At 70.8% G+C, this 56,889-nt stretch carries 48 protein-coding genes (1 of these 48 only partly in view); 18 read left to right on the top strand and 30 right to left on the bottom strand.

Translation table 11 applies throughout. The features are described from left to right. Positions 1-309: the 3' portion of a TetR/AcrR family transcriptional regulator gene (locus AB0M30_RS19480; RefSeq protein WP_364585403.1), read on the top strand. 279 nt of this gene lie to the left of the window's left edge; only the last 309 of its 588 coding nucleotides appear in the window; its start codon lies beyond the left edge, outside the window; its stop codon occupies positions 307-309. Positions 310-313: 4 nt separating this feature from the next. Here the strand turns inward: AB0M30_RS19480 and AB0M30_RS19475 are convergent, their stop codons facing one another. Then, entirely contained in the window at positions 314-886 is a 573-nt protein-coding gene (locus AB0M30_RS19475; RefSeq protein WP_364585402.1) for a TlpA disulfide reductase family protein, read from the bottom strand. Positions 887-906: 20 nt separating this feature from the next. Next, positions 907-1,218, bottom strand: a complete 312-nt coding sequence (locus tag AB0M30_RS19470) for a hypothetical protein (RefSeq protein ID WP_364585401.1) — start codon at positions 1,216-1,218, stop codon at positions 907-909. 192 nt (positions 1,219-1,410) lie between these two features. Here AB0M30_RS19470 and AB0M30_RS19465 point away from each other — a divergent pair, with 192 nt between their 5' ends. Next, on the top strand, positions 1,411-2,082 hold the full coding sequence (locus tag AB0M30_RS19465) for a helix-turn-helix domain-containing protein (RefSeq protein ID WP_364585400.1): 672 nt from the start codon (positions 1,411-1,413) through the stop codon (positions 2,080-2,082). On the opposite strand, the gene AB0M30_RS19460 is transcribed toward AB0M30_RS19465, so the two are convergent. Then, complete coding sequence (locus AB0M30_RS19460) at positions 2,003-3,058, bottom strand: AraC family transcriptional regulator (RefSeq protein WP_364585399.1); 1,056 nt, start codon at positions 3,056-3,058, stop codon at positions 2,003-2,005. The two genes, AB0M30_RS19465 and AB0M30_RS19460, sit on opposite strands and share 80 nt — an antisense overlap. An 80-nt stretch (positions 3,059-3,138) precedes the next feature. On the opposite strand from AB0M30_RS19460, the gene AB0M30_RS19455 reads away from it, so the two are divergent. Continuing rightward, a complete protein-coding gene (locus AB0M30_RS19455; protein WP_364585398.1) occupies positions 3,139-4,233 on the top strand; it encodes a winged helix DNA-binding domain-containing protein in 1,095 nt (364 codons plus the stop codon). On the opposite strand, the gene AB0M30_RS19450 is transcribed toward AB0M30_RS19455, so the two are convergent. Then, positions 4,211-4,876, bottom strand: coding sequence for a barstar family protein (locus AB0M30_RS19450; RefSeq protein WP_364585397.1), 666 nt, complete (start codon positions 4,874-4,876; stop codon positions 4,211-4,213). The two genes, AB0M30_RS19455 and AB0M30_RS19450, sit on opposite strands and share 23 nt — an antisense overlap. Positions 4,877-4,903: 27 nt before the next feature. Between AB0M30_RS19450 and AB0M30_RS19445 the strand changes: the two genes are divergently transcribed. Continuing rightward, positions 4,904-6,367 (top strand): NAD(P)/FAD-dependent oxidoreductase, encoded by a 1,464-nt coding sequence (locus tag AB0M30_RS19445; RefSeq protein WP_364585396.1) that lies wholly within the window; start codon positions 4,904-4,906, stop codon positions 6,365-6,367. After that, positions 6,367-8,025, top strand: coding sequence for a GMC family oxidoreductase (locus tag AB0M30_RS19440; RefSeq protein WP_364585395.1), 1,659 nt, complete (start codon positions 6,367-6,369; stop codon positions 8,023-8,025). The genes AB0M30_RS19445 and AB0M30_RS19440 overlap by 1 nt, the downstream gene beginning before the upstream one ends. Before the next feature lie 341 nt (positions 8,026-8,366). Here the strand turns inward: AB0M30_RS19440 and AB0M30_RS19435 are convergent, their stop codons facing one another. Beyond that, positions 8,367-9,854, bottom strand: coding sequence for a glycosyl hydrolase family 18 protein (locus AB0M30_RS19435; protein WP_364585667.1), 1,488 nt, complete (start codon positions 9,852-9,854; stop codon positions 8,367-8,369). Positions 9,855-10,010: 156 nt separating this feature from the next. Here AB0M30_RS19435 and AB0M30_RS19430 point away from each other — a divergent pair, with 156 nt between their 5' ends. Beyond that, a complete protein-coding gene (locus AB0M30_RS19430) occupies positions 10,011-12,419 on the top strand; it encodes a Tex family protein (RefSeq protein ID WP_364585394.1) in 2,409 nt (802 codons plus the stop codon). A 196-nt stretch (positions 12,420-12,615) separates the two neighbouring features. On the opposite strand, the gene AB0M30_RS19425 is transcribed toward AB0M30_RS19430, so the two are convergent. Together AB0M30_RS19425 and AB0M30_RS19420 are read right to left on the bottom strand one after the other, a co-directional pair. Further along, entirely contained in the window at positions 12,616-12,906 is a 291-nt protein-coding gene (locus tag AB0M30_RS19425) for a hypothetical protein (RefSeq protein WP_364585393.1), read from the bottom strand. Positions 12,907-14,012: 1,106 nt separating this feature from the next. After that, the gene (locus tag AB0M30_RS19420) at positions 14,013-14,954 is read right to left on the bottom strand and encodes a hypothetical protein (RefSeq protein WP_364585392.1); all 942 of its coding nucleotides are present in this window, start codon (positions 14,952-14,954) and stop codon (positions 14,013-14,015) included. 765 nt (positions 14,955-15,719) lie between these two features. Between AB0M30_RS19420 and AB0M30_RS19415 the strand changes: the two genes are divergently transcribed. From AB0M30_RS19415 to AB0M30_RS19405, 3 genes are all read left to right on the top strand, one after another. Further along, on the top strand, positions 15,720-15,959 hold the full coding sequence (locus AB0M30_RS19415) for a DUF397 domain-containing protein (RefSeq protein WP_364585391.1): 240 nt from the start codon (positions 15,720-15,722) through the stop codon (positions 15,957-15,959). Positions 15,960-16,049: 90 nt separating this feature from the next. Further along, positions 16,050-16,940, top strand: a complete 891-nt coding sequence (locus AB0M30_RS19410; RefSeq protein WP_364585390.1) for a helix-turn-helix transcriptional regulator — start codon at positions 16,050-16,052, stop codon at positions 16,938-16,940. Between the two features lie 68 nt (positions 16,941-17,008). Then, a complete protein-coding gene (locus tag AB0M30_RS19405) occupies positions 17,009-17,887 on the top strand; it encodes an SAM-dependent methyltransferase (RefSeq protein WP_364585389.1) in 879 nt (292 codons plus the stop codon). Between the two features lie 12 nt (positions 17,888-17,899). Here AB0M30_RS19405 and AB0M30_RS19400 read toward each other — a convergent pair whose 3' ends face one another. Genes AB0M30_RS19400 through AB0M30_RS19385 form a run of 4 tightly spaced genes read right to left on the bottom strand, consistent with a single transcriptional unit; the run spans position 17,900 to position 21,237 of the window. After that, the gene (locus AB0M30_RS19400) at positions 17,900-18,313 is read right to left on the bottom strand and encodes a hypothetical protein (RefSeq protein WP_364585388.1); all 414 of its coding nucleotides are present in this window, start codon (positions 18,311-18,313) and stop codon (positions 17,900-17,902) included. A gap of 4 nt (positions 18,314-18,317) precedes the next feature. Continuing rightward, the gene (locus tag AB0M30_RS19395) at positions 18,318-19,088 is read right to left on the bottom strand and encodes a fumarylacetoacetate hydrolase family protein (RefSeq protein WP_364585387.1); all 771 of its coding nucleotides are present in this window, start codon (positions 19,086-19,088) and stop codon (positions 18,318-18,320) included. Next, on the bottom strand, positions 19,085-19,531 hold the full coding sequence (locus AB0M30_RS19390) for a nitroreductase family deazaflavin-dependent oxidoreductase (protein WP_364585665.1): 447 nt from the start codon (positions 19,529-19,531) through the stop codon (positions 19,085-19,087). Before AB0M30_RS19390 ends, AB0M30_RS19395 begins: the two co-directional genes overlap by 4 nt. Then, positions 19,531-21,237, bottom strand: a complete 1,707-nt coding sequence (locus AB0M30_RS19385) for an acyl-CoA dehydrogenase (protein WP_364585386.1) — start codon at positions 21,235-21,237, stop codon at positions 19,531-19,533. The genes AB0M30_RS19390 and AB0M30_RS19385 overlap by 1 nt, the downstream gene beginning before the upstream one ends. A gap of 235 nt (positions 21,238-21,472) precedes the next feature. On the opposite strand from AB0M30_RS19385, the gene AB0M30_RS19380 reads away from it, so the two are divergent. Next, positions 21,473-22,972, top strand: a complete 1,500-nt coding sequence (locus AB0M30_RS19380; protein ID WP_364585385.1) for a DEAD/DEAH box helicase — start codon at positions 21,473-21,475, stop codon at positions 22,970-22,972. Positions 22,973-23,055: 83 nt separating this feature from the next. Here AB0M30_RS19380 and AB0M30_RS19375 read toward each other — a convergent pair whose 3' ends face one another. The 5 genes from AB0M30_RS19375 to AB0M30_RS19355 all read right to left on the bottom strand — a co-directional run bounded on the left by AB0M30_RS19375 (position 23,056) and on the right by AB0M30_RS19355 (position 27,071). Next, complete coding sequence (locus AB0M30_RS19375) at positions 23,056-23,877, bottom strand: SMP-30/gluconolactonase/LRE family protein (protein ID WP_364585384.1); 822 nt, start codon at positions 23,875-23,877, stop codon at positions 23,056-23,058. Beyond that, a complete protein-coding gene (locus AB0M30_RS19370; protein ID WP_364585383.1) occupies positions 23,874-24,251 on the bottom strand; it encodes a DUF1761 domain-containing protein in 378 nt (125 codons plus the stop codon). Before AB0M30_RS19370 ends, AB0M30_RS19375 begins: the two co-directional genes overlap by 4 nt. Positions 24,252-24,336: 85 nt before the next feature. Continuing rightward, complete coding sequence (locus AB0M30_RS19365; protein ID WP_364585382.1) at positions 24,337-25,221, bottom strand: ABC transporter permease; 885 nt, start codon at positions 25,219-25,221, stop codon at positions 24,337-24,339. Next, positions 25,208-25,999 carry an ABC transporter ATP-binding protein gene (locus tag AB0M30_RS19360; RefSeq protein WP_364585381.1) on the bottom strand — a complete coding sequence of 264 codons (792 nt, stop codon included), beginning with the start codon at positions 25,997-25,999 and terminating at the stop codon, positions 25,208-25,210. Before AB0M30_RS19360 ends, AB0M30_RS19365 begins: the two co-directional genes overlap by 14 nt. 19 nt (positions 26,000-26,018) lie before the next feature. Next, positions 26,019-27,071, bottom strand: coding sequence for an ABC transporter substrate-binding protein (locus AB0M30_RS19355; RefSeq protein WP_364585380.1), 1,053 nt, complete (start codon positions 27,069-27,071; stop codon positions 26,019-26,021). A 209-nt stretch (positions 27,072-27,280) separates the two neighbouring features. Between AB0M30_RS19355 and AB0M30_RS19350 the strand changes: the two genes are divergently transcribed. Next, positions 27,281-27,661: a hypothetical protein gene (locus AB0M30_RS19350; RefSeq protein WP_364585379.1), complete on the top strand. Its 381-nt coding sequence runs from the start codon at positions 27,281-27,283 to the stop codon at positions 27,659-27,661. Between the two features lie 195 nt (positions 27,662-27,856). On the opposite strand, the gene AB0M30_RS19345 is transcribed toward AB0M30_RS19350, so the two are convergent. The 3 genes from AB0M30_RS19345 to AB0M30_RS19335 are packed head-to-tail and all read right to left on the bottom strand — an operon-like array spanning position 27,857 to position 30,950. Next, positions 27,857-28,864, bottom strand: coding sequence for an S-adenosylmethionine:tRNA ribosyltransferase-isomerase (locus AB0M30_RS19345; RefSeq protein WP_364585378.1), 1,008 nt, complete (start codon positions 28,862-28,864; stop codon positions 27,857-27,859). Further along, a complete protein-coding gene (locus AB0M30_RS19340) occupies positions 28,861-29,532 on the bottom strand; it encodes an SDR family NAD(P)-dependent oxidoreductase (RefSeq protein WP_364585377.1) in 672 nt (223 codons plus the stop codon). Before AB0M30_RS19340 ends, AB0M30_RS19345 begins: the two co-directional genes overlap by 4 nt. 44 nt (positions 29,533-29,576) lie before the next feature. Next, complete coding sequence (locus tag AB0M30_RS19335; RefSeq protein ID WP_364585376.1) at positions 29,577-30,950, bottom strand: cytosine permease; 1,374 nt, start codon at positions 30,948-30,950, stop codon at positions 29,577-29,579. Between the two features lie 135 nt (positions 30,951-31,085). Between AB0M30_RS19335 and AB0M30_RS19330 the strand changes: the two genes are divergently transcribed. Then, complete coding sequence (locus AB0M30_RS19330; protein WP_364585375.1) at positions 31,086-32,621, top strand: sensor histidine kinase; 1,536 nt, start codon at positions 31,086-31,088, stop codon at positions 32,619-32,621. 337 nt (positions 32,622-32,958) lie between these two features. Here the strand turns inward: AB0M30_RS19330 and AB0M30_RS19325 are convergent, their stop codons facing one another. Then, the gene (locus AB0M30_RS19325) at positions 32,959-34,890 is read right to left on the bottom strand and encodes a S53 family peptidase (protein WP_364585374.1); all 1,932 of its coding nucleotides are present in this window, start codon (positions 34,888-34,890) and stop codon (positions 32,959-32,961) included. Positions 34,891-35,236: 346 nt separating this feature from the next. Continuing rightward, positions 35,237-36,391, bottom strand: a complete 1,155-nt coding sequence (locus AB0M30_RS19320) for an ROK family protein (protein ID WP_364585373.1) — start codon at positions 36,389-36,391, stop codon at positions 35,237-35,239. 61 nt (positions 36,392-36,452) lie between these two features. Here AB0M30_RS19320 and AB0M30_RS19315 point away from each other — a divergent pair, with 61 nt between their 5' ends. Then, entirely contained in the window at positions 36,453-37,682 is a 1,230-nt protein-coding gene (locus tag AB0M30_RS19315) for a trehalase family glycosidase (protein WP_364585372.1), read from the top strand. A 40-nt stretch (positions 37,683-37,722) separates the two neighbouring features. Here the strand turns inward: AB0M30_RS19315 and AB0M30_RS19310 are convergent, their stop codons facing one another. Further along, positions 37,723-39,495, bottom strand: a complete 1,773-nt coding sequence (locus AB0M30_RS19310) for an alpha-L-fucosidase (protein WP_364585371.1) — start codon at positions 39,493-39,495, stop codon at positions 37,723-37,725. Positions 39,496-39,847: 352 nt separating this feature from the next. Here AB0M30_RS19310 and AB0M30_RS19305 point away from each other — a divergent pair, with 352 nt between their 5' ends. Then, a complete protein-coding gene (locus AB0M30_RS19305) occupies positions 39,848-41,032 on the top strand; it encodes a glycoside hydrolase family 88 protein (protein ID WP_364585370.1) in 1,185 nt (394 codons plus the stop codon). Between the two features lie 222 nt (positions 41,033-41,254). Here the strand turns inward: AB0M30_RS19305 and AB0M30_RS19300 are convergent, their stop codons facing one another. The 3 genes from AB0M30_RS19300 to AB0M30_RS19290 all read right to left on the bottom strand — a co-directional run bounded on the left by AB0M30_RS19300 (position 41,255) and on the right by AB0M30_RS19290 (position 45,327). Further along, positions 41,255-42,736, bottom strand: a complete 1,482-nt coding sequence (locus AB0M30_RS19300; protein WP_364585369.1) for a glycosyl hydrolase family 28 protein — start codon at positions 42,734-42,736, stop codon at positions 41,255-41,257. Between the two features lie 331 nt (positions 42,737-43,067). Further along, positions 43,068-44,639 (bottom strand): alkaline phosphatase D family protein, encoded by a 1,572-nt coding sequence (locus AB0M30_RS19295; protein WP_364585368.1) that lies wholly within the window; start codon positions 44,637-44,639, stop codon positions 43,068-43,070. 31 nt (positions 44,640-44,670) lie between these two features. Next, positions 44,671-45,327 carry a hypothetical protein gene (locus AB0M30_RS19290; protein WP_364585367.1) on the bottom strand — a complete coding sequence of 219 codons (657 nt, stop codon included), beginning with the start codon at positions 45,325-45,327 and terminating at the stop codon, positions 44,671-44,673. Positions 45,328-45,438: 111 nt separating this feature from the next. Here AB0M30_RS19290 and AB0M30_RS19285 point away from each other — a divergent pair, with 111 nt between their 5' ends. The 3 genes from AB0M30_RS19285 to AB0M30_RS19275 all read left to right on the top strand — a co-directional run bounded on the left by AB0M30_RS19285 (position 45,439) and on the right by AB0M30_RS19275 (position 51,528). Further along, on the top strand, positions 45,439-48,372 hold the full coding sequence (locus AB0M30_RS19285; protein ID WP_364585366.1) for a BTAD domain-containing putative transcriptional regulator: 2,934 nt from the start codon (positions 45,439-45,441) through the stop codon (positions 48,370-48,372). Between the two features lie 473 nt (positions 48,373-48,845). Then, positions 48,846-50,072, top strand: a complete 1,227-nt coding sequence (locus AB0M30_RS19280) for a hypothetical protein (RefSeq protein WP_364585365.1) — start codon at positions 48,846-48,848, stop codon at positions 50,070-50,072. A 220-nt stretch (positions 50,073-50,292) separates the two neighbouring features. Continuing rightward, complete coding sequence (locus AB0M30_RS19275; RefSeq protein ID WP_364585364.1) at positions 50,293-51,528, top strand: glucuronyl hydrolase; 1,236 nt, start codon at positions 50,293-50,295, stop codon at positions 51,526-51,528. 39 nt (positions 51,529-51,567) lie between these two features. Here AB0M30_RS19275 and AB0M30_RS19270 read toward each other — a convergent pair whose 3' ends face one another. From AB0M30_RS19270 to AB0M30_RS19260, 3 genes are all read right to left on the bottom strand, one after another. Then, complete coding sequence (locus AB0M30_RS19270; RefSeq protein ID WP_364585363.1) at positions 51,568-52,023, bottom strand: DUF4396 domain-containing protein; 456 nt, start codon at positions 52,021-52,023, stop codon at positions 51,568-51,570. A 107-nt stretch (positions 52,024-52,130) separates the two neighbouring features. After that, positions 52,131-52,637 (bottom strand): DUF305 domain-containing protein, encoded by a 507-nt coding sequence (locus AB0M30_RS19265; RefSeq protein ID WP_364585362.1) that lies wholly within the window; start codon positions 52,635-52,637, stop codon positions 52,131-52,133. Positions 52,638-52,687: 50 nt separating this feature from the next. After that, complete coding sequence (locus AB0M30_RS19260) at positions 52,688-53,047, bottom strand: hypothetical protein (protein WP_364585361.1); 360 nt, start codon at positions 53,045-53,047, stop codon at positions 52,688-52,690. Between the two features lie 179 nt (positions 53,048-53,226). Here AB0M30_RS19260 and AB0M30_RS19255 point away from each other — a divergent pair, with 179 nt between their 5' ends. Then, entirely contained in the window at positions 53,227-54,243 is a 1,017-nt protein-coding gene (locus tag AB0M30_RS19255) for an autoinducer 2 ABC transporter substrate-binding protein (protein WP_364585360.1), read from the top strand. A gap of 6 nt (positions 54,244-54,249) precedes the next feature. Here AB0M30_RS19255 and AB0M30_RS19250 read toward each other — a convergent pair whose 3' ends face one another. Then, positions 54,250-55,548, bottom strand: coding sequence for a hypothetical protein (locus AB0M30_RS19250; RefSeq protein WP_364585359.1), 1,299 nt, complete (start codon positions 55,546-55,548; stop codon positions 54,250-54,252). Then, positions 55,545-56,312, bottom strand: a complete 768-nt coding sequence (locus AB0M30_RS19245) for a hypothetical protein (RefSeq protein WP_364585358.1) — start codon at positions 56,310-56,312, stop codon at positions 55,545-55,547. The genes AB0M30_RS19250 and AB0M30_RS19245 overlap by 4 nt, the downstream gene beginning before the upstream one ends. Between the last annotated feature and the right edge of the window lie 577 nt (positions 56,313-56,889).

Here is a 56,889-nt window from a genome sequence, read left to right as displayed (position 1 = left end):
GGCAGCGTGCTGGTGCTGGCGGACCGGCTGCCGTTCGTGACGTTGCTGCTGCGCGTGCGCGGCAACACGAAGGTGGAGCGGGCGGCGCTGACGCGGCGGCGCGAATTCGACCGGTTGGTGACGGACCTGGTCAAGCAGGCCGAAGCGGAGGGCGACGTCCGCCCGGACGTCGACCCGGCGGTGACCGCGCGGCTGGTGTTCGGCATGGTGAACTCGCTGATCGAGTGGTACAAGCCGCGGCGCGGATCAGCGGCGGCCGAGGTTGCGGACGCGGTGTGCAAGGTGGCCTTCGAGGGCCTGCGCACCTGAGCCGCTACTCGGCCCGCACGCGGTCCAAGGCCGGGCGGATGTCCTGTTCGAGGACCTCTCCGAGGTAGACGGCGGCGACCCGCTGCCGCTTGTCGACGATCAGCGAGATCGGCACCGCGGCGAGCGGGATCCCGCGCAGCCGCAAAGCGATCCGCCCGGAGTCGTCGTGGATCGACGGGTAGCCGAGGTCGAAGTCGCGGGCGAAGTCGGCGGCGTACTGGCGGTTGTCGCGGACGTTGAGGCCGAGGACCTCGACGCCTTCGCTCTTCCCGCGCGCCGAGATCGCCTTGAGGGTGTGCGCCTCCGAACGGCAGGGCGGGCACCACGCGCCCCACAGGTTGAGCAGGACGACCTTCCCGGCGTAGTCGCTCAGGGCGATCCGCCGGCCCGGGTCGGTGACATCGGGACCGGCCAGCTCGGCCACGCGCTTGCGCTGACCGGGCTCGTAGAACAGCTGCGTCCGCCCACCCGGCGAGACGAACTCGAACGTGTCCGGCGACCCCACCGCGTCCTTGCCGGTCGAGCAGGCGGCCGAAGCCAGCAGCGCCACGACCACGAAGATGCGCCCCAGCAGCATGGCCCCACCTTAGCCAGCGCTCACTCCTCCGCGGCCTGGGGCGGCCGCCCCGCCTGCCACAGCAGCGCCTCCCGCAGCTGGCCGATGAGCTGCTCGTCGTCCGCTTCGGACGGGTCGACACCCAGCGGGATCCAGCGCTCGGACACCTTCTCGCCCCGGTCGTAGCTGGAGATCACGATGCCCGAGTACGACAGGGACGCTTCGTCCGCGCAGTCGCCGTCCGGCAGCGGCTCGTCGGCTTCGAAGCCGTCGTCGAAGCTGACGTGGCGATGCTGCAGGCGGACGCTCACCCAGCGCCCGGCCGGCCGGATCGGCGCGCCTTCGTCGTTCATCTGCTCCTACCCCCGGTCGCGGCCCCAGCCGTCTCGTCGCATCCGGGCGCCGCGGAGTTACCGGCGGGTTGTTCCGGTTGCGTAACGACAAAGGTTGGCGCGAAACACCCCGTGCCCGCTACCGGAGTCACTCTTTTGACAATGGGTCAACTACTTGTTGACAGCGTGCCGATCCCCCGCGAGGCTGAGCGGATGACCAGTGGGACCCGGCCCCGGCGCCGCCGGCTCGAACCGGCCGAACGGCGTGCGGAGATCCTCGCCGCCGCCCGGCACCTGTTCGGCGCGGGCAGCTACGCCTCGGTGTCCACTTCGGACATCGCCGAGGCCGCCGGGGTGGCGCGCCCGCTGATCAACCACTACTTCGGCGGGAAGCGCGAGCTGTACCTGGAAGTGGTGCGGCAGCTGATGATCGTGCCCGCGCCGGTCACCGAGGCGCTGCCGGACACCACGATGGAACGGCGGCTGGCGATCGGCGTCGAACGGTGGATCGAGGTCGTGGACCGCAACCGTGACGCCTGGCTGACCGTGATCGGGCCGGAGGCGGCCGGGCGCGACCCCGAGATCGAGCGGATCATGCTGGAGGCCGACGAGATCGCCGCCGACCGGGTGCTGGAGGCCGCGCTGATGACCGGCGTGACCGAAGGCCGCGAAGAGCTGCGGGCGATGATCCGGTCGTTCGGCGGGATGCTGCGCGCGGCGTCGCGGGAGTGGCTGATCCGCGGCACGCTGGACCGCGCGGCGCTGCGCACCTTCCTCACCGATTCGCTCCTCAACCTGCTGAAGATCACCTACCCGGCGGTCCTCGCCGAGCGGCGCGGAAGCGACGGGCGAACGCCGCCGGTGTCATCCCGGTCCAGCGCTTGAACGCGTGGATGAAGCTCGACGCTTCGGCGTACCCGAGCCGGTAGGCGACGTCCTCGACCGACAGCACGCCGGTGTCGAGGAGCTCTTCGGCGAGCGTCTGTCGGACCTCGTCGACCAGCGTCCGGTAGCTCGTGCCGGCTTCGGTCAGGCGCCGGCGCAGGGTGCGCGTGCTGAGCGTCAGCTGGCGGGCGATTTCGTCCATTCCGGCGTCGACGCCGCCGAGGCGGACCAGGCGTTCCCGCACCTGCTGGGAAATGCCCGAACGCTGCCGCCGCCGCGCGACGAGCGCTTCGCACTGCGCGGCGCACAGGGCGACGGTCTGGTCGTTGGCCTGCGGCAGCGGCCGGCTCAGCAGCGCCGGATCGAGGGTCGCGCGGCAGCCGTCGGCGCCGAAGCGCGGCAGCACGCCGAACGCGGCCAGGTACCCGTCCGGCGTGGACGGTCCGTGCCGGAAGGTCAGCTCGTCCAGCGCGATCTCGGGCAGCAGGTCGCGCATGACGGCGAAGATCGCGGCCAGGTCCCGCAGGACGAGGAAGCGGGCGACGTCGGCGGGCACGCGGCTGTCGTCGAGTTCCAGCGTCAGCCGGTCGGCGCCGAGCACGACGTGCGGGATGCAGAAGGCGAAGCTCAGGTCGAAGTAGCGAAGGGCGAAGAGCATCGCGTCGCGCAACGTCGGGCTGCTGATGCAGGCGAAGCCGAAGATGCCGAAGGTGGTGACGCGGTAACGGCGGCCCAGCTCCAGCGCCGCCGCGTCGGAGCCGTCGAGAGCGGCCAGCGCCCGGACGACGGCCAGTTCCTGGCGGGCGTCGACCTGGACGGCCGGGTCGGCGAGCAGTTCCGGCGTCAGTGTCGTCGCGGCGAGCAGCTCTTCGGCCGGCACCCCACGCTCCGCGGCGAACCGGGTCATCAACTCGATGCTCGCGGTGCCGCGGGGGAAGTCCCAGTCCACGACGGCGGGCGCGGCGAGCTCGGCCATGGCCGGAATTCTGGATCACGACCGGAGAAGGTGTCCAATCGAGGACCGGAACTGTCCTGGATGGTCGTTAGGGTGACGACGTGGAGACCTTGAGCCGCCGAGCCGTGAACCGCGCCACGCTGGAACGCCAGCTGCTGCTGCGCCGGGCGAAGATGTCCGCGTACGACGCGGTGGAGCACCTGGCCGGGCTCCAGGCGCAGGCGCCGTTCCCGCCGTACTTCGGGCTGTGGTCGCGGCTGGCGGGGTTCCGGCCGGCGGAACTGGCGGAGCTGCTCGAGAGCCGGCGCGTGGTGCGGATCGCGCTGATGCGCGGCACGGTCCACCTGGTGACGGCGGCGGACGCGCTGGCGTGGCGGCCGGTGGTGCAGGGGATCTACGACCGCGACCTGAAGCAGAACGCCCTGCACGCCCGCGCACTGGCCGGGCTCGACCACGATCTCGTCAGCGAGGCCGCGCGGAAGCTGCTCCTCGGAGGGCCGATGCCGGGCACCGCACTGGGCGCCGAGCTGGCGCGAAGCTGGGACGTCCCGGCGGCCTCCCTGACCCACCTGGCCCGGGGCCGGTTGCCGCTGGTGCAGACGCCGCCCCGGGCGATCTGGGGCAAGGCCGGGCAGACGACGTACGCGTGCCTCGACGAGTGGGTCGGCGCTCCTCTGTCGCCGCCTTCGCCCGCTTCGCTGATTTCGCGGTACTTGCGCGCGTTCGGCCCGGCCACGGTGGCGGACGTGCAGACGTGGGCGGGCATCACGCGCCTGGGTGAGGTGGCTGCCTCGATGGACCTGCGCCGGTACCGCGACGAGGACGGCCGCGAGCTGCTGGACCTGCCGGAGCTGACGCTGCCCGGCGAGGACGTCCCGGCCCCGCCGCGACTGCTCGGACCGTTCGACCAGATGATCCTGTCGTACGCGGACCGCACCCGGGTGATCTCGGACGCCTGCCGCAAACGCGTGATCTCACAGAACGGCCTGGTAAAAGGCACGCTGCTGGTGGACGGCCAGGTGTGCGGCTTCTGGGAGATCAAGACGTCCCGCAAGGCGGCGGTGATCGAGCTGTCGCCGTTCGAGAAGCTCGCGAAGCGGGACCTGGCGGCGTTGGAGAAGTCGGCGGCCGAACTGGTGATGTGGGCCGAGGCGGCCGCGGAAACGCACGAAGTCAGGGTGTTGCCCGTAGCGTGACGCCGGCCCGTTCGAAGACTTCGCGGACGTGCGGCACCTCGGGTCCCACGACGGTGAACGGCGGAGTCGCGCCGAAGCCACCGCGCAGGCAATCGGCGAGCGCGTCGAGGTTCCACCCGAAGTACCCACCCGGGCCGTTGACCGCTTCGCCGAGCGCGCAGTAGTAGCTCGTGACGTCGGTGACGTGCGCACCGTCGACCCGGTAAACCCGGCCCGGCGGCCGGTCGGGCCCCTCGGCGCGCCGGTGTGCCAGCGCGGCCCGCAGCCATTCGACGCGGTCGTGGCCGGCCCAGAGGTTCGCCACCGGTGGCCGCCCGGCCGACCACAGCTGCCAGATCGGTCGCGCGGCCGGCGACGGTGGGTCGTGCAAGGGCTCCCGCAGCACGAGGTCGGCCTGGTTGCCACCGTGCGACGACCAGCCGGCGATGTCGAGCTGCACCAAGCTCAGTTCGGTCTCGATGCCGAAGCGGTCGACGGTTTCGAAGAAGAAGAGCGCCGGCTGGATCTTCCGCCGGGTCCGCAGCCGTTCGTTCAGCTCCGCCGGCAGGGTGCAGCGCCGCAGCCGGAGTGGCTCCTGCCCGGGGGAACACCCCCACCCTGGCCGGAAATCTCGATTGAGTGACCGTTCGTGGCCTGTTGTCACAGGCCCGGAGTCCGTAGCTTTTCGGGCATGACTGGTTCGGCGAAGGGGCCGTCGGTGCTGATCGTGGGCACCGGGTTCGGCGGCATCGGGACGGCGATCGAGCTCAAGCGCGCGGGGTTCACCGAGTTCACGATCCTGGAGAGCGCCGCCGAACCCGGCGGTGTCTGGCGGGACAACACCTACCCCGGCGCCGCGTGCGACATCCCCTCGCCGCTGTACTCCTTCTCCTTCGAGCCCAACCCGCGGTGGCCGAAGCGGTTCTCGCACCAGCCCGACATCCTCGCCTACCTGCGGCGCGTCATCGCGAAGTACGGCCTGGAACCGCACATCCGGTACCGGACCGAGGTCACCGGGGCCGCGTTCGACGAAGCCCGCGGGCTCTGGCGCGTCGAGACGAAGAGCGGGGAGACGTTCGAGGCGAACGTCTTCGTCCCGGCCGTCGGGCAGCTGTCGCGCCCGGTGCTGCCGAACATCCCCAACCGGGAGAGCTTCGCCGGCGACGCCTTCCACTCCGCGCGGTGGGACCACGACGTCGACCTGACCGGCAAGCGCGTCGCCGTCATCGGAACCGGGGCCAGCGCCGTGCAGTTCGTGCCCGAGCTGCGGAAACGCGCGCAGCACGTCACGGTCTTCCAGCGCACGCCGCCGTACGTCATGGCGAAGTCCGATCCGCGCTACCGGCGGTGGCAGCACTGGCTGTTCGAGCACCTGCCGCCGACCCAGCTGCTCGGCCGGCTGCGGATCTTCCTGCTCGCCGAGTACGCCACCTACGCGATGACGCGCCACCCCGTGCTGGCGAAGATGTTCGAGCTGCGGACCGCGCAGCTGCGGCGCCGCCACATCGCGGACCCGGAGCTGCGGGCGAAGCTCAAGCCGGCGTACCCGCTGGGCTGCAAGCGGATCCTCTTCACCAACGACTACCTGCCCGCCCTCGCCCAGCCGGACGTCGACGTCGAAACACGGCGGATCGCCGAGATCACCGAGAAGGGCGTGCGGGTCGAGGACGGGACGGAGATCGAGGCGGACGTCCTGATCTACGGCACCGGCTTCGCCGCGACGGAGTTCCTCGGCCGGATGGCGGTGCGCGGCCTCGGCGGACGGTCGCTGGCGGACGAGTGGTCCGGCGGCGCGCGGGCGTACCTGGGCATCACCGTGCCCGGCTTCCCCAACCTGTTCTGCGTCTACGGCCCCAACACGAACCTCGGCGCCGGGTCCATCATCTACATGATCGAGCGCCAGGCGCGTTACATCCGCCAGGCGGTGGAGCGGCTCACCCGGCCCGGGGTGTCCTATTTGGACGTACGACCGGAGGTCGAAGAGCGGTACGACCGGGAGGTGCAGCGGCGGCTGGGCCGCAGCGTGTGGACCGCCTGCACGAGCTGGTACCGGCAGGCCGACGGCCGGGTGACGACCAACTGGCCCGGCCTGGTCACCGAGTACGACCGCCGGACCCGGCGCTTCGACGTCGCCGACTACCGGGTGGCGGGCTGATGGACTACGACGTCCTGGTGATCGGTTCGGGTTTCGGCGGCAGCGTCACGGCCTTGCGGCTGACCGAGAAGGGCTACCGCGTCGGCGTGCTGGAGACCGGCCGCCGGTTCGCCGACGACGAGTTCGCGAAGACGTCGTGGCGGGTGCGGAAGTATCTGTGGGCGCCGGCACTGGGCTGCTTCGGCATCCAGCGGCTGACGCTGCTCAAGAACACGTTCGTGATGAGCGGCTCCGGCGTCGGCGGGGGTTCGCTGGTGTACGCGAACACGCTGTACGAGCCACCGGACGGCTTCTACGCCGACCCGCAGTGGGCGCACATCACGGACTGGAAAGCCGAGCTGGCGCCGTACTACGACCAGGCGAAGCGGATGCTCGGCGTGGTCGAGAACCCGGCGACGACGGCCGCGGACCGGGTGCTGCGTTCGGTGGCCGAGGACATGGGCATCGGCCACACGTACCGCCGCACGCCCGTCGGCGTCTACTTCGGACAGTCCGGGGTGGACCCGTTCTTCGGCGGCGCCGGACCCCGGCGGTCGTCCTGCACGCTGTGCGGCGAGTGCATGACCGGGTGCCGGATCGGGGCGAAGAACACGACCGTGAAGAACTACCTGTACCTGGCCGAGCGGGCGGGTGCCGTGGTGCACGCCCTGACCACCGCGGTTTCGGTGCGGCCGATCTCCGGCGGGTACGCGGTGGACACCCGGCGCACCGGCGGCCGTTCCCGCCGGACGTTCACGGCGTCGCAGGTGGTGTTCTCCGCGGCCGCCCTGGGCACCCAGCGCCTGCTGCACCGGATGCGGGACACCGGAACGCTGCCGCTCGTGTCCCCTCGGCTCGGTCTCCTGGCCCGCACGAATTCCGAAGCCGTCCTGGCGGCGCGGTCACTGCGCGCGGACACGGACTACTCGCGAGGCGTCGCGATCACGTCGTCGATCCACCCCGACGCGGTCACGCACGTGGAGCCGGTGCGGTACGGGCGTGGCAGCAACCTGATGGGCCTGCTGGCGACGGTGCTGGTGGACGCGGCCCCGGGGCGTCGGCGCTGGGTGCTCGGGCTGCGGGAACTGTGGCGGTCCCGCCGTGACCTGCTACGGATCCACAACCCGCGGCACTGGTCGGAGCGGATGATCGGGCTGCTGGTGATGCAGACGCTGGACAACTCGGTGACGACGTACACGAAACGCGGGCTGTTCGGCCGGCGCATGACGACTCGCCAGGGTTCCGGCGCCCCTTCACCATCGTGGATTCCGGCCGGGCACGAGGTGACGCGCCGGGTGGCTTCGAAGATCGGCGGCCTGCCCCAGGGAGCGTGGACGGACCTGGCGAACGTCCCGATCACGGGCCACTTCATCGGCGGCTGCACGATCGGGGATTCTCCCGAAACCGGCGTGGTCGACCCGTACCAGCGGCTGTACGGCTACCCGGGACTGCACGTGGTGGACGGCTCGGCGATCTCGGCCAACCTGGGCGTGAACCCGTCGCTGACGATCACGGCCCAGGCCGAGCGGGCGATGGCGTTCTGGCCGAACCGCGGCGAAGAGGACCCGCGGCCACCGCTGGGTGCGCCGTATCGGCGGGTGGCGGCGGTGGCTCCTCGACGTCCGGTCGTCCCGCCGGAGGCACCGGGAGCCCTGCGGCTGCCGCTGACGCCGCGCTGAGGGCTGAGGGCTGAGGGCTGAAGGCGACCCAGCGTGCGATTACTTGACTCGTGGCAGTGGCACGAGTCAAGTAATCGGATTTTTTTCGAGGTCGGGTGTGCCCACCCAGGTACCGGCACCCATGGTCAAGACGGTGGCGAGTAGAAACAGCCACTGCCACGCAGAGCTGCCGACCATGCCGGCCACGACCTGAGCACCACTCGAACACGCCACTCCTGCGGTGGCGATGACCCGCGAGCGCCGAGCCGTCATGCGAGCCATGATTCCAGAGCCCGGCCCGAAGTGAACGCATGAGTGGCCCTCCCGGACCGCGCCGCCGGGAGGGCCTGCTCAGCGCACGGTCACGGCAGGCCCGCGAGCCCGGCCGACACCGTGTTGGCGAACGCGTACCCCTGCGACGCGTCCCAGTTGATCGACCACGTCATCGCGCCCCTGATCGACGGGTACGTCGCCGACGGCTTGAACGAGCCGCACGACGTTCCGCGGGCCAGGCAGTTCAGCGCCGAAACCGTGTTGGCCGGGGCCTGGTAGCCGCCGCCCGCGGCCTGCGGGGAGGCCGGGAGGCCGAGACCGACCTGGTCCGCGCGCAGGCCGCCCTGCAGCTGGATGCAGGCCAGTGCCGTCAGGAAGTCGACCGTGCCCTGGGAGTAGACGTTGCCGTTGCAGCCGTTCATCGAACCGGAGTTGTAGTACTGCATGTTGACGATCGTCAGGATGTCCTTGATGTTCAGCGCCAGCTGGAAGTAGCCGCCGGCGGTGGACTGCATGTCGATCGTCTGCGGCGCCATCGTGAGGACCTTGCCGCCGCCGTTGTAGATGCTCCGCAGCGCCTGGCCCATGTACGTGGCGTTGATGCCGTTCTCGAGGTCGATGTCGACGCCGTCGAAGCCGTAGTTGGCGATCAGTGACTTGATGCTGTTCGCGAAGTTGTTCGCCGACGAAGAGTCGCTGACGCTGATCGTGCCGTTCTGGCCGCCGACCGAGATGATCACCCTCTGGCCGCGCGCCTGCACCGTCTTGATGTCGGCCTTGAACTGGGCGTCCGTGTAGCCGCCGAGCTGCGAAGACAGGCCGGAGTCCAGGGTGAAGCTCACCGCGCCCGGCGTGCCGGTGGCGTCCGCGAACGACACCGCGATGATGTTGTACTTCGTCGGGACATCGGCGAGCTTCAGCGCCTTGGCGCCGTTGTAGAAGTTCTGCCAGTAGCCGGTCAGGACGTGCTTCGGCAGGTCACCCTGCGTGGGCGGCGTCGTGGTCGTCGTCGTCGGCGGGGTGGTCGTGGTGGGCGGCGTGGTCGGGGTCGTGGGGGTGGTCGGCGTCGTCGGCGTGGTCGTCGGCGGGGTGCCGGGGCCGTCGAGGCTGACGTCGTCGGCGTAGTACGCCGGCTGGCCGTACCAGCCGTGCAGGTAGACCGTCAGCGACGTGCTCGAGCCGGTCGTGAAACTCAACGACAACTGCTGGTAGCCGCTGGTGCCGGGCGTCCACGTGCTGGTCGTCGCCGAGCCGGAGACGCCCAGGTAGACGTAGCTGCCCTGGACCCAGCCGGACAGCTTGTACGCCGTGTTCGCTGAGACGGTGAGCGTCTGCGAGCACTGGGCGTTGTCCGACGACGACGGCGTCGCGTTCAGGGCGCGGCTGCCACCGTGCACCGGCGAGCTCACCGCGGCCGACGTGCCGGTGCAAGTCCAGCCCGTGGTGCCGGCTTCGAAGCCGGGGTTGGCCAGGATGTTGGCCGCCGAAGCGCTGCCGGCGAGCACGAACGTCACGCCCAGACACAGCGTGACCACCGAAAGTAAGGAAAGCAGAGCGAAGCGGACCTTGGGGACCACGGGGACCTCCACGAACACGAGTGAGGCAGGTCACCACAAAGTGGACTAGACCAATCTCGTTGTCAAGGTGCTCGATGTCAGCCCCATCCGAAAGTCGGGGCGGCGGAAACGGCAGAATGAGACGATCGGAACCAGGCGAAGCAGGAGCGTGTTGCAGTGAGCGTGTCGGTCGAGCAGAAGATCGCCGAAGAACTGGGCGTGCGCGAAGGACAGGTCAAGGCCGCCGTCGAGCTGCTCGACGGCGGTTCGACCGTGCCGTTCATCGCCCGTTACCGCAAGGAAGTCACCGGCATGCTCGACGACGCGCAGCTGCGCACGCTCGAAGAGCGGCTGCGCTACCTGCGGGAACTCGACGAGCGCCGGCTCGCCGTGCTCGAATCCATCCGCAGCCAGGGCAAGCTGGACGAGGCCCTCGAGGCGTCGATCCTCGCCGCGGACACTAAGTCGCGGCTCGAGGACATCTACCTCCCGTACAAGCCGAAGCGCCGCACGAAGGCCATGATCGCGCGGGAAGCGGGGCTCGAGCCGCTGGCCGACGGCCTGCTGAACGACCCTTCGACGGACCCGCAGGCCGCGGCGGCGGTGTTCGTCGACGCCGACAAGGGCGTCGCGGACGCGCAGGCCGCCCTCGACGGCGCCCGCGCGATCCTCGTCGAGCGCTTCGCCGAGGACGCCGACCTCATCGGTGACCTGCGGGAGAAGATGTGGGGCCAGGGCCACCTGGTCGCCAAGGTCCGGTCGGGCAAGGAGGAGGAAGGCGCGAAGTTCTCCGACTACTTCGACTTCTCCGAGCCGTACACGAAGCTCCCCTCGCACCGGATCCTCGCGATGCTGCGCGGCGAGAAGGAGGAGGTCCTGGACCTCACCATGTCGCCGGACGAGCCGAGCGACGAGCCGCAGGTGGGCCCGACCGACTACGAACAGCGCATCGCCGCGAAGTTCGGCATCGCGCAGCAGGGCCGCCCGGGCGACAAGTGGCTCGGCGACACCGTCCGCTGGGCGTGGCGCACCAAGATCCTCCTCCACCTGGGCATCGACCTGCGGATGCGGCTGCGCCAGGCGGCCGAGGACGACGCCGTCCGCGTGTTCGCGGCCAACCTGCGCGACCTGCTGCTGGCCGCGCCGGCCGGCACCCGCGCCACCATGGGCCTCGACCCGGGCTTCCGGACCGGGGTCAAGGTGGCGGTCGTGGACGCGACCGGCAAGGTCGTCGACACCCACGTCATCTACCCGCACCAGCCGGCGAACAAGTGGGACCAGTCGATCGCCGAGCTCGCGGCGCTGTGCGCGCGGCACAAGGTCGACCTGATCTCCATCGGCAACGGCACGGCGTCGCGCGAGACGGACAAACTCGCGATCGAGCTGATCAAGAAGCACCCGGAACTGAAGCTGACCAAGGCGATCGTGTCCGAGGCGGGCGCGTCGGTGTACTCGGCGTCGGCGTTCGCTTCGGCGGAGCTGCCGAACATGGACGTCTCGCTGCGCGGTGCGGTCTCGATCGCCCGCCGGCTGCAGGACCCGCTGGCCGAGCTGGTGAAGATCGACCCGAAGTCGATCGGCGTCGGGCAGTACCAGCACGACCTGTCCGAGGTTTCGCTGTCGCGCTCGCTGGACGCGGTGGTCGAGGACTGCGTGAACGCGGTGGGCGTGGACGTCAACACGGCGTCGGCGCCGCTGCTGACCCGGGTCTCGGGCATCACGACGGGCCTGGCGGAGAACATCGTGGCCCACCGCGACACGAACGGCCCGTTCCGTTCCCGGACGGCGCTGAAGGAGGTCGCGCGGCTGGGCCCGAAGGCGTTCGAGCAGTGCGCGGGCTTCCTCCGCATCCCGGACGGCGACGACCCGCTCGACTCGTCGGCGGTGCACCCGGAGGCGTACCCGGTGGTCCGGCGGATCCTGTCGAAGACGGGCACGGACATCCGTGCACTGATCGGCAACACGCGGACGCTGTCTTCCCTCCGCCCGGCGGAGTTCGTGGACGAGACGTTCGGCCTCCCGACGGTGACGGACATCCTGTCGGAACTGGACAAGCCGGGCCGCGACCCCCGCCCGGCCTTCAAGACGGCGACGTTCGCCGAGGGCGTGGACAAGATCGGCGACCTCAAGCCGGGCATGCGGCTGGAGGGCGTCGTGACGAACGTGGCGGCGTTCGGCGCGTTCATCGACGTGGGCGTGCACCAGGACGGGCTGGCCCACGTTTCGGCGCTGTCGAAGAACTTCGTGAAGGACCCGCGTGAGGTCGTGAAGCCCGGGGACATCGTGAAGGTGAAGGTGCTGGACGTGGACGTGCCGCGCAAGCGGATCTCCCTGACGCTGCGCCTGGACGACGAGCCGGGAGCGGCCTCGGGCAACCGCGGCGGCGAGCGCCGGGACCGTGGCCAGGGCGGTGGCGGCGGCGGTCAGGGTGGCGGCGGTCAGCGCCGAGGCGGCAGCGGCGGCGGCGATCGCCGTGGTGGTGGCGGCGGTGGCCGCGGCAGTGGCGGGGGCAGCGGCAGCGGCAGCGGCGGGAACGCCGGCGGCTCGATGGCCGACGCACTCCGGCGAGCCGGGTTCGGCAAGTAGAACTGCGGTGAAGGCGGACCACCCGGCGGGCCCGGTTCGGCAGTAGACCTCCAGTGAAGGCGGGCCACCCGGCGGCCCAGATTCGGCAGTAGACCTCCAGTGAAGGCGGCCCACCCGGCGGTCGGGTGGCCCGCCTTTGTTGCGCGACAGTGCCGTCGGCTCGGCCCGGGTCCGTGCCGGTGCCGGTGCCGGTGCGCTAAGCCGAACGACGGCTCTGGTGCGCCGCTCGCCTGGCCTCGGGGACGTGTGCCAGGCACCGGACGCAGGGCATTCCCGCGATGTGGTCGAGCAATTCCGTCACCTCGCGGGCGAGCGGATCACCGCACAGGGTTCTCAGCACCAGCGGGGCCGGCCGGTCGTCGGGCAGGGACACGAAGTGGACTTGCCGGTCCCGTTCGCCCACCCGCCGCCCATCCGCGCGAGGAACACCGAGCCGGATCCGGGCGGCGACGAAGCGGCAGTTCGTTTTGCGGGGTTCGGGAGGCATGACTGTTCCCTTCTTCGTTGTGGGCCACCCCATAGGGGCGCGACGGTTCCCAGGTAGCGGCGGAGATGCGATACTGAGCGGCGCGGGACCGGCCGGGTGCCGACCGGGTGTTCCGGCCCCGCGCCGCGGTTCTTCCAGGAGAGGGACCGAATTCAGCCGATCAGGTGTTGAGCCTGATCAGCGAGGGTGGTCAGCAGGATCAGCAGGGGCGTCGTGAAGACGAATATCACGACGCACCCAGCCCTGCTGGCCTCCCTTTTCCGGTGTTTCCCGCCCATTTGTCCTCCTGGGTTTTTCCGGGCTGCGTCAGCAGCCCACCGGCTCCTCCTTGCGGCAGGAGCCCCGGCGCATCAGAGCGCGCCGAGGTTCATCGAACCGTTGTGAACAGGCACTTTGCCCCACCCATCGAGCTCCGCGCGAGACTGCGCGAAAGGTCAGCGAGCCACCGCCGGACCGAGACGACCGGCCGGTTACTTCCCGGTTCATCGAGCATGGAACACCTCCAGGGACCTTTCCGGTTTTTGCTGAGCACAGCGACGCATTCGAGCGTAGCCGGAGATCAATTCGCCGGGAAAGCATTCCTCGACCAACGGTCGAAGGCCGCGACGACCGGTATTCGGCTCGACCAGTGGAACGTATGTGTCCATTCAGTTCCCACCGAGTGTCGAATCGCGAAACTAATCGGACACTGTTCTTCAACTACCTTTCAACTGTTCCACAACTGATCCGCAACGGGCCGGCACCCGGCCGGGCAGTGGTCGGGACCTGATCCGCAACTGGTCGGGAACCGATCGAGGCCTGGTAGGAACTGGTTGGGAACTGATCGGGGGCTTGTCGGAATTGGTGGGGCCTGGTCGGTGCTTGGTCGGAACTGGTGAGGGCCTGGTCGGCGCCTGGTCGGAACTGGTGAGGGTCTGGTCGGCGCCTGGTCGGAACCGGTGGGGAACTGGTCGGCGCCTGGTCGGGAACTAGTCGGGAACTGAACAGAACTCGAAGGCAACTGAATGGACACTGCGGCAACTGCCAGCGCCGTCCAGCAGTGTCCGTTCAGTGTCCGCTCAGTTGCCTTCCAGGTCGCCGGGGCACCTGCCCTCCAGGTTGCCGGGTCATCCGTGCAGCGGGCGGGATTCGGGCGGGTCGGCGGTGATGATCGAGCGCAGCTGCTCGGCGATCAGTTGACGGATGGTTTCGGTGGACGCCCCGGGGTACTTCTCGCGCAACAGCTGTTCAAGCAGGCTTCGCTGCCGCTGGTTCTCCGACCGCAGCTTCCAGTTCGCGATCTGGTGCGAGTTGAGCGACGCCCTCAGGGCCTCGACCTGCGCGTCGAGGCGACGGGCCGCACCGGAAATCCCCAGCATGACCTTCCGGAGCGCGACCGGGTCGTCGAGCGGGTGCGCGGCGACCGAACCGGCCGGCCGGGCGATGGCACCCCGCGGCGGCCCGCCTTCGGCCGGCCCCTCCGGCCTCGGTGGCTCGCGCGGAGCGGGAACCGCCGGCCCGGGGTCGGCCCGCCGGACGTCGCGCCCGGGCTCCCCGGTGCCCGTGGCCAACCCCTCGACGATCATCTCGACCGTGACGACCGGTTCCCCGATCCAACCCGGCACCGAAAACGGCCCGTCGTAGCCGCGGACCGGCGCGTCCCAGCCGATGCTCCGCGCGAAGAGCGCCGCCGCCTGGCCCAGGACCACGCTCCGGCTGGCGCGCGGCACCGCGACGCCCACCATGTCGACGATCCGCTCCCAGGGCGGCGGACTGGTCGCCCCCTGGCCGACGGACTTGGCCAGCAAGTGCAGGAGCGCGTCCTCGCTCTTGCCGGCACACCAGTGCCCCTCCCGGCCGCCGAAGGCTCCGACGAGGCGCCGCCGCGTCCGGGCGAGACTCCCCCGGTCGTCGGCCAGGGAGACGAGCAGGAACAGCACCAGCTTGCGCTCGTCGAGGGTCAGGGGCGACTTCTTCTTCGGGGTGTCGAAGGCATCGGTCGAGGGGAGCCGCCCCAGCGCCGTGTGCCCCCTGGTTCGCGGACCTCGCCGCTGCTCGGCGGGGCTCATCACGTTCTCCCGGTTTTCCGGCGCGTCGGCACCCGGCATCGGAGCGGTGACGGTGCGGCGCTGCGGTTCGAGTCCGCGCCGGTCGTCCCGGCCAGACCGCTCTTCCCCCGCTGCGGTGCCCGGGATCGCTGCCCGCCGGCCGGCGGCGGAACGGTGAATCGCATGGTCGTGTACTCCGAGGACGAGAAATGAGGCTTCGTGCGGAAATCCCAAGCTAGCCGTCCTGTCGCGGCGGCGCGCCGGTCCCCGTTCGACGATCCGGCGGAGGGTTCCGGCGCCCCTTATCACCCGGATGAACTAAGGCGTCACACTTCCGCGACAGTTGCCCGCGCAACTCACCCGGGGCGATTCACCGTCAGTACCACCTTCAGAGCCGACCATTCAGCCCAACGGCCTAGTCGGAATTGCGCGCAAGTCCCCCATCGGAATCGTGGCCCAATATTCCAAGTTCCGACCAGAATATGCAGCGGCCGCGGCATGACTCAGGCCGGCATCGCCGACTTCGGGACGTCCGTCCGCCAATGGTGCACCACAACGGGCATACCAGACAAAGCCCCTCCGCGGCGCGGCTATGCGGACCGAAACCGCGCACCAACCAGGAGCACCTGCATGAGCACGTGCACCTCCTCCAGCGCTGATCGAGTGAAAAACTCACCCCAAGTGACGACGTCCCGCGCACCACCCTTGCCAACGGAATATTCAAGATCTAAGCCTGAATAAGCTGGATATTCCGAACTGCGACCGGCACTTGACACAGGGGGAGCCATGGAGATGAACAGCTACGACCCGATGACCGTCAAGGACGCGTTCAGCGCGGACACCTGGCAGCGGAGCCCGCTGTGCGGCCCCGACAAGGGTGACTGCGTCGAGATCAACCTCGAGCGGCCCGGGCTGGTGGCGATCAGGGATTCGAAACTGGCCGACGGTCCCGTCCTCGTGTTCTCGGAATCCGAATGGGACGCGTTCACCCGAGGACTGCACACCGTGGTGAGCCCGGACAGCTGACGGGCGCCCGCCCGATCAACTGAGCGTGCGACTCCGGCCCGGACGGCTACTATGATCGGGGCTTCACGCCTCCCGATTGGACGACCTGACGTGGCGCGGCCGCCCTCCTCATCACCGGACTCACCGGACGACAACGAGTTGCGCCGGCAACTCGGGCTCAAGGTGCGCGTGCTGCGCAAACGAGCCGGGCTGAAGCAGGAGCAGCTGGCCGAAAAGGTCAGCTACCACCAGACCATGATCAGCCGCCTGGAAAAGGGCTATCCGCTCAGCGCCGGCGTCCTGCTCAAGATCCTGCCGGGCCTGGACGCCACCGAGGAGGAACGAGCCGAACTCCTGCGGCTGAACGGGGTCAACGAGCGCGGGCGGGAAAAGCGGAACCGCGACCTGGCCGAAAAAGGGGCGCCATGGTTCCACCGGATCCTGGTGTCCGAACCATCCGCGACCAGGATCCTGAGCTGGACCGGCGAGCGGCTCAAGGGTCTGCTGCAGGCCGAAAGCTACATGATCGCGCAGTTCTTCGAGCACGATGTCGACGACATCGCCGACGCGGTCACCGGCCGCTCGGCGCGGACAATCCGGGCCTTCACGGAAAACCCCGGCTGCCGCTACGAGTTCCTCATCAGTGAAAGCGCCGTCGAACGCGTCGTCCAGTGCGTGACCGTCAACGAATACGTGGCGATCGACCAGTTGAAACACCTCCTCGACCTGGTGAAACGAAATCCCAACATCGACATCCGCGTGGTTCCGTTCGCGAGCCGTCTGCACGTCGACCCCGACTTCACGATCATGGAATTCGCCGACCCGGAGCCCACCCTCGGCTACAGCGAAGTACTGGGCACCCTGATCACGACCGATCCGGGCGGACTCGACCTGAGCCGCCTGTACGACCATTGGGACCGCCTGCACCGATCCGCCTACGATCCCGAGCAGACACGCGCTGTTCTGGAAAAAGCCCTCGATCGGCACCGGAGGTCACCCTGATGCCCGTCGGTGCCCGCGAAGACGCCGAATAGAATGTTCCTGTCGCCAACGCTATCGGGGAGCGAAAGATGACAACCACGGGGAACGAACGGTTCCCGCCGGCCGGAGTGGATCTGAGCCGGCCGAGCGTCGCCCGGATCTACGATTACTTCCTCGGCGGTGACGCCAACTGGGAAATCGATCGGCAATTCGCGGACAAACTGCTGCACGAGTTCCCGATCCTGCGCCCGATCGCCCGGTCGAACCGGTTGTTCCTGCACCGGCTCGTCCGGTACCTCACCAAACAGGGGATCCGGCAGTTCGTCGACCTGGGGTCCGGGGTGCCGACCATGGGGCACGCCCACGAAGTCGCCGAACAGGTGGCGCCCGGGCAGGTACGAGTCGCCTACGTCGACCACGAGCCGGTGGCCGTCGCGCACTCCCGGAGCCTGCTGCGGCAGTACGGCGACGAAGACCGGCACACGGCCATCCACGCCGACCTGCGCGATCCCGCCGGCCTGTGGGAGAAGATCGCGGAGACGGGCGTGATCGACCTGGACGAGCCCGTCGGGCTGCTGATGATCGCCGTCCTCCACATCCAGCAGCTGCCGGCCCCCGGGAGCCCCGCGTCCGAGGACCTCGGGCCGCAACTCGTCCGCACGTACCGCGACCTGATCGCGCCGGGCTCCTACCTCGGCATTTCCCACGTCACCGGCGAGGGCATCCCGCCCGAGTCCCTCGCCATGCTGAACCGGATCAAGACGATGTACGCCGAGTCGGGCAGCCCGGTCATCTGGCGGACGGCGCGGGAGATCCGGGAACTGTTCGGCGACTTCCGGATGGTCGAACCGGGCCTCGTGTGGACGCCCCAGTGGCACCCCGACGAGGCGACGATCACCGACGAAACACCGCACCTGGACGACGCCAAGCAGTCCATCGTCCTGGCCGGCGCGGCCCGGAAGGAATGACCGGACGCCGCGTCAGCGAAGGAAGAGCAGGCCGGCCGCGAAGAAGACGGCCGGCACCACCGCCGCGGCCGAACTGATGACGCCCGGCCCGCCGCGCCAGCCGGTCGGTGACGCGGCCAGGACCAAGTGGCGGACCAGTGCCGCCTCCACCACCGCAGCCAGCAGGAACCCGAAGCCGACACTGAAGATCGCGGCCGCGCCGACGACGAACAGGCCCGACGTCGACGCCGCGGCCAGGGGCACCGCGACCTCCCAGCGCACCACCCCCGCGGCCGCCGCCAGCAGGGCCAGCAGCAGCACGAACGCCACCAGGAATCCGATGCGCGGGGGCATCGGGTGGGGGCCGTGCGCGAACACCCAGAAGCCCGCGTCGAGCCCCGCCACGACGATCGCCAGCACGACGAAACCGGCACGGAACGTCAGCACCCGGTCACTCTAGCGGCGTGAACCTCACTTCCACACTTCCCAGCTCGCCGAAGTCCGCCACCACGTGGCCGCCCGCCCGGATCGGGCACGGTGGGGTCGCCGTTCCCGTCGTCACGATGTCGCCCGGGCGCAGCGCGCGGCCGTGGCGGGGCAGCTCCATCGCCAGCCAGTGCAGCGCCAGGCGCGGGTCGCCCAGGACCAGGCTGCCGCTGCCCCGGGAGAACTCCTCGCCGTCGGCGTGGAGGACGACCGGGCGGCGGGGCAGGTCGAGGTCGCGCCACCCCGGCACCGGACCGCCCTCGACGAACCGGCCCGCGCACGCGACGTCGGCCAGCAGCTGCGGGCCGCCCGCGTGGCGGTGGTCGGTGTAGCGGCTGTCCGGCAGCTCGATCGCCAGGAACATCGTGTCCACCGCGTCGAGCACCGCCGCCAGCGACGGCGACAATCCCGGATCGGCTTTGAGCCGGAAGGCGAATTCGGGTTCGGCGACGCCCATGGTCATGGTGTCCGCCGGGACCGGGGCACCCTCGACGTGGTGGAACCGCTCGAACATCGCCCCCGGTAGCGGGCCGGGGACGTCGAGGTACTGCCGGGCGTACACCGTGGTCGCGGCGATCTTCCAGCCGGACACCGGCCCGGCCAGCTCGGCGAGCGCCGCCTGCGCCGCCATGCCCTCGGCGAGGTCGCCCGGGCGGGCGTCGTCCGGGAGGCCCTCCAGCCGCTTGCCGGTCAGCCACGCGTCCCAGATCAGCTCCGCCGCCCGCTCTCGCTTCACGCCCGCGATCTTGCCAACCGGAACACCGGGTGTCGATCGGCTTCCGCGGCGAAGGTCCCGGCCGGGTCGCCCGGCTTGGCGTCGAAGAACGGCGCCGTCACCGGAAGCTTGCGGACGTACGCGCGCAGCACCGGGCCGGCGGTCGCGGCGTCGGCCTCCTCGACCTCCCACGTCTCACGGGTGCGGCCGCGCCACAGCCGGGCGGTGGCGTCGGCGCGGAGGTTGTACACCCAGCCGACCTGCCCGTACGGCGACACCAGCCAGCGGTCGCCGCCGACTTCGACGACGTTGACCGGAGTGGTGCGGTCGGCGCCGGAGCGCCGCCCGCGCGTCGTCAGCAGCCACCCGGTGCTCCCCGCGATCAGGATGCCGCGTTTTAGGCTCGCCGTCACCAGGACGTTCGCCGCTTTCCGCATGACACCCAGCCGGTACTTTCGCGCCATCACGGCTGCATAGCGTAGCCCCCGGAAAGCTCCCGCACCCGCGCCCAGACGTTCTCGAACCGCGCGGCGTCGACCACCGGCTTGCGCAGCGCGGCGAGGGCGATCGCCTGCTGGGCCTCGGTCGAGCTGGCCTTGCCGTTGAGGTCCACCGCCGCGACGCTGAAGTCCTGCACCAGCACCGCGAAGATCTGGTCGGTGACCTCGTCGTCCAGGCCGGTGATGCGGGCCTGCTCCAGGACGAGCTGGCCGTACACGATCAGCGTGAACAGCTCGGTCAGCGCGAGCCCGAAGTCGAGGTCGGCCTGCTGCGCCTCGTCCGGCGCCGCCTCGGTGAGCAGCTTGACCAGGTAACCGGCCTGCTCGGTGAACAGCGCGACGTTCGGGATGTGCGCGGCCTCGGCGTAGGCGGTCTTCCAGTCGTGGAACCGGACCTTCGACAGGCCGCGCGCCGGGCCCTGGCGGAAGAGGAACTCGTCGTCCACGGCGTCGGTGCGGGTCGGGACCGGCGCGTACTCCTGCGGCGCGAACAGGTAGTTCGGCATGAATTTCGCGATCAGCGCCAGGTTCACGGCCACCGTGCCCTCGAGCTTGGGCAGGCCGTCGATGTCGTTCTTGGACATCGCCAGGTAGGTGTCGGCCTCGAACCCCTTGGCCGCCACGACGTCGGCGACCAGGCCGATCACCTTCTGCGCTTCGGTGGTCACCTTCATCTTGGTGATCGGGTTGAAGAGCAGGTAGCGGCGGTCGTCGGGGTTCGCGCTGCGGAAGTAGTCGACGGCGCGGTCGGAGAACAGCTTCATCGCGGTGAGCCGCGTGTAGGCCTCGACGAACTCGCGGCGGACGTGCGGGAAGTCCGTCACGGGCTTGCCGTAGAGGACGCGGTTGTGCGCGTGCGTGATGGCTTCGTACAGCGAGTGCGTGGCCATGCCGATGCCGCCGAAGCAGAGGTTGAACTTGCCGATGTTGACGGTGTTCAGCGCGGCACTGAACGCCTCGGCGCCGACGTGCAGGATGTCCTCGGCGTGCACCGGGTAGTCCTCGAGCCGGAACTCGGCGACGTACATCTGCGACGGCACGACGTTCTTCACGACGTGGTAGTTCGGGTGCTCGGAGTCGGCGTAGAAGAAAACGTACTGGTCCGGGCCTTCGACGCCGTCGATCCGGCCGAACACCGACACCGTGCGCGCGCAGTTGCCGTTGCCGATGTAGTACTTCGAGCCGGTCGCGCGGTAGCCGTCGCCGTCCTTCGTCAGGACCATGTCCGAGGAGTAGATGTCGGCGCCGTGGTCCTTTTCGGACAGTCCGAAGGCGCCGACACCACCGGCGTCGAGGGCGGCGGCCGCCCGCTCGCGTGCCGTGGCGTTGCCGCTCTGCCACACCGGGCCGAGGCCGAGGATGGTGACCTGCCACGGGTACCAGTAGTTCAGCCCGTAGAAGCCGAGGATTTCCGACAGCGCGGCGACGCGGCTGGTGTCCCAGCGCTTGTCCGGGTGGCCGCCGGCGTTCGTGGCCGGCGTCAGGAAGGTCGAGAACAGGCCTTCCTTGCCCGCGAACTCGAGGAAGTCCGCGTAGAAGGTGCGGGCGTGGTAGTCCTCGGTCAGCTTCGCCTTGCCGCGCTGTTCGAACCAGTCGATGGTGGCGCGCAGCAGGCGCCGCGTCTCGGCGTCGAAGTGCGCCGGGTCGTACTCGCGCGGGTTCAGCAACATGGTGGTCCTCCTTGATTACCGACCGGTAACTTAGCAAGGCCGCGCGAGTGCGGGCAATCTCACTGGGGCTACGTCACCCTCGCCCGCTATACTGATCATGCGGGCCGCTCAGTTCTGCCTCGGCCCGCTGCTGTTGTCGACTACCACGCGCCGCGGCCGTTGACCGGTCTGCGCCGGGCAGGACAACCCTTCTCAGATTACGGAGACCAGGGCGCTCGTACGCCCGCACGCACTTATGAGCACTTTCGCTGAACTCGGCCTGCCCACCCCGCTCGTGGCCGCGCTGGCCACGCAGGGCGTCACCGAGCCCTTCCCCATCCAGGCGGCGACCCTGCCGCACACCCTCGCCGGGCGTGACGTGCTCGGCCGCGGCCGGACCGGCTCCGGCAAGACCTACGGTTTCGTGCTGCCCCTGCTGGCCCGCCTCGCCGCGGGCCCGACGCGGCGCAAGCCGGGCCGTCCGCGCGCGCTGATCCTGGCGCCGACGCGCGAGCTCGCGACGCAGATCGAGGCGTCGATCCTGCCGCTGGCCAAGCCGCTGGGCCTGAAGACGACCACCATCTTCGGCGGCGTCAGCGCGAACCCGCAGATCACGCGGCTGCGCGACGGCGTCGACATCGTCGTCGCCTGCCCCGGCCGGCTCGCCGACCACATGCGCTCCGGCCACGTGAAGCTCGACGCGATCGAGATCACCGTCCTCGACGAGGCCGACCACATGGCCGACCTGGGCTTCCTGCCCGAGGTGCGGCGGATCATGGACCAGACGCCCTCGCGCGGGCAGCGGATGCTGTTCTCCGCGACCCTGGACAACGGCGTCGACGTGCTGGTCAAGCGCTTTATGACCGACCCGATCACGCACAGCGTCGACTCGGCGCAGTCGCCCGTGTCGACGATGGAGCACCACGTCCTGCACCTCGAGGAGACCCACCGGCTGCCGGTGCTGGTCGACCTGACCGCGGCGCCGGGCCGCACGCTGGTGTTCACCCGGACGAAGAGCCGCGCGAAGGCACTGACCCGCAAGTTGGTGGCGTCCGGCGTCCCGGCCGTGGAACTGCACGGCAACCTTGGCCAGAACGCCCGGACGCGCAACCTCGAAGCCTTCTCGTCGGGCACGGCGAAGACACTGGTCGCGACCGACATCGCGGCGCGGGGCATCCACGTCGACGACGTCCGGCTGGTCATCCACGCGGACCCGCCGGTGGAGCACAAGGCGTACCTGCACCGGTCCGGCCGCACGGCGCGCGCCGGCGCGTCGGGCACGGTGGTGACGCTGATGACCGACGCGCAGGTCCGCGACGTGCGCGACCTGACCCGCAAGGCGGGCATCAAGCCGACGACGACCCAGCTCGGCCCGGGTCACCCGCTGCTGGCGGAGCTGGCCCCGGGCGAGCGCACGTTCTCGAAGGCCCCGGCGGTGGACAACCGGCCGAAGAAGGTGTCCGCCACGGGCGCCGCGCCGGGTGGCGGCCGCGGGCGCCGAGGCGCCCCGGCCACGCCGAAGGAGAACCGTGGCGGACAGCGGTCACGCGCGAACGGCCAGCCGCGGCGGGACGAGCAGCAGCCGCGTTCGGCTGCCTCGAGCCGGGGCGGCTCGGGCGGCAACCGCAGGGCCGGCGGCGCGACCAAGGCCGCGGGCACCGGCCGATCGGCCGCCCCGGCGACCGGTGGTCGCCGGAGTGGCGGCGCGGCCGCCTTTTCGTCCGGTACCCGGGCCGGCGGCCGCCGCCCTCGCTGAGCAACGTCAGGACGGAGGACGCGGCCGGCGACCGGCCGTGTCGTCCGTCCGCCCGCGCTGACCGGCCCGGAGCAGCTGGACGGCTAAGCGCGGCCCACGGAGACCGGATGGGTCAGGATCTGTCCCGTCCGGTCCTCCGCGGTCTCCCCCACCCCGTCGAGGCCGCGCCACTCCTGGACGACCACGTACAACGTGTCCTCGCTCAGCGCGCACGCGAAGCACCCTCGGTCGAACGTCAGCTTCTCCAGGACCTCGCCGCCCTCGCGGACCCGGGTGCACGACCGGTGCGGCACGTCCGAGACCCAAACCGCCCCTGAGGCGTCGAGGGCGATGCCGTCCGGGACCCCTTCGCCGAGGTCCGCCCACACCCGCCGGTCAGTCAGGCCGCCGTCCGGGTGCACCGAGAACGCCGTCAACCGGTTCGCGTACGACTCGGCCACGATCAGCGTTGCGCCGTCCGGGGTGAGCGCCATGCCGTTGCCGAAGGCGATGTCCTCCGCCACCGGGCGGACCGCGCCGTCCGGGGAGACGAACAGGATCGCCCCCGGCCGGTAGGGCTCACCGGCCATCAGGTCGAAGCCGCCCCCGTTGACGTAGCAGCCTCCGGCTCCCGTCGCCACTATCTCGTTGAACCCGGTTCCGCCCAGGTCGGCGTGTGTGGTCAGGCCGGACTCCGAGAGGCGCAGCAGGAGTCCGTCCGACGACGACACGATCACCGGCTGCCCGCCGAGGAAGTCGAAACACATCGGCATCGTCGGGAAGCCGGCGCGGAACACCACCTCTCGCTCCCCCGCTGGGGAGACCGCCACGATCTCGTGGGCCAGCCAGTCGGCGAACCAGAGCCGCCCGTCGTGCCAGCGCGGGGACTCGCCGAACGCGACTCCCTCGAGCAACACCTCCGTCATCGCCACACCCCCAGCAGAACCGCCACCACCGCGATCTTCACCAGCCAGTCGCCCGCGTGCAACGCGGCCAGGCCGGCCGGGACGCGCTCGTGGAGCACCGATCCCGCCAAGATCACCACCGGGAACCCCGCCCAGACCACCAGCGCCAAGCCGAGGGCGCCGGGCACACCTTCGACGCCGGCCGCACCGGCCAGCAGCGCGAACGCCGCCACCAGCACCAGTGTCCGGACGAACTCCGCGCCCATCCGCCACGGTGACGGCCGCGCCGTGGCGCCCGCCGGGCTGAGGCTGGCCCAGACCCGCCCGAAGCCGGTGTACCAGGCCGAACTCACCACGAACGCCGCCACCGACGCCACCACCACGGCGATCACCATTGTCCGCTCCTCCGCTCGTCACCACCGCTTGCGAAGGGGACGTCGGCGCCGAAGGCCCGGCTTCGACATCCGAGCGGAAAACTTCCTAGAGCGACGAGGTGAGCCCGCGGGCCCGCAGCACCGCGCGCTCCAGCGGGCGGAACACCAGCAGCTCGATCCCCACGCCGACCAGCAGGATCAGGAAGATCGCCGCGATCACCGTCTCCATGCTGTTGAACGACGAGCCCTGGTTCAAGTACGCGCCGAGGCCGATGCCGAGCTGGGGGGACAGCGCGATCAGCTCCGCCGCCATCAGCGAGCGCCACGAGAACGCCCAGCCCTGCTTGAGCCCGGCGAGAAAGCCCGGGAGCGCGGCGGGCAGCAGGATGTACCGGGCCGACGACAGCCGGTTCGCACCCATCACCTGGCCTACCCGCGGGAGGATCGGCGGGATCTGGTCGATGCCGGACACCAGGCCGTTCGCGATCGACGGCACCGAGCCGAGCAGCACCACGAAGTAGATCGCCGCGTCGTTGATCCCGAACCACAGGATCGCCGCCGGCACCCACGCCACCGACGGGAGACTCTGCAGCCCCGTCAGCAGCGGGCCGATCGCCGCACGCACCACGCGGACCTTCGCCACCACCAGGCCGAGCGGCGTTCCGATGAGGACGCCGGCGAGGAAGCCGAGCGCCGCGCGGTGCACCGACGTCCAGACGAAGCCGAACACCTTGCCGTCGACGACGATGCTCCAGAACTCGCCCCACACCGCGGCCGGTGACGGCAGCTGCGACTCCGGCCAGAAGGCGGCCGCCCACAGGACCTGCCACACGACGACCAGCACGACGAGCGCGCCCAGCGGCGGCAGGAAACCCCAGGCGAACCGCTTCCAGAAGCCCGGGCGGCGGTCGCCGATGGGGGCGTCGAGCGAATCCAGTCCCGCGCCGACCGCGTCCAGGTCGGCTTCCGCGGACCGGTCAAGCTGCGGCATGGGTGCTGATCACCTCGCGCAGGTGCCCGGTGATTTCCTCGGTCAGCTCCTCGGCGTCGGCCAGCGGCACGTCCGCCCACTCGCGCACGACCCGGCCGGGCCGCGACGACAGCAGCACCACGCGCTGGCCGAGCCGGACGGCCTCGCGCACGTCGTGCGTCACGAACAGCACGGAAGTGCCGGTGCTGCGGTAGACGCGCAGCAGCTCGCCCTGCAGGACGTCGCGGGTGATGGCGTCGAGCGCGGCGAACGGCTCGTCCATCAGCAGGAGCGACTGCTCCGGGTCGCCGCCGACGCGCAGGGTCGCGGCCAGCGCACGGGCCAGCGCGACGCGCTGCCGCATCCCGCCGGACAGCTCGTGCGGCCGCTTGCCGCCCGCGCCGTTCAACCGCACCAGGTCCAGCAGCTCGGCGGCCTTTTCGCGGCGCTCGGCGCGGCCGAACCCGGCCAGCCGCAGCGGCAGCTCGACGTTGCGGGCCGCGGTCAGCCACGGCATCAGCGCGGCTTCCTGGAACATCACCGCCGGCCGGGAGGTGTTCAGCGTGATCTCCCCCGCCGACGGCGCGTCCAGCCCGGCGACCAGGTTCAGCAGCGTGCTCTTGCCGCAGCCGGACGCGCCGAGCAGGCAGACGAACTCGCCGGGCGCGACGGTCAGGTCCACGCCGTCGAGCGCGACGACCGCGCGGCCGGCGGTGCCGAACGTCTTGCGCACGCCGTCGAGACGCACCGCGGTCGCGCCGGTGAAACTGGACCGGCCGGTCGGGAGGGTCGTGGTCATCGTTGGCTGCCTCTCCGGATCACTTGGTCAGTTCGGGAGCTACGACGGCGGGCAGGTTCTTGGCCTTCAGCACCTCGTTCAGTGGGCCGAAGTCGGCGAAGCCCTTCAGCGCTACCGCGGACTTCACCACGCCGGCCGTCACCGAGTCCTGCGCGAGCTGCGGGAATTCGGCGGCGACGGGGTCGGTGGTCAGCTCGATGCCGGAGAAGGCGCGGTCCAGGACCGCTGCGCTCAGGGTACTGCCGGCCAGCTCCTTGAGCGCGCCGTTGACCACCGTCTTCGCGTCCGCCGGGTTGCCTTTGGCCCAGTCGATGGCGGCGAGCTCACCCTTGAGCAGTGCGCGGATGGTGTCCGGGTGCTGCTGCAGGAACTCGCTGCGCACGATGACGACGGTGGTCGGGAAGCGGCCACCCGGCCACAAGGTTTTCTCGTCGACCAGGACATTCGCGCCGGCGTCGAGGACCAGCCGGGACGCCCACGGCTCGGGCAGCCAGCCGCCGTCGACCTCGCCCTTCTTGAAGGCGTCGAGCGTCTTCGGGTTGTCGAGGTTGGTGATCTTGACCTGGTCGGTCAGCTGCTTGCCGGCAAGGAACTTCTTGAGCGCGACGTCCTGGGTGTTGGCCAGCTGCGGCGTGGCGATGTTCTTGCCCTTGAGCTGGTCCACGCTGGTGATGTCGGGCTTGACGACCAGCTGCGCGCCGCCCGAGACGGCGCCGGAGACCAGCTGGATGGCGCCCTTGGACTTCGTGAAGGCGTTGATCGCCGGGCCGGAGCCGATGAAGGCGACGTCGAGGGAGCCGCCGAGCAGGGCGTTGACCTCTTCGGGGCCGGCGTTGAAGGTCTGGGTGGTGAGCTTGGTGGAGCCGAGCTCGGTCTTGAAGAAGTCCTTTTTGACGCCGATCAGCGCGGGAGCGTGCGTGACGTTCGGGAAGAACCCGACCCGGACCTCGCCGGCGGCCCCCTGGTTCGCGGCCGGGGCGGTGCTGCTGTCGGCGCGCGAACAGCCGGCCAGCACGCCCACGACGGTCAGGGCGGCCAGCGCCGAGGCCAGGGTTCTCCGAGGGGTGCGCACGTCAGCATCGCCTTTCGTCGGTGTCGGGGCGAGGTTCGCACGGTCACCCACTCAGGCGCATAGCCATCCGCATCCCGGGAATCCTGGTGAGATTTCTTGACATCGGCGGCCGCGGCGCTTACGGCTCGCGGGAGAAAGTCGCCAAACCGGGCAACCGCTCGAGTCACCCGGACGTGGTACAGGGTGGACCACGGATTCGGGAGGAAGACATGACGAGCAGGGGCCAGGGAGCCGCCGGCGTCCGCGTGGCGCTGGTCGTGTTGTTCATCGGGCTGGGGCAGGCGTCGTTCGAGTGGCTCAGGTCACTGGGGATGGACGCGCTGACGAGCTCGGTGGTGTGGGCGATCCCGGTCGTCACCGCCGCGGCGGTGACGCTGGTGTTGTGGGTGGCGTCGGACCGCGCCTTCACGCTGCGCAACTGGTTGCCGGTGGCGATTTCCATTCCGGTGTACCTCGGCGGGGCGTTCGGCTTGGCGACCGCGACGGCGAGTTTGGTGGCGTCGATCGTCAGCGGCGTGGGGCTGGGGGTGGCGGTGGTGGCCGTTGCCGGGCTGATCCGGTCGCGGCGGCGGGTTTCGGCTGGTCAGTAGGGGTTTATGGGTGGGTTGCCTCCTTCCGCCGCCCGCATCCCGGTCACGTCGACTGACCTTGGCGAGGAGCGCCGAAAGCCGGGTCCCCACCAGATCGGCCAGGCTCAGCAAGCGGCCCAAGAACCGAGCCACTGCCCAGTCCACCCAAGCTCACAAAGAGCCCACGAGCCATGGACTCGAGTCCAACCCTGCAGCTCAGCGGCGCAGGAGAAGCGACACGTCGCCGAACTCGTGCCACAAGTACCGCTCCGCCACCGCCGCCTCATACGCGCGCTGGACCACCTCCGCGCCCGCCACCGCCTCCAGCAGCGACAAGTGCGATGCCTCCGGGGCGTGCAGGCCCGTGACGATGCCGTCCACCACCCGCGCCGGGCGGTCCGGGCCCAGTACCAGCTCCGTCCAGCCCTCGGCCGCGACGAGGGCGCCGCCATCGAAAGCCGATTCCAGTGCCCGGGCCGCCGTCGTGCCCACCGCTATCACCCGGCCTCCGCGGGCCCTGACCCACGAGGCCAACGCCGCCGTCGTCGGGGGGACGCGGTACCGCTCCGCCTGGGGTGGCTCCGCCGCCTCCGGGGAAGACACTCCCGTGTGCAGCAGCAGCGGGGCGAACAACACCCCGTCCGTCACCAAGCGGGTCACCAGCTCCGGCGTGAACGGCCGCGCCGCCGAGGGCATCTCCGCGCTGCCCGGTTCGCGGGCGAACACCGTCTGGTAGTCCGACAGCGGCCACGCCCGCGGGACGTACCCGTAGCGGATCGGCCGGCCCGCCGCCGCGAGCAGCGCCCGCACCTCCACCGACACCGCCGCCCGCCACAGCCGTGCTGCGCCCGGGACCATCGGGGCCAGCAACGTCAGCGATGCGTCGCCGGCCAGGGCAAGGCGCTCGCCCGGATGGCCGTCGAGCAGCGGGCCGGCCGGTGCGCGCAGCTCGACGACCCACGAACCGTCGTCCAGCGGGGTGGCGAAGTGGACCGTGATCGGGCGGCCGTCGCGCCGGGCGTCGACCGCCGCCGGGAGGGTGCCCGAAGTGTTGACCACCAGCAGGTCGCCCGGGCGGAGGTGCTCGCCCAAGCCGGTGAACGCCGTGTGGTGGACGCCCGCCGGGGACGCGACCAGCAGGCGGACCTCGTCGCGGGACAGGCCGCGGGCCTCCGGCGGGGCCGATGCCGACAGCTCCGCGGGCAGGTCGAACCGGATGTTCATGCCGTCACCAGCAGGTCGGCCGCGCGGTAGCGGCCGCTCGGCGGACGCTCGTCGAGCACCCTCAGGAACGCCGGGACGGCCGTCTCCGGCAGCGGCCGGTCCGAGATGTCCTCGCCGGGGAACGCGCGCTGGTGCATCGCCGTGCGCAGATCGCCCGGATCGATCGCGTACACGGACAGGTCCGGGTGTTCCACGCCCAGGACGGCGGTCACCTGATCGAGCGCCGCCTTCGCGGAGCCGTAGCCGCCCCAGCCCTCGTAAGCCTCGACGGCGGCGTCGGAACTGACGTCGATCACGACGCCGCGCACCGCGGTCAAGGCGGGCAACAGGAGCTGGGTCAGCGCAAGAGGCGCGAAGACGTTGACGCGGTAGACGTCCTCCAGGTCCGCCACCGGGTAACGCGCCAGGGGCGGCAGCGGGCTGACGCCGAGCGCGCTGGCGTTGTTGACGAGCAGGTCGAGTTCGGGACAGGCGTCGGCGAGCGCGGCGCGGTGGGCCGGGTCGGTGACGTCGCCGGCGACGGCCGTGAAGCCGGCCTCACCGGCCGCCGAAGCGAGCGCGGCCGCGTCACGGCCGTCGCCGATGACCGTCCACTTGCGACGGACCAGGGCGGCCGCGAGCGCGCGGCCCAGCCCGGCGGAAGCGCCGGTGACGAGTGCGGTGGGCATGGTTCCTCCTTCGAGGGCTACCACCCCATCCTGAAACCTCTAGATTACTTGAGGTCAACCGGAGACCGGCCGCGCAGCAGGAAATACGCTGCCAGCGAAACGACGAGCCCGACGTAGTACGCGAGATCCGCGCCGTGCAGCGCCGCGGCGACCGGTCCGGTGTAGAGGGACGTGTTCATGAACGGCACCGCGGCGCCGAACCCCACCAGGAAGGCCACCACCGCCGCCCAGGGCCGCACGGAAACCGACGCCAGGACATCCACGCGCCGGCCGCCGCGGGTGCGCGCGAGCCAGTCCGGGACGACCACGCCGAGGAACGGCGGGATCCAATAGCTGACGAACAGCAGCACGTTTTCGAACTTCGCCGAGAGGTCGCCGCTGTGCATCCAGAGGATCAGCGCGAACGCGAGCACGGTGACGACGACCGCCGACACCGGGCGCCGCAGCCGGACGCCGACCGTCTGCAGCGCGAGCGAGCCGCTGTAGTCGTTCATCGCGTTCGACGACACCGCCGCCAGCGCGATCACGGCCAGCGCCAGCGCGCCCAGGAACCCGCCACCGAGCAGGTGGGCGACGCCCGCCGCCGTCTGGTCACCCAGCGAAGACCCCAGCGCGAGCCCGAGGCCTTCGCCGATCGCGTAGGAGGCGACGAGGCCGAGCAACGTCGCCCAGAAGACCGCCCGTGAGGAAGCAGCGACGGGCAAGTAGCGGCTGAAGTCCGAGGCGTACGGCGCCCAGGAGATCGCCAGCGACAACGTGATCGTCGTGAACAGGACGACGCCGCCCGCCAGATCTGCGCCGGACGCGGTGTCGGCGCCGGCGATCGGGTGTCCGGAAAGGACCTTCACGGCGAGCGCGGCGAACGCGAGCACCAGCAGCACGCTCATCACCGCCTGCACGCGGTGGATCAGCGCGTACCCGAACACGCCGAGCGCGCACTGCAGCACCAGCACGATCAGCACCGCCGCCCAGAACGGCAGCCCGGTCAGCTCGGCCAGCGCCTCGCCGCCGAACAGGCCGACCAGCGCGTCCCAGGCGATCGAGCCGAGCCACTGCACCAGGCCGGGCAGCACGACGCCGCCGCCGAACGGCAGCCGGGCGAGCGGCAGCTGGCCGGTGCCGGTGCGCGGGCCCCACGTCGACAGGTACGCCACCGGCAGCGACCCGAGCACGGTGCCGGCGAGCATCGCGGCCAGGCCGGTCCAGAACCCGAGGCCGAGCGACGCGGCGAGGGTGCCGGTGAACACCGCCGTCATCGTCAGGTTCGGCGCGAACCACACGCTGAACAGCCGCCACGGGCGCCCGAACCGGTTGTCCGCCGGCACCGGGGCGATGCCGTGGGTTTCGATCGCCAGATCCCGCCCGCCGGTGGGCATCCGCCCGCCGAAGACTTCGGCGTCCAGACCGTGTCCGCTCATGTTCCGCCTCTCGTCGCCCGATCACCCTAAAGCGCAGCCGCGTGGTGTAACGCGACGGCCCGAACGGACGAATCACGGTTAGCCGTTGCCGGACTGCTCCCCACCACCGCCAAGAGCCACCGGGAGGGTCGCGAAGTGCAGCACCCGCGGACGTCGGTGATGACCGGGCTGCTCGCCGCCGGGTGCGTGCTCGGCGTGGTCGCGCTGGCGCTCAAAGCCGGCGAAGGCTCCCACTCCGCGCTCGACACCGCGCTCAGCACCACGACCGGGTTCCTCTTCCTCCTCGCGGGCGCGGTCGCGCACGTGCGGCGCCCGGCCAACCCGATCGGGGTGCTCATCGCGCTCGCCGGGGTCGCCCTGTTCCTCGAGGACCTGCAGTTCACGCGCGACCCGGTGCTGTACACGATCGCCGTGCCGCTGCGCGCCGCGTCCAGCCCGGTCATCGCGCACCTCGTGCTCGCCTTCCCGCACGGCCGGCTCCGCTCGCGGTGGGAACGGCTGCTGGTGGCCGCGGCCTACCTGGTGGTGCTCGGTTCCGGCGTGCTCGGGCTGCTGGTCGACGACGACCCGCGCGACCTGCTGGCGCTCTGGCCGGGCAGCGGCACCTTCGCCGACCGCGCCCTGGAGCTGGCGGCGACGGCGATCAGCGCGGGCGTGGTCGTCGTACTGCTCTACCGGTGGCTGACCGGGCGGCTGCCGCAGCGGCGGCTGCTGTCGCCGGTCGTGGTCATCGCCCTGGCCGGCGCGCTGACGTCGGGGGCGGGCACGGCGCTCGGCGACGCGCACCCGCTGTCCGGCCCGCTGCTGCAGGTGTACCGGATCCTGTTCTGCCTGTGGCCGCTGGCGTTCCTGGCCGGGGTGATGCGGGCCCGGGTCGGCAACGCCGAGATGATCCGGCTGCTGCTGGAGCGCGACGGCACCGGGCTGGCCGCGCTGGTGCAGGACGACGAGGTGTGGAAGGACAGCCGGTCGATCGACGCGCTCAACGCGGCCGCCGGGCTGGTGCTGGACAACCAGCGGCTCACCGCCGAGCTGGAGCAGCGGCTGGCCGAGGTGCGCGCGTCGCGGGCGCGCCTGGTCGCGGCCGGGGACGAGGAGCGCCGCCGGGTCGAGCGCGACCTGCACGACGGCGCCCAGCAGCGGCTGGTCAGCGTCGTGCTGCTGCTGCGGATGGCCGGCCGCCGCTCCGGCGCGGAACTGCCGCCGGAGATCCGCGCCCTGCTCACCGGCGCGGTCGACGAGCTGCAGACGGCGATCACCGAGCTGCGCGAGCTGGCCCGCGGCATCCGCCCGGCGATCCTCACCGAGGCGGGCCTGGTCGCGGCGGTCCGCTCGCTGGCCGCCCGCAGCCCGATGGCGGTGGCCCTGACGGTCGGCACGGTGCCCCGCCTGGACGCGGCGGTGGAGGCGACGGCGTACTTCGTGACGTCGGAGGCGTTGACGAACGCGTTGAAGCACGCCCGGACCGACCGCGCCGACGTGCGGATCGAGGTGACGGGCGCGCAGCTGCGGGTCGAGGTGACGGACGCGGGCGTCGGCGGCGCGGATCCGGAGGGTGGTTCGGGGCTGGCCGGGCTGCGCGACCGGGTGCAGGCACTGGGCGGGGAGCTCGAGGTCGCCAGCGGCCCTGGAGGCACCGCGGTGACCGCGGTGATCCCGCTGGCGGGCTGAGGGGCCGCGGGCCGCAACGCCCGGCCACGGCGGTGCGCTCGGGCCGGATGGTCCGGCAGCGCGGGCATCCCCCCCGGCGGCCGGTGAGCGGCGGCGGCCGCCCACCGGTGAGCCAGCGCGCGAGCGAGCCGACAGGGACGGACAGGGGCTGGCGGGCCGGTGAACCGACCGGTCGGCGGCCAAGCTGCGACCAGCTGGCGAGCGAGCGTCCGGCGAGTCGGCGAGTCGGCGGCCCGAGCCGACCGGCACGCCCGAGTGGTCCACCGCGCGAAACCACCATCCGAAAAGGGCCCCCTCGCCGAGACCGGCGAGAGGGCCCTCATCGAGCAGCAGCTGACTAGACGAGCAGCAGGAACAGCAGGCCGTTGGGCACACCGAGGCCGGTCACGTCGTCGTAGCCGGGGGTGGTGTGGATCGTCAGGCCCTGGTAGTCCAGCGTGCGGACCGAGCGGAGCAGGCCGTCCGAAGCGTCGACCGAGTTCGCGTAGTCGACGCGGGCCACCGCGGCGTCCACGTGCTTTACGTCGGTGATCGCCGGCGTGCGGGACGTCAGCTTGTAGATCACCGGGTTGATGAAGCCGTGGTGGAAGTGGTCGAAGCTGTCGGCCACCGCCATGATGCCGGCGAACACCGGCGACGCGAGGCTCGTGCCGCCGATCCGGTACTGGTCGTAGTGCGCACCCTCCGGGAAGGTCTGCGTCTGGCCGACCAGGAAGCCGGTGTTCGGGTCGCCGACCGCGGAGATGTCCGGGACGACGCGGCCCTTCTTGTTGCCGGTCTGGTTCTTCTTCGCCAGCGCGTCCGGGACGACGCCCTTCTGGTAGAAGGGCTGCTCGAACAGGCGGCTCGTGCCGCCACCGGAACCGCTGGTGTAGTTGGCCGGACCGTAGACGCCGTTGGTCAGGACCGACTTGCTGGTCTCCCAGCCGGTCTCGAAGATCTTCTTGCCGTCCTTGCCGATGGCGATGGACGTGCCGCCGACCGCGGTGATCCACGGCGCCGAGGCGGAGAAGTCCGGCGACGGCGTGCCGAGGCGCGCGACCTCGTCACCGTTGTCGCCCGAGGAGAAGTACACGCCGATGCCCTCGAGGACCGCCTGCAGCGAGATCTGGTTGAACACCTTGACCTCGTCGGCCGGGATGTCCTCGCCGGTGTCGCCGTAGGAGTTCGACACGATGTCGGCCTTGTGGCCGGCGACCACGTAGTTCAGCGCCTCGTCGAGCGAGTTGTCCTGGCAGTCGGACCCGCCGACGTACAGGATGTTCGCGCCCGGCGCGAGACCGTGGGCGGCCTCGACGTCGAGGGTTTCCTCGCCGTACCAGCCCGCCGCGTCGCACTGGTCCGCCGGCTCGAGGACCGGGTTGACCGGGAAGACGTGCTGCGAGAACTGGCTCTGCTTCAGCGGGTGCTGCGGGTCGTTCTTCTTCGCGTACGTGCTCGCGTCCGAATAGATCGTCGGCGAGGCGAACGCGTCCACGATGGCGATCGTGGTGCCCTTGCCGTCGGCGCCGAGCTTGTCGATGCCGTAGGCCGAGCGCAGCTGCGCCGGGGTGTAGCCGCAGGGGGCGTACGGCAGCTGCTTGCCGTTGTAGGCGGGATCGGTGGTGTCGATCTTCTCGCCGTAGTAGGCGCTGCACGGCGGCGCGTTGCGGAAGCCGGGCCCGGGAGCGACGTCCGACGGCGTGCCGGAGCCGGTCGCGTGGTCCGGCTTGAACAGGTTGGTCGCCTGGTCGACACCGACGACGCCGAGCACGTCACCGGCCAGGTTCGCCGGCACCGACAGGTTCTTGTCGGCGGCGCGCAGCGTCTGGCCCTTGACCCGGTACTTGCCGAGGTCGACGGCGAACGCCTTTTCCGTCTGGTCCGCGGTGCCGGTGGCTTCGACGTACGCGCGGTTCGACGGGACGTCGCCGATGCTGAAACCGTTGCCGGTCAGCCACGCCTTGACGGCGCTGACGGTCGCGTCACTGGCCGCGAAGCGGTCGCGCACCTGGTCGGGGCTGAGGTACTGGCGGTAGGTCTTGCTGTCCGGGTCGGACACGGCCTGGGCCAGCGCCTCGGCACCGGCGTTGTCGCGCTGGTTCAGGTAAACCCGGAAGCTCAGCTTCGCGGCGGGCGCCGTGTCGGCGACCTTCGCCTGCGCGTTCGCCCACAACGGGTGCGACTGCGGAATGTCCTGACGTCCCTGCGCGGACGCCGTCGCCGGCAGGGCGCCGGTCAGGCCACCCACCACCGCGAGCGAAAGGAGCAGGGTGGAGCTTCTTCGCACAGAAATCTCCCTCTTCGAAAGCGGCCCCCAGAAAACGGGCCTTGGAACACCGGCTGAGACTAGATCGGTGTTCCGCTCGCGGGGAAGTGCTTGCGGAACCGTTATCTGGCCGGGAATTCGCCAGCCGTGAACCGTGGTACTGAAATCCGATTTGTCGCGGAGAAAACGCGAGGAATGGGCTCTGACGTACGATTGGTCCGGTTTGCGACGGTATGGCGGACCACGCGCCACGGCCTTGCGCCACCTACTAAAGTCGGTCGCTCCGTCCACTCCGGACAGTCTGTGACATCCGGGGCTCCGCCACCCGAACCCCCGAAAGACAGGGGCGGTGACGGCAGTTCGGCCGTCACGCCCGGACGGCCAGGCGCCGGTCCACCTCGGTGGGCGCGAACACCGCGTCGACGACCATCGCCACCGCGCCGGCCACCGCCATTCCCTCGCCGCGGCCGCCGATTTCCACCCGCAGGTTCTGCGTCGCCCGTGGCAGCGCGCGGCGGTACAGCACCTCCCGGACCCCCGCCACGAAGTGCGGCTCGGCGAGGTCGCCGGCGATCACCACGACGCCGGGGTTGACCACGCACACCAGCGTCGCCAGCACCTCCCCGACCTGGCGGCCGGCCACTTCGGCGAGCCGCACCGCGGCCGGGTCCCCCGCCGTGATCCGGTCGCGGACGCCCGAGCCCGACTCCGTCGGCAGCCCCAGCTCGGTCAGCCTCGCCGCCAGCGCGCCGCCGCCGGCGACGGCCGCGAGGCAGCCGAGCGAGCCGCACGGGCAGCGGGCCTCCGGGTGGTCCGGGAGCCGGATGTGGCCGATGTCGCCCGCGCCGCCGTCGATCCCGCGGTACACCTCGCCGCCGAGGACCAGGCCGGCGCCGATCCCGGTCGACACCTTCACCACGACCAGCGCCGCCGACGCCGGGTAGCGGGCGCGGTGCTCGCCCAGCGCCATCAGGTTCGCGTCGTTGTCGACCAGCACCGGGGCGCCGAAACGCGCGCCGAGGTGGGCGTCGATCGGGTAGCCGTCCCAGCCCGGCATGATCGGCGGCCGGGTGACCCGGGCGCGGCCGGGCTCCACCGGGCCCGGGACCGAAACGCCCACGCCGCACACCGGCCGGTCCGCCTCGGCCCGCAGCGCCTCGAACCACTCCGCGATCCGGTCGAGCACGGGCTCGGGGCCGTCGGCGACCCGCACCGCGCCCGCGCGGCGCGCCAGCACGCGCCCCGCCAGGTCGGTGACGGCGGCCTCGGCGTGCGTCGTGTCGATGCTCGCGGCGAGGACGACCGCGTGCCGGTCGTCGAAGCGCAGCTGCCGCGCCGGGCGGCCGCCGGTGGAGTCCTCCTGACCACCTTCGGCGAGCAGGCCCGCGGCCTGGAGCTGATCCAGGCGCGCTGTCAGCGTCGAGCGCGACAGCCCGCTGCGCTCCAGGAGGGCCTTCCGCGTGCTCGCCTGCCCCGTCCGGACCAGCTGCAGCAGCTCTCCCGCGCTGGTCGGGGTGGTCATCCGCGGCCTCCTGCGTACTTTTGTCCATTGACAAGACACAAGTCGGAGATAGATTGGACATATGAACGTAACACGGGAGCGAGCCGCGGCTGTCCTGGCGGGCAACTGGCTCGGCGCGTCCACCGTGCCCTCGCGGGCGCTCTACCCGCACCAGTGGAGCTGGGACTCCGCGTTCATCGCGCTCGGCCTGCGCCACCTGTCCCCCGGGCGCGCCCGGGGCGAGCTGCGGACGCTGTTCTCCGCGCAGTGGGCCGACGGCCGCGTCCCGCACATCGTGTTCGACCCGCAGACGCCGCCCGAGGCGTACTTCCCCGGGCCGTCCTTCTGGCACGCCGGGCGGACGTCGGGCCTGGTCCAGCCGCCGGTGCACGCCCGCGCCGTGCTCGCGGTGCACCGCACCGAGCCCGATCGCGAATTCCTCGCCGCGCTGTACCCGAAGCTGGTCGCCTGGCACGAGTACCTGCGGACCGGCCGCGACGCGGGCGGACGCGGGCTGGTCGCGATCGTGCACCCGTGGGAATCCGGCATGGACAACAGCCCGGCCTGGGACGACCCCCTCTCCCGCGTCCCGCCCGCCACCGGGTTCGTCCGCCGCGACCTGGCGCACAGCGACGCGGGCGACCGGCCGAGCGACGACGACTACGGCCGGTACGTCCGGCTCGCCGCCGAGTACCGCGACAGCGGTTACCGGGACTTCGGCCGCTTCGCCGTGGAAGACCCCGGCTTCAACGCCCTGCTGGCCGACGCCGAGCTGGCGCTGGCCGAGATCGCCGAGGAGCTCGACCTGCCCTCCGCCGGCCACCGCGAAGCCGCCGCGCGCGTCGAAAAGGCGTTGCAGGAGACGCTGTGGGACAGCGCCGCCGGGTTCTTCTTCGCCCGCGACGTCCACACCGGCACGCTGGTCCGCGAGTACACGTGCGCCGGCCTGCTGCCGCTGGTGCTGCCGGACCTGGCGGTCGCCCCGGCGCTGCTGGCCACCGCGACCGGCCCGCGCTTCCGGCTCGGCCGGGTGCACGGCGTCCCGAGCTACGACCTGACCGCGCCGGGCTTCGACACCGGCCGCTACTGGCGCGGGCCGTCGTGGTTCAACGTCGGCTGGCTGGTCCGGCAGGGCCTGCTGCACCACGGCGAGTTCGCCCTCGCCGAGCGGCTGGGCGGCGACCTCGCCGAGACCGCCGCCCGCACCGACTTCGCCGAGTACGTCGACCCGCTGACCGGCGCCGGCCACGGCACGCGGTCGTTCAGCTGGACCGCCGCCCTGACCGTGGACTTGCTGTCCGAGGGGAACTGACGGGACGCCCGGCCGCGTCGGGGGCGGCCGGGCGACCCGCTCAGCCCGCCGCGGTCGCGTAGTCCGAGCCCACCCAGGTTTCGTCGATCCGCAACCGCTTGTAGCGCGAACTGTCGCTCGACGCCGCGTACGTGCTCGTCACCTGGAGCCGCACGTACCGGGCCGTCACCGCGGAGACGTCGACGAACTGGACACCGCGGTGGCTCGGCAGCGTCCCGGACTTCACCGCGCTGTCCCAGTCCTTGCCGTCACTCGACACGAACACCTTGTACGCCTTGATCCGCGCCGACTGCTCGCTGTCCGAGCGGGCGTAGCTGACGGAGTCCTCCCGCTGGTTGAGCCCGAGGTACTGCACCTTCTTCGCCGCCCCGAGGTCGTAGTCGAGGTTGACCGGCAGCGTCTTGTTGTTGTCGAAGTAGGTCAGGTAGCTGCCGTCGCTCGCCGCCGGTCCACTGTGGCCGCTCGCCGACGCGCTCGCCTTGAGCGTCACGGTCTTCGGGTCGTAGGTTCCGGTACGGCCCGCCGTCTCGACCTTGAACACCGTGTCGTAGGTGTCCCAGCCGGACAGGCCGCTCAGGGTGAGACCGCCGCCGCCCTGGCTGAAGGAGATCGCCGCGCCGGTGCGCAGGTTCGTGACACGGCGGACGCGGTAGCCGTTGTCGCGGATCTTCAGCGTCGACGTCGACGGCTTGGTCAGGACGTGCACGTACTGGTTGTCGCCCTTGATGGTGATGACGCCGTGGGCACCGTCGTTCCAGAAGCCCGGCTGCATGCCGCCGTACATGTACCCGGCGCCCTCGGTGCCGCCGAGGGACTCCCAGATCGCGTCCAGGTAGGTCTTCGCGAAGTTGTTGAACGCCTCCTGGTTCGAGGGGAACTTCCCGTTCACCATCGCCGTCTCGGCCATCAGGGACTTGATCGACGAGCCCGAGTTCGTGATGTACCGGCCGAGGTTGAGCATCTTGTTGACGGCCGAGTTGGATCCGCCGTACCACCACGAGCCCGTGTCCGGGAGCTTGAAGCACGCCTCGGTGAGCCGCGGCATCGCCGTGTACGTCGCCTGCGGGTAGTCGTACGACGGTGACATGCCGGTCTTCTGCTCGTTGCTGATCGTGTCCATGATCGGCGTGTCTTCGTTGTTGTTGCTGAGCAGGTAGTCCGGGCGCTGCTGGTAGATCTGCTGGTACAGGTCGTGCGACTCCCAGTAGGCGTTGTCGTTGTCGATCCAGAAGCCGCCGAGGTCCGGGTAGTTCTTCATGACCTCGAAGAAGTTGTCGTAGCTGAACTGGCCGAAGCCGTCCTGGCTGTCGAGGTTCACCGTCTTGCCCTTGTACTTCGAGTAGCCGGCGGAATCGAGCCACTCGTGGCCGCCTTCGTCGTGCCACTGGGCGTCGTTGGTCATGTAGAGGATGACCTTGAGGCCGTGGGATTTCGCCGCGGCGACCAGCTCACCGAGGAAGTCCCGCTTGGTGGAACAGCTGCCGGGGATCTTCGACGGCCAGGCCCGCGAGTAACCGAGCCTGCTGTGGAACGAGGCAAGCACGAGGTAGGACGCGTGCAGCTTCTCGGCTTCGGTGACCCAGTAGGCGGGATCCCACCCGCCGTCGGTGATCGCCTTTTCCCAGGCGCTGCAACTGGTGTAGCCGGGTGACGTCCGCATGCCCCAGTGCAGGAACAGCCCGGCCTGGCTGTCACGCAGCCACTGCTGCGAGGGCTTCTGCAGGTCCGCCGAAGCGGGCGCGGCGACGAGCCCGGACACCGCCAGCATCGACGCGCACGCGACGAGCGCCCGGCGGAGGAACCTGTGTGCCATGAGCGACCTCCAGTGGTCTGGTCCACTCGGTGGTGTACTCCTGGCGACGCGGGGCGGTCAAGGCTGAGATCCGACCTTTTCCCGAAGTCTCGCTGGCCGGTACATTTCCACTTCGGCCGTTCGGGTTAAATATCTGATATATGACGCAAGAGATCCGATCTCTCTTGACTCGACGTCCCGGAGGCGAGTAGATGTTTCCCCCGGAAGCGCTTTCGCTTCCAAGACCATCGCTCCGGCGACACGGGCAGCACGCCGCGCCCCCCAGAGCTGGTCGGGATGCCGACGGACGGCGGATCGGCATCCCGGCCACCCTTCAACCGCGTCGCGGGGCCAGTGCACGAAAGGGACGACGATGTCCGAACATCCCCTTCGCCCGACCCGGCGCGCGGTCCTGGCCGGCACGCTCGGCGCCCTGGGCGCGCTCGCCGCGGCGGGCCCCCTCGCGCGGGCCGCGGACCAGCTTCCCCCGATCGGCGGCGCAGCCCCGACGGACTGGTCGCGCGCGGTGATCGACTCGACGATGAAGCGCTACACCCCGGACAAGATCGGCGGCTGGGGTTACACGCTGGGCCTGTACCTCTACGGCCAGTACCTCTTCTACAAGCGCACCGGCGAGAAGAAGTACCTCGACTACATCATCGCGTGGTACGACCGGTTCATCACCGACAGCGGCATCTCCAACAGCTTCAGCAACCTGGACTCGATGCGCTCGTGCCAGATGCTGCCGCTGCTGTACGCGGAAACGGGCCGCAAGAAGTACAAGACGGCGGCCGACCAGCTGCGCAAGCGGTTCCCGTCCTACCCCCGGACGTCCGACGGCGGCATGTTCCACGCCACCAGCAAGGTCGGCCAGCTGTGGGGCGACGGCGTCTACATGGCCCAGCCGTTCCTCGCGCTGTACGGCGCGGCGTTCGGCGACGGCGACTACTGCTTCGAAGAGGCGGCGAAGAACATCGTCGTGTACTTCAGCCACCTGCGCGAACCGGCGAAGGGCCTGCTGTACCACGCCTACGACGAGGACGGCTCCGAGTCGTGGGCGTCCGGGTCCGGGCACCACTCGAAGTACCACTGGGCGCGCGCGATCGGCTGGTTCGGCATGGCCACCATCGACATCCTCGAGGTGCTCCCGGCGAACCACCCGCGGCGGGCCGCGCTGATCGACGTCGTCAAGTTCCTGGCGGCCGGCTACCAGCGCTACCAGGACGCCTCGACCGGCCGCTGGTACCAGGTGGTCGACCGCGGCGGCGACTCGAAGAACTGGCTCGAGACGTCGGCGTCGTCGATGTACACGTTCACGATGGCCCGCGGCGTCCAGCGCGGCTACCTGCCGGCGTCCTACCAGGCGGTGGCGGATCGCGGGTACGCCGGGGTGCTGAAGAAGGTGTCCCTCGGGTCGGACGGCCTGACGAACATCACCGACATCTGCGAAGGCACCAACGTCGGCGACCTGTCCTACTACTACGCCCGGGCCCGCAAGACCAACGACTTCCACGGCCTCGGCGCGTTCCTCATCATGAACGAGCAGTACTCGCACTGACCTCGAGGCGCGCCGCAGAAGGGGCCCCGGCTCACGCCGGGGCCCCTTCGTATGTACCCGGACGGTCGGTTCGCGTATCGGAACAGTCGGTTCGCGTACCTGGAGGGTCGGTTCGTGAGCCGACCCTCCAGGTACGCGAGCCGACCCTCTGGGTACGCGAACCGACGCTCCAGGTACGGGCGAGGCCCCTTCCCGCTCGCGGGAAGGGGCCTCGGGGGTGGGTCAGCAGGTTGAGGTGGAACTTGTGGTGTTGATGCGGAGGGTGGCGCCCGATGTCGTCGCCGAGTCCTTGACGCAGTAGCCCGTCACCGACTGGAAGCCGATGTCGAACGGGCTCTTCGAGCCCTTCTCCGCGGTGAAGTGGTCGAACGTGATGTCCGAGCTGTTGTTGACGATGCTCGCCGGGCGGCCGTCGTCCTTGGCGAATTCCACCGAGCTGTTCACGAACCGGATGCCGGCCGCGTAGTGCAGGTACCAGCCGTACGACGGGCGGGTGCCGATGCTCTTCGGGTTGTAGTCCGTCGCGTTGTTGCTCGGCACGCCCGTGCCCATCGTGCCGTTGCCGCCGGGCACCGACAGCTTCACGCCGGTGAACGTGACGTCGGAGACGCGGTGACTGCTGTCCGCGCCCCAGATCGTCGGGCTGAAGTTCGTGCCGGTGTGCGTGCCGGTGACGTTGTCGAGCGTGATGCCGCTGATCGACCCGACACCGGGGTTGTTGCCGCAGCGCTTGCGCGTGCCGATCTTCATCATGATCGGCGAATACGTGCCGGACATCGTGATGTTGCGGTAGTGCACGTCGGAAATCTTGGCGCCGTCCATGGAGACGATGCCGATGCCGGATTTGTGCGCGCTGGTGATCGTGATGTCCGAGAACTGGTAGCCGGTGAAGTCACCGCACGTCTCGGACCCGAACATCAGCGCGTTGCAGCACTGCGCCGAAAGTTTCGCGTTGTTCACCGTGACGTTCCCGTTCGGCAGTTTCGCGCCGAGCGCGTAGTCGCTCTTGAACACCAGCGCGTCGTCGTTCGCCGCGATGTTCGCGTTCGTGATCGTGACGTTCGTCGTGCTGATGATGTTCCAGCCGTCGCGGTCGCTCGCCGTGTCGATGGTCAGGTGGTCGGAAACGACGTTCGTGCAGCCGTTGATCAGGGCCGCGAAGTGCCCGCCGCGGCGCAGTTTGACGCCGGACAGCGTCAGCCCGTCACACCGGGTGAGGGACAGGATCTTGTCGGCCTCGCCGGACTTCGGGTTGCCGGTGATGAGGTTGCCGCCGCCGTCGATGGTGCCCGCGCCGGTGAAGCCGATGTTCGTCAGCTTGTCGCCGTAGAACATCGCGTTGTGGAAGTGGCTGTGCCCGTAGTCCTGGTACTCGTCCCACTGGTTCGATTCGGGCTTGTCATAGGTGTCCGCGCTGGACCCGGTGATCGTCGCGCCCGCGTCGAGCTGGATCGTCACGTTGCTCTTGAGGTGGACGGTGTTCGCCGACTTGTAGGTGCCGGAGGTGAACCGGACGGTGCCGCCGCCCGCCGCGCCGGCCGCGGTGATCGCCTTGTCGATGGCGGCGGAATCGTTGGCCGACCCGTTTCCCTTGGCGCCGTAGTCCTTCACGTCGTAAACGCCGCCGGGCGCGGCGGCGGAAACGCCGGCGCCGGCCACCACCAGCCCCGCCACCGCGAACGTGATCAGCAAGAGTTTCTTCACGTGGAACCGCCTTGTCATGAAATCGAAGAATTCGGCATGACGGCGGAGCACTCAGATTACGAGCGTCGCGAACGGACTGTCAAGATCGCCGGAAGGGGGACCCGCGTCACCCCCAGTCGGACGCGGGTCCCCCGGTGTTCGGTGCAGCAGGACACCACGGTGTCCTTTCAGGATTTTGGCAGTCTACCTTCGTCCGGCCCGCGGACTCCATGCGTTTTTCATGGTCCGTACCATGAATCCGGCATGCCCGGTGGCCGCCCGGGGCGGGCGCTGCTCCGGACGAGGACGGCGTGACCACCCGTTCGGCCGCCGCGGGTCACGCAGCGTGGCTTCAGGCCTTCTGCAGGCCGGCCTTCCCCGCCTGCACCACGTAGCTGACGTCGTTCTTGATCACCACCGACGCCGGGTCGTAGACGCTCGTGTCGGAGGTGGTCATGAAGTCCGCCCGCATCTGCGACGGCGTGGTCGTGACCCGGACGTAACCGCGCTCGCCCTTGCAGTACTTGACGTGCGGGTTGTTCGCGTACCAGGCGGCGCTGGGCGCCCCGGCGGTGTCGCTGTTGCTCGTCACCGACGTCGTGACCAGCTCCGAGCCGATGACCGGGGCACTGTGGTCGAAGTAGTCGAGCCGCAGGTCGGCGGCCCAGTGCCGGTGGACGTCGCCGGTGAGCACGACCGGGTTGGCGACCTTGCGGTCGACCCAGCCCTGCTGGATCCGGTTGCGGGAGGCCTCGTAGCCCTGCCAGGAGTCGTTGCTCTCGCAGGTGGCCTTGTCGCCGTCGGCGTCCCGCGTGGCGAAGAAGACCTGCTGGCCGAGGAAGTCCCAGGTGGCGGGGTGCGACTCGAACTGCTTGAGCAGCCACGCCTCCTCGGTGGCGCCGAGGATGCTGCGCGAGGTGCTGCGCATGTCGGCGCAGGCCGGACCGGCGTCGCCGGCGGGGTCGGGCACCTGGGCGCTGCGGTACTGGCGCGTGTCGAGCATGTGGAAGCGGGCCAGGTTGCCCCACATCAGCTGCCGGTACAGCTGGATCGACGCGCCGTTGGGCTTGGCCGTCGACCGGATCGGGGTGTTCTCGTAGAAGGCCTGGAACCCGGCGGCCTTGCGCGCGGCCGGGGCGGGCGAGGTGGTGCCGTTCCAGTTGTTCATGACCTCGTGGTCGTCGAACACGACGATCCAGGGCGCGATCGCGTGCGCGGCCTGCAGGTCGGCGTCGGTCTTGTGCTGGGCGTGGCGGGCGCGGTACTGCGCGAGCGTGGTGACGTCCTCGGTGAAGGCCAGGCTGCGCGGGTTGCGCTCCTGCGCGGTCCGCCCCGACTTCTTCTCGTAGATGTAGTCGCCGAGGAACAGCACCAGGTCCGGATCGTCGGCCACGATGCCCTTGTACGCGTGGTAGTAGCCCTCCTCCCAGTGCTGGCAGGAGCTGAAGCAGTACTTGAGCTGGTTGACCGCGGCGCCGGCGGCGGGCGCGGTGCGCGTCCGGCCGACCGGCGAAATGTAGCCGGAGCTCTTGAACCGGTAGAAGTACTCGCGCGCCGGCTGCAGCCCGGCCGGTTCGATGTGGACGCTGTGCCCGGACGCGCTGACGGCGTTCACCGAGCCGCGCTGCACGATCGAGCCGAACGCTTCGTCGTTCGCGATCTCCCAGTCGACCGCGTAGGTGGCGTCCGGCATGCCGCCGAAGCCGTCCGGGTTGAGCGGGGCGGGCGCGAGCCGCGTCCACAGCACGACGCTGTCGGGCAGCGGATCGCCCGAAGCGACGCCGAGCTGGAAGGGATCGTGGACGGCGGGGGCGGCGGCCGTGGTGCGGGCGTTCGCCCACGACGGGAGTGCCGCCGAAGCCGCGGTGGCGGTGACCGCGGCGAGCCCGCCGAGCAGCACCTTGCGCCGGTTGACCTGACCCATGGGAAAGCCCTTTCTCGTGGTGGACGCGCGGTCAGGCCGCGAAGTCGGTGAGGCCGTCGCTGCAGGACTTCAGGTCGGGCTTGGCGGTCGTGTAGTTCGCGACGCACACCTTGTAGAAGACCCAGCTGCCGTGCGGGACGGTGACGGCCTTGTCGACCTTCGTGCCCTCGCCGCCGGAGTTCCAGACGTAGAACGGCCCGGCGCCGCCCTTGAGCCAGTAGGCGACCACGGCGGAGTAGCCGTCGGAATCGGTGTCGTAGACCAGGAAGTGCGAGTCGGACGAGCGGTACTGCGCCTCGCCCGCGCAGGCGTCGGCGCACTGGCCGCTGCCCGTGCCGACGCCGCAGTCGGGCGCGACCCGCGTGTCGGAGTTCGTGAAGACGTAGGTGTCCGAGATGTACCCGCCGAGCGCGGGCACGTAGTCCCACAACGTGCCCGTGCCGTAGGTGCCGGTCACCGAAGTGCCGTTGACCTGGCAGTCGATGGTGACGACGGCACCGTTCACGACGGTCTTGACGGCCGTGGCGCCCGCGGTGGGCGCCCGGCGGACGTTGAGGGGATCGCCCGCGGTCTTCACGGTCCCGCTCGCCGCGGCGGACGCTTCGGCCGCGCCGCCGGCGAGGAGCGCGCCGACCGCGGCCATGACCAGGCCGGAACCGGCGATACGCCGGAGTTTCGAACGCTTCATGGCGGCAGCGTGTCGCCGCGCCGTACACGTTCCGTACAAAGGCGCACGTGTGCGCACAGACACTCCGAATGGATCTAGCCGCTGCGCCGGACGGGTCCTAGAGTCCCGGCCATGGGGGAACTCATCGGGCAGGTTGAGACCACCTCGCTTACCATCCGCGTCCTCGGTCCGCTGGAGGTCACCGCCGCCGGGCGGCTGATCGCCCTCGGCGGCCCGAAGCCCCGGCTGCTGCTGGCCGCGCTGGCCCTGCAGCCGAACGTCGTCGTCTCGACCGACGTGCTGGTGGAAGTGCTGTGGCCACAGGCGGCGCCGCGGTCGGCCGCGGCGAACATCCGCACGTACGTGCACTCACTGCGAAGACGGTTCGCCGAGATCGACCCCGCCCTCGGCGAGCGGATCAGCAGCCGGGCCTCCGGCTACCTGCTGACCGCGGTGCCGGACGAACTGGACCACCTCGCGTTCGCCGCCCTGGCCGGCGAAGCGCAGGAAGCGCTCGACGGCGGCGAAGCCGAAAGCGCGCTCAAACTCTTCGACAAGGCCGACGCGCTGTGGCGCGGCGAAGTCCTCGAAGGCCTGCCACACGACCACAGCTGGGGCGCGACCGTCGCCCGGCTCACCGAACTGCGGCTGTCGGTGCAGGAACAGCGGCTCCGGGCGCGGATCGGCCTCGGCCGCTCCGGCGAGGCCATCGCCGAGCTGCGCGGGCTGGTCACCGAGCACCCGCTGCGCGAGGAGCTCTGGGCCCAGCTGGTCGTCGCCCTGCGCGCCGCGGGCCGGACCGGGGACGCGATCGAGGCGTACGAGTCGGCCGAGCGGGTCCTGCGCGACGAGCTCGACGCCGAACCGGGCGCCCGGCTGCGCGAGCTGCGCGCGACCCTGGTCCCGGAAACCGTCGTCGCCCCGCGTCCCGCCGACGTCGCCCCGGTCTGCCAGCTGCCCCTGGACCTGCCGGACTTCACCGGCCGCGACACCTTGATCCGTGACGTCGTCACCCTGCTGCGGGAACGCGCGGACTCCGGAACGCCCGCCGTGATCGTGCTGTCGGGCGCGCCCGGTGTCGGCAAGTCGGCGGTCGCCGTCCGGGTCGCGCACGCGGTCCGCGACGAGTTCCCCGACGGCCAGCTGCACGTCGACCTGGCCGGCACGTCGTCGTCGCCGCGGGCGCCGATGAGCGTGCTCGCCGAGCTGCTGCGCACCCTGGGCATCCCCGACGCCGGCCTGCCGCGCGAGCTGGCCGAGCGGTCGGCGCTGCTGCGGTCGCGGCTGGCCGGGCGGCGGATGTGCGTCGTGCTCGACGACGCCGGCAGCGAGGCCCAGGTGCGGCCGCTGCTGCCCGGGGCCGGGCCCTGCGCGGTGCTGGTGACCAGCCGGATCCGGCTGCCCGGGCTGGCCGGCGCGAAGCCGGTGGACGTCGACCTGCTGCCCGAGGCCGACGCCGCCCGGCTGCTGGAGGGCATCGTCGGCGCCGAACGGGTGGCCGCCGAGCCGGAGAGCGCCGCGGCGATCCTGCGCCAGTGCGGGCACCTGCCGCTGGCGATCCGGGTGGCCGGCGCGAAGCTCACGCACCGGCCGGGCTGGACGCTGCGGCTGCTGGCCGACCGGCTGGGCGACGAGCGCCGCCGGCTCGACGAGCTGCGCGTCGGCGACCTCGCCGTCCGCGCGAGCGTGACGCTGTCGTACGACCTGCTGCCGATGTCGGCGGCCACGGCGTTCCGCGGGCTGGGCCTGCTCGGGCCGGTGCAGTTCCCGGCGTGGGCGGTCGCGGCCGTGCTGGGCCGCCGCGACGCCGACGACGTCCTCGACGTGCTGGTCGACGGCCACCTCGTCGAGCTCGTCGGCTCGGATTCGGCCGGGCAGCCGCGCTACCGGTTGCACGACCTGCTGCGCGTGTACGCGGTGGAGCTCGCCGAGCGCAGTGACGCGGCGAAGACCCGGGCCGGCCTGCGGCGGGTGCTGGAGGGCTACCTGGGCCTCGCGCTCGAGGCGGCGCGCCGGATGCCGCTGCACTTCTTCGGCATGTACTGCGACGACGAACTGCCGCGCCCCGGCGTGCCCGAAGGCGTGCTGCCCGAAGACCCGGCCGCGTGGTTCGCGGCCGAGCGGCACACGACCGTCGCGGCGGTTTCGCTGGCCGTCCAGCACGGGTTCGACGACCTGGCCTGGCAGCTGGCTTCGGCGCTGACGCCGTACTTCGACCTGCGGGGCCCGCAGGACGACTGGCACAGCACGCATCTGATCGCCCTCGCGGCGGCCCGCCGGGCGGGCTCGGCGCGGGCCGAGGCGATCGTCCAGCGCAACCTCGGGCAGTACCTGCTTTACCAGGACGAGTACGCCGAGGCGCGGGTGGCGTTCGAGGAGTCGAAGAAGCTGTTCGACGCGATCGGCGACGCCCAGGGCCTCGCCGTCGCCCTGACCGGGATTTCGACGATCCTGCGCATCGAAGGCGAGGACGACCTGGCCCTCGACCACTGCCACGAGGCGCTGAAGCTGTTCGCGGAGGCCGACGACCCGAACGGCGAAGCGGTGGCCCGCCTCGGCGCGGGCGCGGTGTGGATGTCCCGCGGGTGTTACGCGGCGGCGAAGCGCTGGATCACGGACGCACTGGAGCTGTCGGCCTCGATCGGCGACCGCCACCGCGAGGCCCACGCCCTCAAGCGGCTGGGCTTGCTGTACCAGCACCAGGGCAACCTGGCGGCGGCCCGCGAGCACGTCGACCGGGCGATCGCGATCTTCACCGACCTCGGCGACGACCACTGTGTGGGGTACGCGAACCAGAACCTCGGGGAGCTCTGCCTGCACAGCGGCGATTTCGCGCACGCGCAGCTGCTGCTGGTGAACTCGCTGGCGGTGCACCGCCGCAACGGTGACCGCCGCTCGGAGGCGGAGGTTTCGCAGTTGCTCGGGGAGCTGCACCGGGCACTTTCCCAGCCGGAGCGGTCGCGGGACTACTCGGAGCGGGCGCTGGCGATCTGGCGCGACCTGTCCACCCGGCCGAAGGACACGCCGGCGGTCGTGGAAGCGCGGCCGCACATAGCTTCGGCCTGAGGTCGCCGCAGCAGGTCGGCCCGGCCAGAGCCGACTCGGCTCCATCGCGACAGCTCGGCCTCACCACAGCCAACCCGCCTCCACCGCGGCAGCTCGGCCTCACCACAGCCAACCCGGCTCCACCACGGCAGCTCGGCCTCACCACAGCCGACCCGGCTCACCACGGCCGGCAGGACCGCCCCGGCCACACCCCCCTGCCGAACCGATACGCAGCCGCCTCAGCGGCCGACAGGCCGTGTCAAGGCACGCTTTCCCGCCTTGACACGGTCTGTCGGCCGCTGAACAATCCGGCGTTCGGGCCGGCGGGAAGAATCCGGCAGGGAGAATCCGGCAGACGAGAATCCGGCAGGGCACTCGCACCAGCGGCCGCATACGACTTCCCCCAAGGCACAATCTGCTTGTACGGATCATGTACGCCCCCTCGTCAGTCTTTCGCCACCTTCGAAACAACAGGTGCGAGAGGAGAACCGGGGATGATCCGGATCATGAAAGCCGGCCGCGTGACCGCGGCGGTTCTGGCCGCCGGGGCGGTGACGGCGCTGGCCGGAGCCCCCGCGCAGGCCGCAACGGCGCCGTCGGGCAACACCGGCTGGACCGCCGACTTGTCCACAGTGGACAATGACGACGTCAACGTCGCCGGCGCGGGTGGGGCGCTCACCCTGACCGACGCCGCCTGGCACAGGACCGAACGGGTGTTCGCCGGCAGCGAGGGCAGCCTGACCACCGCCGAGCACAAGCTCGGCTCGCCGTCGAACCGCGTCAGCGCCGAACTGAGCGCCGACACCCCGAAGGGCACCTCGGTCGACGTCGACGTCCGCGGCCGGACCGGTGTGAACGACTGGACCGAGTGGACTCCCGCCGGCACCACGCTGAAGAGCACCGTGAGCGAGGTGCAGGTGCGGATCAGCCTGCACAGCACCACCGACGGCGTGCGGCCCTCCGTCAAGAGCGTCGCGCTCAGCGCCGACAGCGTCCCGCAGGCCAACGCGCTGGCCGCCTCGACCGCGCTGACCTACAAGATCTACGCCACCCGTGAAGGCCTGACCGGGCAGACGACCGCCAACGGCCACGTCATCACCAGCCGCGACCACTTCGTCGCCCTGCCCTCCGGACGCGGCCTGTCCGGCAAGGGCAGCGGCACCTACACCGTGCGCGTCTGCAAGACCGACGGCAGCCGGTGCGAGTACGCGCCCGTGTGGGACGTCGGCCCGTGGAACACCAAGGACGACTACTGGAACCCGGCTTCGGTGCGCGCCGAGTACAAGGACCTCCCCCAGGGCCAGCCGGAGGCGTACGCCGCCTACCACAACGGCTACAACGGCGGCCGGGACGACCTCGGCTACAAGGTCGGCAACCCGGCCGGCATCGACCTCGCCGACGGCGTCTTCTACGACGGGCTCGGCATGTCGGACAACGGCAACGTCAACGTCACCTATCTGTGGACCGGCTCCGACAAGACCGGCGTCGTCAGCACCGCCGGCGACCCGATGAACGTCCGGGCGAGCGCCAGCACTTCGGCCGCCATCAAGGGCCTCGCGGCGAACTACGCCAAGGTGAACATCGAGTGCTACGTCGAGGGTGACACGGTCGCCGGCAAGTTCGGCACCACGAACATCTGGGACCGGATCGGCCCGAACAACTACGTCTCGGACACCTACGTCCAGACCGGTTCGGACAGCCCGGTCGCCCCGCACTGCTGAAACCAGCCCCGATCATCGCGTGGATGACTGCCCTCACCCCGCGATAACGGCGAAGGCCCGGTGTCCCCCACCGGGCCTTCGCCCATTTCCGCGCTATTCCACTCAGCGGCACACAATTCACAAGCGTGAACAGACTTCCGCCGGGTGTACAACCGCCCGCCGGGCGTGCAAAAATTCCGGGCACTCCCCTCCCCACGGAATCACGGAATGGCGGGCACCTGTGAGCGTTTCCCGGAGAACCCTGCTGACCACCGCGGCCGGCGCCGCGGTGGCGGTGGGCGCCAGCACCTCGACGGCCGCTTCGGCGGCCACCCCCGACCAGCCCGACCTGGCCTCGGCCACCCGGACGCTCCGCCAGGCGGCCGATTACGCGGTGGCCAAGCTCCGCGCGGTGGCCCCCGGCGTCACCGCGTTTCCGGTCGGCACGAAGTTCGAGAAATGGACCTATTCGCAGAACGGCGACTGGGTCGGCGGATTCTGGCCCGGCCAGTTGTGGCTGGCGTGGCTGCACAGCGGCGACGAACTATTCAAAACCCTCGCGCTGGCTTCCGCCGAGAAACTCGCGCCGCGCCAGAACGACACGGGCACGCACGACCTCGGCTTCCTCTTCTACCCCTCGTGGGTGACCGCCTGGCGGCTCACCGGCGACGAGAAGTGGCAGGCCGGCGCGGTGCAGGCCGCGTCGTCGCTGATCAAGCGCTACAACCCCGCGGGCCGGTTCATCCGCGCCTGGGGCGCACTGTCCGATCCGAACAACGCCGGCCGGGTCATCATGGACACGATGATGAACCTGGACCTGCTCGCGTTCGCCAGTGCGCAGACCGGGGACCCGAAGTACCTCGAAATCGCCGCCGCGCACGCGAAGACGGCCCAGCGGCACTTCCCGCGCCCCGACGGGTCGACGCCGCACGTGTTCGACTTCGACCCGGTCACCGGCGCGCCGATCGGGCCGAACACGGTGCAGGGCTACAGCCCCACGTCGTGCTGGTCGCGCGGGCAGGCCTGGGGCGTCTACGGGTTCACGACCATCCACCGGCGCACCGGGGACCCGGAGTTCCTGGCCACGGCCCGGCGGCTCGCGGACTTCGCGCTGTCCCGGCTGACGCCGGACAACGTGCCGGTGTGGGACTACCTGGCCCCGCAGGCGCCGAACGACGTCAAGGACGCGTCCGCCGGCGTGATCATGGCCTGCGGCCTGCTGGACCTCGCGGAACTCACGCACCGCCCGCACTACCGCGAAAGCGCGCTGCGGATCCTCACGGCGGTGTCGCGGACGTGCCTGACGACGAAGTCCACCCGCGCCGAGGCGAGCGTCGCGCGCTGCACCCGAAACCGGCCGAACGAGGACGGCGTCGAGGTGTCGCTGCCCTACGCCGACTACTACCTGCTGGAAGGCATCCTGCGGGTGCTCGACCGGCGCGAGGTGGACCGCGCGATCGACCTTTCGAGCGTGTAGCGGCGGCCGGGGAGGCCGCCACCTCCCCGGGCGCGCTGTTCAGTGCTGGTGGTGCGCGTGCACCTTGGCGTGGCCGAGGCCGCGCCCGATCATCCACTTGTTGACCGGCGCCGTGACGACGAACGCGATCGCCAGCGAGAGCGCCAGCGACAGCCAGAACAGGAAGCTGGCCAGCCCGGCGTCCATCGCTCCCGGAATCGCCACGACCACGGTGTTGTCGATCACCTCCATCACGGCGATCGACACGGTGTCCGCGGCCAGCGCGACCTTGAACGCCGCCGCCGCGCCGAGCCCCGACTTCAGGACGCCCCGCATGGTCAGGCCGTATCCGAAGACGAAGGCCAGCACGATCGACAGGACCACGGTCGCCGCGTTGTGCAGGCCGAACGCCGTGCCCAGCACCATGCCGAGCACCTCACCGATGGCACAGCCGGTCAGGCAGTGCAGAGTCGCCTGGATCGCTGTCGCCCACGAAGCCCCGTGCTGTTCGCTCATAGCCGGGACTATACCCCTGGGGGGTACCGAGTGCACGTTCCGCGCGTCACACACCGAGGTGACCTTCGGCAGTCCAACGCACCGAAGGCCACCCGGGGCGCCGGGACTCAGCCGAGCAGGGCCGTCATCTTGTCCACCTCGGCCTGCTGGGTGTCGGCGATCCGCTGGGCCATCGCCTTGGCGTCGGCGTTCGTGCCCTGGGCCAGCTCGACGCGGGCCATGTCGATCGCGCCGCGGTGGTGCTCCACCATCAGCCGCAGCCACTCCCGGTCGTAAGCCGCGTCACGCAGGCTGTCGAGGTCGCCGGTGTCCGGCATCGCACCATGGTCCATGCCCGGCATCGACGGCGCGCCCCACTCCTTCAGCCACGCCTTGAGCTGGTCGATCTCCGGCTGCTGGGCCTTGGCGATGCCGTCGGCGAGGGCGATCACCTGCGCGTTGGCGGTGTGCCGCGGCACCGGCGCGGCCATCCGGACCGCCTGCTCGTGGTGCGGGATCATCCCCTGCGCGAACGTGACGTCGGTGTCGTTGTGCGAAACCGGTGTCGAGCAGCCGGCGAGCGCGAGCGCGGTGACGGCGGGCAGCACGAGGCCCGCCAGGAACTTCCTGGTCATTCTTCTTCCTCACTGGAGTCTTGCGGATGGGCACGGCTGAACCGCGCCGATCAGATCCGCAGAACGCAGTGAGCGGCGAGCAGGGGACGTCCGGAGCGCGGCCGCGGCGGCGGGCGCGCGGGGCGGCACCGCACCGGCAGCCGCCGGAGCACCACCACCGCCCCGGTCCGACGGCGCAGCAGCACCGCCGTGAGCAAGAGGATCACCGCCGCCGTGAGCACGGCGAGGCAGAGGTGCAGCGGGGCGTGCCCGCCGTCGTGGCCGGGTGCCGGCGCGCCGGCGTGGAGGTCCGACGTCATCGATGTCATCGCGACCGGGCGGGGGTCCGCGGGCGCGTGGTGCATCGCCACCACGGCGCACGCCAGCGCGGCCAGCAGGAGCCAGCGCGCGGACACGGACAGACGAGCCATTGTCGCCCAGCGTAGCGGATCCGCGCCGACCAGGGGATCTCCGCCGGAGCAGAACTCACTTCCGTAACCCTTTGCGCACATCCCGTTGACCACAGTTACCCGGGGCCCTACGTTCGCCCTTGGTCTCCACCATGCGCAGACCCATCGAACTGATCGAATTTCCTGAGGAACGGGTGGAGATGCGAGGGCCGACGAAGACCTTCCGGCTGGTCGCGACGGTGCCGCTGGTCGCGGCGCTCGCGCTCGGAGGCTGCTCGGACCAGCTGGGCAGCCCGCCCGCCCCGACGCCGACCCGGATCGAGTTCGTGCCCAAGGTCCGCGGCATCCCGTACTTCGACGCCATGAACAACGGCGGCCTGGAGGCGGCGAAACAGCTGGGCATCGCGTGGCACTCGACCGGACCGGAGACCGTGGACCCGGCCGCACAGGTGACGATCCTGCGCGACCTGATCGCGAAGAAGGTCGACGTCATCGTCGTGGCCCCGAACGACCCGGCCGCGCTCGCGGGGGTGATCGCCGAAGCCCGGGCGAAGGGCATCCACGTGCTCACCTCGGACACCGACGCGCCGGGCACGCAGCGTGAGGTGTTCGTCAACCAGGCCAGCGCGCAGGGCATCGGCACCGCGCTCGTCGACGCGCTGATGGCGAAGACCGGCGGCACCGGCCAGTACGCGATCGTCTCGTGCGGCCCGGCCGCGGCGAACCTCAACTCGTGGATCGCCGTCCAGAAGGACTACGCGGCCACGCACTACCCGAAGGCGGAGCTCGTCGACACCGTGTACGCGGGCGAAGACGAAGAAGCCGCCACGGCGATGGCCAAGCAGCTGATGGCCGGCCACCCCGGCCTGACCGGGCTGATCGGCGAGTGCACGACGTCCGCGCCCGGCGTCGCGAAGGCCGTCGACGACGAGCAGAAGATCGGCCGGGTGTTCACCGTCGGCGTCGGGACGCCGCAGGCCATCAAGCCGTTCCTGCTCAAGGGCTCGTGCTCGCAGTCGGTGCTGTGGAACGTCGAGTCGCTGGGCTACCTGACGGCGTGGACGGCGAAGCAGGTCGCCGACGGCAAGCCGCTGAGCCCGGTGAACAAGGTCAGCCTGGAGCTGCCGGCGGTGAAGTACGACGCCGCGGCGAAGACCGTCCTGCTGGGCGACCCGCTGCTCATCACCGCGGACAACGTCGACCAGTTCAAGTACTGACCGGGCTCACCGGTGCCGGCGCCCGTGGGCGGCTGCGGCGCCTCCGCCGAGCACGAGGATCAGCGCCGTCAGTCCCCAGCGGCGTTTCTCCTCGGTCCGCCGTCCGGTGTCCTGGACGATCGGCGCGGCCTTCTCCTTCGGAAGCGCGTGGTGCGTCGTCGGCGGCGGCGAGGGTGGCGGGGCCGGGGTGGCGGGCGTGGGCGTGACCACCACCGCCGGTGGCGTGGGTGCCGGTACCGGGGTCGGGGGCAGGACGACGGGCTGTTCCACCGGTGGTGGCGGTGGGGGTGGCTCCGGCGACGGCTCGGGTGAGGGCGTCTCGGTCCGGGGCGGCGGCTCCGATGACTGCCCCGGCGGCGTGGTCGGTGGTGGTGACGACTGCCCCGGGGGTGTCGTCGGCGGGGGTGACGTCGTCGGCGGGCGCGCCGGCGGCTCGGCGAGGCAGCCGGCCGCGTCTCCGCTCACCAAAGGTGGCCCGGTCGCGACCTCGGTGGCCTGACCCGAGCCGTCACGCGGCAGGCGGAACGTGACGCTGCGCCGGCCGGCCTGGTTGGCCGTGGCGTAGATCGCGCCGGGGGCGAGCACCACCGACCCGTACGCACCGCCCTCGGGGAACCGGAGCCCGGGCACCACCGCGACCTTCCCGCTCGACGGGTCGAGGGTGACCACCGAGCTGTCCCCGCGGGAAGTCGCCGAGACGCCGTAGAGCAGCCCGTCCGCCGGGTCGAAGGCGAAGTCGTCGACGCCGACGGCGAGCGACACCGGCCGCAGCGACGTCCGGTGCACCACCCGCACGTAGTCCGCGCCCGCCGGGTCGATGTCCACTGTGTACAGATCGCTGCCCTGCCGGACGTACCAGCGGTCGCCGTCGATCGCGCCCGCGGTGGCCCCGGTGACCGGGCTCCACACCGGTTTCCGCGCGCCGGCCCGGCCGATCACACCCAGGTCGGTGACCCCGCCGGCGGCGTCGATCCGCACCGCGTGCGCGCCGTGGTACCGGCCGGCGCGGGTGCCGTCGGCGACGCCGTAGACCACTTTTTGCGAGGCGGAGTAGCCCATCGCGTTGATCCAGTACCCGGCCTCGCTCACCCGCCGCGTGACACCACCGGGCAGCGACAGCAGCCGCAGCGTCGTCGGCGCGCCACTGCGTTCGTTCTCCGCCTGCAGGATGGTGCAGCCGGCCGGCTCCCGCGCCACCGCGAGGTGGGACGCCGGGGGCGCGAGCCAGCCCGACGCCGCCAGCAGCGCCGAAACCGCCGCGGCCGCACCGAGTGCCGTCGCCCAGCGGAGCCGCGTGCCGGTCAAACCAGCCTGGCCAGCGCCGAGGTGAACGCCTCGGGGGGCACGCTGACGCCGCCGCTGAACGGGTTCTGCAGCTGGTAGATCGCGAACAGCAGCAACGTGATCGTGCCGGCCAGGGTGGACACGATGACGATGTGCGCGGCCAGCCGCGTGCCGCCGAACAGGTTGGGCAGCAGGATGGCCGTGATCAGGCTGCCGAGGACCAGCGCGAACCAGACGACCGCGCCGACCCCGCCGGCGCCGGAGTGGGCCAGCCGCTGCTGGCGGGCCTGGTAGACCGACCAGAGCTGGTTGCTCGCCTCGGTCTTGCGGTCCAGCAGCCAGTCGTCGTCGGCCGGGGCCTCGGCCACCGCCTGGCGCATCTGGTCGAGCTGCGTAGCGCCCGTGGCGGGTATCTCGCCGCCGTCGGCCAGGCGCGGCCACTCCTGCTCCTCGACCGTGCGCGCGTAGGCCGCGGCGAGCTGGTGCACCCGGTCCTTCGTCGCCTCGGGCAGCGCGTCGGCCGCCCAGGTGGCGGCGACCAGGCTGTCGGCTTCGGTCTGCGCGTTCTGGCTCACGTTGCCGACCGAGTCGTACAGCGAGATGAGGACGAAGGCGACCAGGACCGCGTGCAGCCCGCCGACGATGGTGAACACCTGACCGGCCGCGTCGTTGTTGCCGGGCCGCCCTTCGTCGTCCCGGCCGAACCGGCGGACCAGGTAGGCGATCAGGCCGCCGACGCAGGCCGCACCGGCCACCCAGAGACTGCCGGCCACGAAGATGTTCATCCGGGTCCTTTCGCCCGCGAAGCGCGGGAAGCACTGCCCGGCAGATTCCACAGCCGGGACCGCTCAAGTTAGTCACCCATTTACGGGCCGACAACAGCAACGGCGGAATTCATCCGAGTGGCCGAAAAAATCCTCGCCCGTCGCCGGTTCGGCGCAGTTACCGGGCTCCGGGGCCCCTTTCCCCGTTCCGCACGGCGATCACGGCGGACCGTTGCGTAGCTGGACCTTCCCGACCGGGTGACGGTCCGGAACAGGCAGTCACCACCTCCGGACCGGCCCTCCGCGAGACGTCATCCGAAACCCACCCAGGTCGAACAGGTGGTTTTCGCCGGTGACCCCGATCGTGTCATTGTGCGACCGGACGCCGTTGCTATGTTGATTCGGCGGAGCCGCAAAACCAGGCGGATATCAGCAATAAAAGATCATGACCGGCGTGCCGGCAGGGACGCCGTACGTGCCGAACGCGAATGATTGGGTGGTCCTCGTTGTGACTGTCACCGACCCGGTGGAATCCGAGCAGGCACCGTCGAGCCTGGGACGGGCGGCGGCCCGGACACTGGCCACCACCACCAAGTCC

The sequence above is a fragment of the Amycolatopsis sp. NPDC051716 genome (genome assembly GCF_040681595.1).
Lineage (GTDB): Bacteria > Actinomycetota > Actinomycetes > Mycobacteriales > Pseudonocardiaceae > Amycolatopsis.
Note: the sequence above shows the minus strand (reverse complement) of the source record. Positions and strands in the feature narration are given on the sequence as shown.

Coding starts and splice junctions, on each gene's coding strand:
- AB0M30_RS19475 (WP_364585402.1), bottom strand. CDS start 886: ATGCTGCTGGGGCGCATCTTCGTGGTCGTGGCGCTGCTGGCTTCGGCC.
- AB0M30_RS19470 (WP_364585401.1), bottom strand. CDS start 1,218: ATGAACGACGAAGGCGCGCCGATCCGGCCGGCCGGGCGCTGGGTGAGC.
- AB0M30_RS19465 (WP_364585400.1), top strand. CDS start 1,411: ATGACCAGTGGGACCCGGCCCCGGCGCCGCCGGCTCGAACCGGCCGAA.
- AB0M30_RS19460 (WP_364585399.1), bottom strand. CDS start 3,058: ATGGCCGAGCTCGCCGCGCCCGCCGTCGTGGACTGGGACTTCCCCCGC.
- AB0M30_RS19445 (WP_364585396.1), top strand. CDS start 4,904: ATGACTGGTTCGGCGAAGGGGCCGTCGGTGCTGATCGTGGGCACCGGG.
- AB0M30_RS19440 (WP_364585395.1), top strand. CDS start 6,367: ATGGACTACGACGTCCTGGTGATCGGTTCGGGTTTCGGCGGCAGCGTC.
- AB0M30_RS19425 (WP_364585393.1), bottom strand. CDS start 12,906: ATGCCTCCCGAACCCCGCAAAACGAACTGCCGCTTCGTCGCCGCCCGG.
- AB0M30_RS19420 (WP_364585392.1), bottom strand. CDS start 14,954: ATGAGCCCCGCCGAGCAGCGGCGAGGTCCGCGAACCAGGGGGCACACG.
- AB0M30_RS19415 (WP_364585391.1), top strand. CDS start 15,720: ATGGAGATGAACAGCTACGACCCGATGACCGTCAAGGACGCGTTCAGC.
- AB0M30_RS19405 (WP_364585389.1), top strand. CDS start 17,009: ATGACAACCACGGGGAACGAACGGTTCCCGCCGGCCGGAGTGGATCTG.
- AB0M30_RS19390 (WP_364585665.1), bottom strand. CDS start 19,531: ATGGCGCGAAAGTACCGGCTGGGTGTCATGCGGAAAGCGGCGAACGTC.
- AB0M30_RS19385 (WP_364585386.1), bottom strand. CDS start 21,237: ATGTTGCTGAACCCGCGCGAGTACGACCCGGCGCACTTCGACGCCGAG.
- AB0M30_RS19380 (WP_364585385.1), top strand. CDS start 21,473: ATGAGCACTTTCGCTGAACTCGGCCTGCCCACCCCGCTCGTGGCCGCG.
- AB0M30_RS19375 (WP_364585384.1), bottom strand. CDS start 23,877: ATGACGGAGGTGTTGCTCGAGGGAGTCGCGTTCGGCGAGTCCCCGCGC.
- AB0M30_RS19370 (WP_364585383.1), bottom strand. CDS start 24,251: ATGGTGATCGCCGTGGTGGTGGCGTCGGTGGCGGCGTTCGTGGTGAGT.
- AB0M30_RS19365 (WP_364585382.1), bottom strand. CDS start 25,221: ATGCCGCAGCTTGACCGGTCCGCGGAAGCCGACCTGGACGCGGTCGGC.
- AB0M30_RS19360 (WP_364585381.1), bottom strand. CDS start 25,999: ATGACCACGACCCTCCCGACCGGCCGGTCCAGTTTCACCGGCGCGACC.
- AB0M30_RS19350 (WP_364585379.1), top strand. CDS start 27,281: ATGACGAGCAGGGGCCAGGGAGCCGCCGGCGTCCGCGTGGCGCTGGTC.
- AB0M30_RS19345 (WP_364585378.1), bottom strand. CDS start 28,864: ATGAACATCCGGTTCGACCTGCCCGCGGAGCTGTCGGCATCGGCCCCG.
- AB0M30_RS19340 (WP_364585377.1), bottom strand. CDS start 29,532: ATGCCCACCGCACTCGTCACCGGCGCTTCCGCCGGGCTGGGCCGCGCG.
- AB0M30_RS19335 (WP_364585376.1), bottom strand. CDS start 30,950: ATGAGCGGACACGGTCTGGACGCCGAAGTCTTCGGCGGGCGGATGCCC.
- AB0M30_RS19320 (WP_364585373.1), bottom strand. CDS start 36,391: ATGACCACCCCGACCAGCGCGGGAGAGCTGCTGCAGCTGGTCCGGACG.
- AB0M30_RS19315 (WP_364585372.1), top strand. CDS start 36,453: ATGAACGTAACACGGGAGCGAGCCGCGGCTGTCCTGGCGGGCAACTGG.
- AB0M30_RS19310 (WP_364585371.1), bottom strand. CDS start 39,495: ATGGCACACAGGTTCCTCCGCCGGGCGCTCGTCGCGTGCGCGTCGATG.
- AB0M30_RS19305 (WP_364585370.1), top strand. CDS start 39,848: ATGTCCGAACATCCCCTTCGCCCGACCCGGCGCGCGGTCCTGGCCGGC.
- AB0M30_RS19295 (WP_364585368.1), bottom strand. CDS start 44,639: ATGGGTCAGGTCAACCGGCGCAAGGTGCTGCTCGGCGGGCTCGCCGCG.
- AB0M30_RS19290 (WP_364585367.1), bottom strand. CDS start 45,327: ATGAAGCGTTCGAAACTCCGGCGTATCGCCGGTTCCGGCCTGGTCATG.
- AB0M30_RS19285 (WP_364585366.1), top strand. CDS start 45,439: ATGGGGGAACTCATCGGGCAGGTTGAGACCACCTCGCTTACCATCCGC.
- AB0M30_RS19280 (WP_364585365.1), top strand. CDS start 48,846: ATGATCCGGATCATGAAAGCCGGCCGCGTGACCGCGGCGGTTCTGGCC.
- AB0M30_RS19270 (WP_364585363.1), bottom strand. CDS start 52,023: ATGAGCGAACAGCACGGGGCTTCGTGGGCGACAGCGATCCAGGCGACT.
- AB0M30_RS19265 (WP_364585362.1), bottom strand. CDS start 52,637: ATGACCAGGAAGTTCCTGGCGGGCCTCGTGCTGCCCGCCGTCACCGCG.
- AB0M30_RS19260 (WP_364585361.1), bottom strand. CDS start 53,047: ATGGCTCGTCTGTCCGTGTCCGCGCGCTGGCTCCTGCTGGCCGCGCTG.
- AB0M30_RS19255 (WP_364585360.1), top strand. CDS start 53,227: ATGCGAGGGCCGACGAAGACCTTCCGGCTGGTCGCGACGGTGCCGCTG.
- AB0M30_RS19245 (WP_364585358.1), bottom strand. CDS start 56,312: ATGAACATCTTCGTGGCCGGCAGTCTCTGGGTGGCCGGTGCGGCCTGC.